This window comes from Rathayibacter sp. PhB179, from assembly GCF_004345345.1.
Lineage (GTDB): Bacteria > Actinomycetota > Actinomycetes > Actinomycetales > Microbacteriaceae > Rathayibacter > Rathayibacter festucae.
The window spans coordinates 109510-166611 of the sequence record NZ_SLVD01000003.1; the positions used below are offsets into that span (position 1 = coordinate 109510).

Here is a 57102-nt window from a genome sequence, read left to right on the forward strand (position 1 = left end):
GGGCCGGTGCCCAGCCCGAGTCCGCTGCGGCTCGCGGGGTCGGCGAGCCAGTCGCACACCGACGCCCCGAGCGGACGGGTGACGACGTAGGCGAACCAGAACGCGAGGACCGCGTTCATCCCCGCAAAGCGGTGCGCGAGCGCCGGCACTGTGATGATCACCGCGAACAGGACAGCGGAGGGCAGATAGCCGAAGCCGAGCGTCGACGCGGTCAGGTCCCCCGCGGCCGTGCCGAGCGCGAACGTCCCGGAGACGGCGAGCCAGTAGAACAGGGCGCGGCGCGGCGTCGTGAGCGAGTGGATCGAGAGCGTCCGCTCCACCCGCCACCACACGGCGAAGACCGCCGCGAGAGCCACCGCGAACCCGAGAGTGGAGACGAGGTACGGGACCCCGGCGACCACGTGCAGCACGTCGGCGGCCATCGTGCCGAAGACGCTCACCATCAGCACCGCCAGCCAGTACACCCAGGGGAGGTACCGGCGGACCGCGAACTGGAGCGCGAGGGCCGCGAGGAACGCGAGCCCGGTCACGCCGACCACGAGCACCGGATCGAACGCGGTCGCGAGGAAGTCGGACGCCGTCTCGCCCATCCCGGTGGTCAGCACCTTCAGGATCCAGAACAGCACCGTCGCCTCGGGCACCGTGGAGGCGACGTAGCGGCCGGCGAGAACACTGCCGCGAGGTCGAAGGGGCGGTGTTCGGCGCGGGGCGGCGAGATGCGTCATCCCGTCATGCTCGAGGAGCGTGCGGCATCGGATGCTGGGGTGTTCGCCGGGGTCGTTGAAGATGCACACAGCGACCCGGATTCCGGCCGAGCACGGCCGTCGCGATCCCTACTCTCGGAAGCGCTCGCGGGATCCCCCGCGACTCCTCTCCGACCGGAACGGACCCGATGGACATCCTCCAGGCGATCATCCTCGGCATCATCGAGGGGCTGACCGAGTTCCTCCCGGTCTCCAGCACCGGGCACCTCACCATCGCCGAGAAGCTGATGGGTCTCCGCGTCGACGACGTCGGGGTGACCGCGTTCACCGCGATCATCCAGATCGGCGCGATCGCCGCCGTGCTCCTGTACTTCCGGAAGGACATCGCCGAGCTCGCCACCGCGTGGTTCGTCGGGCTGCGGCACCCTTCGCAGCGCAAGCGGACGAACTACCGGATCGCCTGGTACGTGATCCTCGGATCGATCCCGATCGGGATCATCGGGTTCCTCGGCAAGGACCTCATCAGCGGAGGCCTGCGCAATCTGTGGGTGGTCGTCGCCGCGCTGCTCGGCTGGAGCGTCGTGATGCTCGTCGCCGAACGCGTCGGCGCCCAGACCAAGGACCGTCGCGCGATCACCCGGAGGGACGCGGTCGTCATCGGCCTCGTGCAGTGCATCGCGCTGATCCCTGGCGTCTCTCGCTCCGGAGCGACCATCAGCGGAGGCCTGTTCCGCGGGCTCGATCGAGTGACCGCGACGAAGTTCGCGTTCTACCTCTCCATCCCCGCACTCACCGCCGCCGGCGCCTATGAAGCGGCCACGGCCGCGTCCGAGGTCAGCGCGAGCGTCGGCTGGATCCCGACCCTCGTCGCGACCGTCGTCTCCTTCGTGGTCGCGTACGCGTCGATCGCGTGGCTGCTGCGCTACGTCGCGGGCCACGGCTTCGGCGTCTTCGTCGGCTACCGCGTCGCCCTGGCCCTCGTCGTGTCCGGGCTGCTGCTGACCGGGACGATCACGGCGAGCTGACACCCGATTGCCCGGCGCCCTCGCGCCGGACACACTGGACGGCGACCGACGAATCGCCTCGTCCATCACTTCCTCGAAGGGGCACCCTGTGCAGTGGAATCTTGAAGTAGTGCCCGTCACCGTCGAGGACGTCGATCGGGCGAAAGCGTTCTACGTCGACCAGGTCGGGTTCCACCTCGACCTCGACGTGCGGATCAGCGACGAGATGCGCATCGTGCAGCTCACCCCGCCCGGCTCGCACAGCAGCATCCAGCTCAAGACCGGTCCCAACCGGCTCGAAGGGCTGCAGCTCGTCGTCGACGACATCGACGTCGCCCGTGCCGAGCTCGCCGAGCGCGGGGTGGACGTCAGCCCGGTGACGCACTTCGAGGACGGAGTCCGCCTAGAAGGCCGCGGCGGCGAGTGGAACTCGTTCGTCTTCTTCACCGACCTCGACGGCAACACCTGGGTCCTCCAGGAACGCCCCTCCACCAGGTGACTCCGGCGGCCGTGGTCACGGCGGTCGCGATGTGCGCGGCAGTCTCCGTGGCCGCCCTCCGCGCCTTCGGAGTCGTCTCGTTCGCCCGGCCGGCGCTGGCGATCCTCCGCGGAGGCGCTCAGCTCGCGGTCCTCGCGGTGATCCTCTCGGGAGTCATCGCGGACCTCCGCTGGGTCCTGCTCTTCCTGGCCGTCATGTTCGGTGCCGCAGTGCTCACCGCGGCCGGCCGCCTCGGCCGCACCCGGCGCACGGTCCTCGCCGTCACCGCGGCGATGGCGGCCGGGGTCGCGGTCAGCGCCGGGATCGTCTTCGGGCTCGGGGCCGTCCCGTCCACCGGCCGCTACGTCCTCGCGGTCGGCGGCATCCTCCTCGGCGGCGCGATGACCGTCGCGACCGTCACCGGTCGAGCGCTGGCCGCGACGCTCGCCGACCGCTGGGATCAGGTCGAGGGCTGGCTGGCTCTCGGCGCGCGGCCGCGGCAGGCCACGCTCGGCCTGGCACGGGAGGCGGCCTGGACCGGGCTCGTGCCGCTGACCGACCAGACGAGGACCACGGGTCTCGTCGTCCTGCCCGGTGCGTTCGTCGGCGCCGTCTTCGGCGGGCTCTCGCCGGTGGCGGCGGGCGTCTTCCAGATCGTGGTACTCGCGGGCCTGGTCGCGTCGGGGTCGATCGTCGCCGTCGTCCTCCTGACGATCCTCCGCGGCGACGTGGTGAAGCCTCAGCCCTGACGGTCCATCAGCCGAGGGCGCGCCGTCGGGCGACCCGCCGCCAGAGGGGCGGCGGTGACGACACCCGCTCGGTGTGCAGCCGGACCGCGAGCGGCGCCCAGACGATCAGCGCGACACCGGCACCCAGGAGCAGCCCGCCGACGGTGTCGGAGATCCAGTGCGCACCGAGGTACGTGCGGCTGAGCATCATCGCCACCGTGTAGAAGGCACCGGCGACCCGGACCCACCACAGCGGGAAGACGATCGCGAGGACCACCGCGGTCGTCGCGGCGTTCGCGCTGTGCCCCGAGGGGAACGAGCCGAAGTCCGCGTTCACGAGGATCTCCAGCGGCCGCGGACGCCCCACCGCGTTCTTGAGGATCTGCACCAGCAGCCCACTAAGCGGCGCGGCGATCGCGAAGTACGTCGCCGCCCACCGACCCCTCCGGACCAGCAGCGCCACGAACACGATGAGCGGGACCACGATCGTGCCGACGATCCCGCCGCCCAGGCTGTTCATCACCAGCGACGGCACCAGCCAGAACATGGACCGGTGCTCGACGACCTCGTTCATCCACGCGGTGTCGAACCCGAACGGCCTGTCGTGCTCGCGGTAGAAGATCAGCGCGGCCAGGAGTCCGGTGAGCAGCACCGCGAGGCCCGCCGAGATCAGCGGCCAGCGCCGCGCCGCCCGATACGCGATCGCACCATCGGCCAGAGGTTCGTGATTCGGCATCAGTGTCGTCCTCGTCTCTCGACGCGGAGCACGCCGAAGGAGTCCACGCTACGAACGCACGTCCACCTGCGGCAGAGGATTCCCCTGCAACCGTTGTGAAAGCACAGAACCTCAGCCCATCGGCTCGGTACTGACCTGGTCGAACCGCGGAGCTTCTGGTCGTTGTGAGCAAACACAACGCAGCAGGGCGCATCCCGAGCCGCCGCCCCCGTCCCGGCTGGGACTCTGCCGGCATGGACACTTCAACGACGACGACCCGCTTCCCGGTGCACCGGCTGCTCAGCAAGGTCCCCGAGGTCACGATCTGGTTCTGGATCATCAAGATCCTCTGCACCACCGTCGGTGAGAGCTTCGCCGACTGGATCAACATGGTCCTCGGCGTCGGCCTCATTGCGACCGCCGTGATCTTCATCATCGTCACCGCAGTCGTGCTCGCGATCCAGATGCGGCTGCGCCGCTACCTGCCCGCCGCGTACTGGCTGACCGTCGTCGTCATGAGCGTCACCGGCACCCTGCTCACCGACATCCTCACCGACCAGCTCGGCGTCCCCCTCTGGGCCAGCTCCCTCGTCTTCTCCGCGCTCCTCGCGATCGTGTTCGGCGTCTGGTACTCCAAGGAGCGCACCCTCTCCATCCACAGCATCGACACCACCCCGCGCGAGGCCTTCTACTGGCTCACCGTCCTCGTCACCTTCGCGCTCGGCACCGCCCTCGGCGACTGGACCCTCGAACTCACCGGCTGGGGCCCCGGCGTCTCGATCCTCCTGCCCCTCGCCCTGATCGCCATCGTCACCGGACTCTGGCGCTACGGAGCGAACCCCGTCCTCGCGTTCTGGATCGCCTACATCCTCACCCGTCCCCTCGGCGCCAACATCGGCGACTGGCTGGGCCTCTCCCCCGACGAACAGGGCCTGGGCCTGGGCACCTTCGTCACCAGCATCATCTTCCTGCTCGCCATCCTCGCCACGGTCGTGTACCTCTCCCTCAGCAAGGCCGACGTCGACAAGGGCGCTCAGGAGCACCACAACCCGCCCGTCGCTCGGGAGCGACGCTCGCTCGTCGCGTTAGCGGTCCTCGCCGTCGCTGTCGTCGGTCTGCTCGCCTTCACGAACAGCCAGCCGCACACCACTCCGGCACCGGAAGGCGCAGCCCCGGCCTGCGACGCATCAGGGACCTACTCCGCGGCCGACGCACAGGCGTCGGTTCAGGCGGACTTCCCGGCCGCCGACGTGCAGAACTTCCAGACGATCACCGCCGACACCCTCGCCCTCGTCACCAGCGGCGACCAGGCCGCCGCGAAAGCCCGCGCCACCGACCTCGAGACCGCCTGGGACGACGCCGAGCCCGCCTTGAGCGCTGCGAACTGCCAGACGTGGACTTACGTCGACCAGCAGATCGACCCCGTCCTCTCCTCCGTCCGCGCCGGCACCCCGGACCCGGCCGCCGAGAAGACGAGCATCCAGGAGATGCTGACCACCCTGACCGGGAAGCAGTGACCGGCGTCCGCAGCGGCGGTCCCCTCGGCCGGAGTGTGCGGAGGAGGACACGGCTGGGCGCCCGCCTCTAAACTCGCAGCAGGGCGTGTCGAGGATGACGCGCACCGACGGAACGAGTGCCCCCATGGACGTGGACGTCGCGCAGCAGCGCTCCCGCGAGACCGGCGCCCCGGCGTCGACGCCCGAGAGCGCGCGCCCGCTCACGACCTTCGCCGTCCGTCACAGGAACGGACTCGACGTCGCCTTCCTCCTCGACGGCACCGACGGCGACTTCCAGATCGGCATGGGAGCCGCCTCGGAGGACTTCCGGAGCGTCCTCACCATCGGCGTGGATCAGCAGCGCGGCCGGTTGCGGGCCGTGTCGGAGTGGATGCTCGACGGCCGCAGCATCCACGTCCCGGTCCGGATCCTGTACCGCTCGCCCACCGCGATCCTCGTCGAGGCCGCGCACCTGCCGCTGGAGCGCCGCCCCGCCTCGCTGAAGTGCTGGTCGTTCCTCCGCCGGCGATCCGTCGACCACTGCGCCGAGGTCATCGCCTGCGTGTCGCCGGAGCTGGCCGGCCTCCCCGCGATCAGGTTCGTGACCGACCCGAGGACGACCGCGACCCGCTGACCGCCCGGAGATCCCGACCAATCCGCCGCGGCCGCCGCTGCGAACAGCATCAGGACGTCCTGGTCCCGCAGGGCGGTGCTGAACCCGATGAGGCTCCGCCCTGCAACGCCGGACGCGCCCCTCAGGCGCCGGAGTCAGGCGAAGTCGGCCGTGTCGCCGACGAGGCGGGTGTTCTCGGCGGGGATCGGCTCGACCGCCGCGAGGGCGACCTCGGCCGCGAACTCGCCGACGTTGTAGAGCTTCCCCGCCGATTCGCGACGCGAGCTGATCGCCCCGGGGTTCGAGCGCTCGAGCAGCGTCGCGGTGATGGTGCCCTCGATCATGTCGCCGGAGACGACGACGAACTCGATACCGCGCTCGGTCAGCGCCGGGATCCGCTCGCGGAGGGCGTCCTCGCCCGCGCGCTTGGACAGCGCGACCGGCTCGTACTCCGGCATGGTCGGCGTGGTCCGGATGAAGTGCGCCTGGTGGCTGGTGACGAAGACGATGCGCGAGCCCTCGCCCAGCAGCGGCAGCGCCGCCTCGAGCGTGGCGACCTGCGAGTCGCGGTTGAGGACCATCGCGTAGTCCTCGCCCATGTTGCTCTCCATGCCGCCGGAGGCGTTCAGCACGAGCACGTCGAGCCCGCCGAGCTTCTCCTCGACCTCCGCGAACAGCGCGGTCCGCGACTCCGCGTCGGTGAGGTCGGCGCCCACCGCGAAGGCCGAGCCGCCCGCGGCGGTGATCTGGTCGACGAGCTTCGTCGCGCGCGGCGCCTTCGAGCGGTAGTTGACGACGACGCTCGCGCCGGCCTCGGCGAAGTAGCGGACGGTGTCGGCGCCGATGCCGCGCGAGGAGCCGGTGACGAGGACGCGCTTGCCGTCGAGCGAGCCGGGAGCGAGGGGGTTGGACACGAGGAGATCCTCCAGGACGCCGGCGCAAGAGCCGGATCGGGCACGGGTGACGGGCCCACGGCCCGACGCAGGAGCCTACCAAGCCGCCGCCGCCGGCGCCGGTCCCGCGCCGCCCACTCCCCTCCCAGCCCCCCTTGCTACCGTTGACTCCCGTGCTCGTAAGGGGAAGGAGCACCGCATGGACGCAGTGACTCAGTACGCCTGGATCCTCTGGATCGCCCTCATCCTGATCTTCGTGATCGTCGAGATGATCACTCTCGAGTTCACGTTCCTGATGCTCGCGGTCGGCAGCATCGGCGGCCTCGCGACCGGCCTCGCCGGCGCCCCGTTCTGGGTGCAGGTCCCGGTCGCCGCGGTCCTCGCCGTGCTGCTGCTCTTCCTGGTCAGACCCCCGCTGCTGCGGCTGCTCAAGCGCGGCGGCGACCCGACGCCGACCGGAGCCGACGCGCTGCTCGGCCTCGCCGGCAGCGTCGTCATCGCGGGGCCCGGCCCCGGCCAGGTGAAACTCGTCAACGGCGAGACGTGGACGCTCAAGCTGTCCCCGCTCGTCGAATCCCGTCCGCTCGGTCTCGGCGAACGTGTCGTCGTCACCGCCATCGAGGGCGCGACCGCGGTCGTCGTCCCCGCCGAAAGGAGCTCCTCGTGAACACCGCAGCAGTCGTGACCACGGTGATCATCGCGGTCATCGTGCTCTTCGCCCTGGTGGTGCTGTTCAAGGCCATCCGCATCGTCCCGCAGGCCACGGCCGGGGTCGTCGAGCGCCTGGGCAAGTACCACCGCACCCTCCTCCCGGGCCTCAACCTGGTGATCCCCTTCATCGACCGGGTCCGCCCGTCCGTCGATCTGCGCGAGCAGGTCGTCTCCTTCCCGCCGCAGCCCGTCATCACCGAGGACAACCTGGTCGTCTCGATCGACACGGTCGTCTACTTCCAGGTGACCGACGCCCGGGCCGCGACCTACGAGATCGCCAACTACCTCGGTGCCGTCGAGCAGCTCACCACCACCACGCTCCGCAACGTGGTCGGCGGGCTCAACCTCGAGGAGGCGCTGACCTCCCGCGACAACATCAACGGCCAGCTGCGCATCGTCCTCGACGAGGCCACCGGCAAGTGGGGCATCCGCGTCGGACGCGTCGAGCTCAAGGCGATCGACCCGCCGATCTCCATCCAGGACTCGATGGAGAAGCAGATGCGCGCCGAGCGCGACCGCCGCGCGGTGATCCTCACCGCCGAGGGCACGAAGCAGTCGCAGATCCTGAACGCGGAGGGACACCGCCAGGCGGCGATCCTCGCGGCCGAGGGTGATGCGAAGGCCGCGGTCCTCCGCGCCGAGGGTGAGGCGAAGGCGATCACCACCGTCTTCTCCGCCATCCACGAGGGCCGCCCGGACAACGAGCTGCTCGCCTACGAGTACCTGCAGATGCTGCCCAAGATCGCGGAGGGCAGCGCCAACAAGCTCTGGATCGTGCCGAGCGAGCTCACGGAGGCGCTCAAGGGCATGGGTCAGGCGTTCGGCAAGAACTCGCCGACCCGGCCGGAGCGCGAGCAGGACGGCTCGGGGATGACTCCCCCGGCCCCGTCCTTCTAGGGCTCCTCCGCCATGACGACCACGCGGCCGCCGTTCCTCTCGGGCCGGCGGCCGCGCGTCATCGCCCACCGCGGCTTCGCGCCGGGCGGTGAGGGGAACACCCTGGAGTCGTTCGAGCGCGCCCTCGCCGCGGGCGCGGACCTGCTCGAGACCGACGTCCGCGCCTCGCTCGACGGCGTCGCGGTGCTCGTGCACGACGAGGAGGTCGCGGACGAGCGAGGTGTCCGCCATCGGATCGAGACCACCCGCTGGGAGGAGCTGGCCGATCTCGTCCTGCCCTCCGGGGAGGGGCTGCTCCCCCTCGCCGAGGCGCTCCGCCTCCTCCCGCACGCCCGCTTCAACATCGACGTCAAGGCGAGGACGGCCGTCGCCCCGGTGGTCGAGGCGGTCCGCGCCGCGGGTGCGCGGGACCGCGTGCTGATCACCTCCTTCTCGGAGTCGCGACGCCGCGCGGCCGTGCGACGGCTCCCGGGGGTCGCGACCTCCGCCTCCGCCCCCCGCTTCGTCGCCGCCCTCGTCGGCGCGCACCTCGGGTCCCCGTCCCTCGTCCGGCGGGCGCTCCGCGGCATCGACGCCCTCCAGGTCCCCGAGCGCGCGGCCGGACTGCGGGTCACCGCGCCCCGGATCCTCGCGCGACTGCGGATCACCGGAGCCGAGATCCACCTCTGGACGATCAACGATCCGCGGCGGATGCGCGCCCTCCTCGACCTCGGCGTCGACGGGCTCGTGACCGACCGGACCGACCTCGCCCGCACCGCCGTGGACGGTGCTTCAGGCCGCGACGACGGCCCCTCCGATCACGCCGCAGAAGGCCGGTTCACCTGACGATCCTCTGGCAAACGGAGGCCTCCCCGGACCACCCCCAGGTCCGCGGTCGACACTTGTCGGAGCACAGCGAGAGGAGACCACACAATGGCAGATCGAAGCTTGCGCGGGATGAGGCTCGGCTCACAGAGCCTGCAGAGCGAAGAAGGCGTCGTCTTCTCACCGCGATCGACGTTCACGTACCACTGCTCGGATTGCGGCCACGACACCGACATGGTGTTCTCGGCCGACGCCGAAGCGCCCGAGACCTGGGAGTGCCGCAACTGCGGCCACGAGGCCGTGCTGCTGGTGGATTCGAAGCCCGTCGTCATCGACCGGGGCGAGCAGAAGGCACCGCGCACCCACTGGGACATGCTGCTGGAGCGCCGCACCCGTGCGGAACTCGAGGAGCTGCTCGAGGAGCGCCTCGCCTACCTCCGCGCCCGTCGCGGAGAGCACAAGATCGGCGCATAGCGCCCCAGGGTCCTGCTCGGCCGGCGTCCTCGCCGGCCGGCGGACCCTTCTTCGTGCCCGGACGCGGATCGAGCGCTAGCGGCGGCGCCGCGGCTCGCGCGTCCGGAGCACGAACGACACGAGCCCGATGAGACTCGCGGCGAGGAAGTACCAGCCGAGGTTCCGCGCCCAGACCAGAGCCGGGGTCGTGACCGAGGCGAGCGGTACCTCGTCCACCATCGCACCCGGCTCGAACCACTCCAGCGAGTCGATCGTCGAGCCGTCGGGCGCGATGATCGCGCTCGTGCCGACCGTCGAGATGTTGACCACGCTGCGGCCCGTCTCGATCGCCCGCAGCCGCGCGATGGCCAGCTGCTGAACGCTCTCGTCCGTCCGCCCGAAGTCGGCGTTGTTGGTCTGCGCGAGCACCAGCTGCGCCCCGCCGTCGACCATGGCGTTCGTCAGCGAGTCGTCCGAGATGTCGAAGCAGATCGCGATGCCCGCCAGGATCCCGTTGATGTCGAAGACGTTCGAGCGGGTGCCGATCGAGTAGTCGCGGCTGACCAGGTCCACCAGGTCGGGCGCGAACATCCGCCAGAAGGCGCGGTCCGGCATGTACTCGGCGAACGGCACCGGGTGCACCTTGTCGTAGATCTGGGTCGCGCCCTCCCCCGCCTTCCAGAGCAGCGAGCTGTTGTAGAAGACGTCGTCGGAGGGGTTCGTGATCGTCCCGACGATGAAGGGCGCGTCCATCCGGCTGCTGAGGTAGTCGAGGACGGCGGCCGACTGCGCGTTCCGCGTCGGGTCGACGTCGACGCCGTTCTCCGGCCAGACCACCATGTCGACGTCCTCGTCGATGATCGGCAGCGTCGCGGAGGTGTGGTCCTCGAGGATCTGCCCGCGGTAGCTCTGCGAGAACAGACCCGCGTCGGAGTCGCCCTGCACCGCGGCGATCCGCGTCGTCCCCTCGGTCGGCGCGGGCCAGGCCGGGAAGACGAGGGCGACGATGGAGAAGCCGGCGACGACGGCCGCGCGGCCCGAGGCCGGAACAGACGTCGTCCGCACCGCCTGCGCCAGCGTCGCCGCGAGGAACGCCACCACGAAGCTCAGGCCCGAGAAGCCGATCCAGGCGGCGAGGTCCGCGAGCGGCCCCATCGACTGCGAGAGCGCGAGCCGCCCCCAGGCGAACCCGCCGTACGGCCACTGGATCGTGATCGTCTCGCGTCCCACCCAGAGCGCGGCGACCAGCGCGGGCAGCCCGATCATCCGGCCGAGCGGCCCGGTCCAGACCCGCTGCCCCCGCGTCAGCAGCATCGCCGTCAGCCCGGAGGAGAGCGCGAAGAAGATCGCCTGCAGCCCGGCCAGCGCCGCCCACGGCACGAGGCCGAGGTAGAGCGTCAGCCACTGGATGTGCACACCCCAGAACACCGCGCCGCCGACGAGGCCGACCAGCGCACCGCTCCAGAAGCCGCGGCCGGCCAGCGCGAACAGGATCGCGGCGGTGCCGACGATCGCGAGCGGCCAGACGTCGGAGTCGGGGAAGCCGCGGTCGAGGGTCGCCCCGCCGAGGGCCGCGAGCGGGATCGCCAGCCACAGCGGTGCCGTGCGCCCGGTGGGCGCCGAGATCACCGGCCTCATGCGACCGTCGAGTAGGCGACGATGCCGTGCCGGACGAGCTCGAGCGCGGCACGGGCGGCGCGCCCGACCTTGCCCTCGGCCACGAGCGAGAGCTGGTCGAGCAGGTCGATCGTCTGCTTCGCCCAGCGGACGAAGTCGCCGGCGGCCATGTCGGACTCGCGGAGGACCGCGTCGAGCGGCATCCCGCGCGCCCACATGTTCATCGGCAGCGCCAGGCTGGTGGAGATCGGGTTGCTGCCCGGAAGCCGGTGGTCGCGCTCGACGTCGTCGAGCTTCGCCCACAGCAGCTGCGTCTTCTCGAGCGCCTCGGGGAAGGTGCCGCGCGGGAGGTGCTTCTCGCCGAGGGTGCCCTCCTCGCGGCGGGGCTCGAAGACCAGGCAGCACGCCATCGCGGCGAGACCGGCCGGGTCGAGCTCGGTCCAGGCCTGCTTGCGCAGGCACTCGGCCACGAGCAGGTCGCGGTCGCCGTAGATGCGCTTGAGCGTCCGGCCGTTCGGGGTGAGGGACAGCTCGCCGGCCTCGTCGAGCCGGAAGTAGCCGAGCTCTCTCAGCACGTCCGTGATCCGGTCGAAGATGCGGGCGACCGCGCCGGTGCGCGAGCGGATCTGACGCTCGATCTCGTCGGTCTCCTTGCGCAGCTTCCACCAGCGCTCCGCCCAGCGGGCGTGCTGCTCGCGATCCGAGCAGGCGTGACAGGGGTGCGCCTTCATCCGGCGGCGCAGATCGCTGAGCTGCCCCTGCCGCTTCTCGCGCTCGCTGTGCGATGCGGACTCGCCGCGGACGGCGCCGCGGCGCTCCAGCTCGCCGATTTCGCGGCGGATCGCGGCGTACTGCTCGAAGTCGCCGAGGTGGCACTGCATCGCGGTGACGTAGCCCTCGAGCGAGGTCTCCTGCTGCCGGACGCGACGCGCCAGGTCGACGACGGAGCGGTCCGCCTGGAACTGCGCGAACGACGACTCGAGGATCTCGCGCGTGCGCGCCCGGCCGAACTGGTCGATCAGGTTGGCCGCCATGTTGTAGCTGGGCCGGAAGGACGAGTTGAGCGGGTAGGTGCGGCGCGAGGCGAGCGAGGCCACGGCCTGAGGGTTCATCCCGCCGCGCCACTGGATCACCGAGTGGCCCTCGACGTCGATCCCGCGGCGGCCGGCGCGACCGGTCAGCTGGGTGTACTCGCCCGGCGTGATCGGCACCCGGGACTCGCCGTTGAACTTCTCGAGCTTCTCGAGCACGACGGTGCGCGCGGGCATGTTGATGCCGAGCGCGAGCGTCTCGGTGGCGAAGACCACGCGGACCAGGCGGCGGAGGAACAGCTCCTCGACGACCTCCTTGAACGCAGGCAGCATGCCGGCGTGGTGCGCCGCGACGCCGCGCTGCAGCCCGTCGAGCCACTCCCAGTAGCCGAGGACCGCGAGGTCCTCGTCGCGGATCGTCCGGCAGCGCTCCTCGACGATCGCGCGGATCTCGTCGCGCTCGTGCCGCTCGGTGAGCCGGACGCCCGAGCGCAGCACCTGGCGGACGGCCTGGTCGCAGCCGTTGCGGCTGAAGACGAAGAAGATGGCCGGCAGCAGGTTCTTGCCGCGCAGGATCTCGACCACCTCGGAGCGCGGGACGAGGTCCTCGGTGCGGGTCTCATGGAAGCGACCGCCGCCGCCACCCCGGCCGCGACCGGAGCCGCGACCGCCGCGCTCGACGCGGGTGCCGCCCTGCGCGAGGCGCGCCAGCTCGGGATTGACGCGGTTGGTCGCCGCGCGCCCGGACGAGTCGAAGAGGTCGAGCAGCTTGCCGCCGACGAGGACGTGCTGGTCGAGCGGCACCGGCCGCTCCTCCGAGACGATGACCTCGGTCTCGCCGCGGACGGTCTGCAGCCAGTCGCCGAACTCCTCGGCGTTCGACACGGTCGCGCTGAGCGACACCAGCCGGACCGACTGCGGGAGGTGGATGATGACCTCCTCCCAGACCGCGCCGCGGAAGCGGTCGGCCAGGTAGTGCACTTCGTCCATCACGACGTAGGCGAGGTCGCGGAGCAGGTCGGAGTCCGCGTAGAGCATGTTGCGGAGCACCTCGGTCGTCATCACGACGATCCGGGCGCGCGCGTTGACGTTCGAGTCGCCGGTGAGCAGGCCGACCTCGGACGCTCCGTAGTCCTCGACGAACTCCTGGAACTTCTGGTTGCTGAGCGCCTTCATCGGCGTCGTGTAGAAGACCTTGGCGTTCGGATCCTGCATCGCCAGGTGGATGGCGAACTCGGCCACTGCCGTCTTGCCGGCACCGGTCGGTGCGGCGACGAGGACGCTCCGCCCGTCGTCGAGCGCGCTGCAGGCCTCGTACTGGAAGGGGTCGAGGTCGAACGCGAGGGTCGAGCGGAACGCCTCGACCCTCGCGTGGCCCTGTCGTGTGCGGAACGCCGCGAAGCGCTCGGCGGGAGTGGCGCCGGTCACGCCGGCAGGTCGGAGGGGCTGCCGTCGAAGACGATCTGCCGCTTGGCGACGCGCCTGTCGTGCAGGATCGCGATGCCGCAGGCGGCGAAGAACAGGATCGTGATCGGGATCGCCAGCAGGAACATCGAGATCGGATCCGCCGCCGGGGTGGCGATCGCCGTGAAGAGCACGATCACCATGATGGCGACACGCCACGACTTGATCATCAGCGAGCCGGGCAGGATGCCGACGAAGTTCAGCAGCACCAGGAAGACCGGCAGCACGAAGGCGATGCCGACGACCAGCACGAGCTTGAGCACGAAGTCGTAGTACGTCTTCGCGCTGAGCACGCTCGCCGCGTCCGAGCCGGTGAAGCTCGTCAGCAGCTCGACGATGTGCGGGAAGACGAACCAGCCCGAGGCGCAGCCCGCGAAGAACAGCGGGATCGCGGTGAGGATGAAGCCCAGGCCGTAGCGGACCTCCTTGCCGGTCAGACCGGGGACGAGGAACGCCCAGATCTGGAACAGCCAGACCGGGCTCGCGATCACGATGCCGATGGTCATCGCGATCTGGAGCTTGAGGTCGAACGCGCCGGTGATCGTCTCGAAGTTGAGGACCGCGGTCTTGTTCTGATCGCGGGCGACCTCGGCGATCGGGGCCTTGAGGGCCTCGAGCACCCAGTCCGAGAGGAACCAGCCGGCGACGCAGCAGACCGCGATCGCGATCGCCGCGATGAAGAGCCGGTTGCGAAGCTCGATCAGGTGGGACCCGAGGGACATGCGTCCCTCGGGGTTCTTCCCCGCTCGCTTCGTCCGTGGCTTCTTCGCTGCCACGGAAGTCATTACTTGAGCGGGGACTCGGGCGGCAGCGTCGTGCCGGTGCCGGTGGTCGTACCCGTGGCGGATCCCGTGGCGGTGGTCGAGCCCGAAGCCGTGGTCGAGTCCGTCGCGTCCTTGCGCTCGGTCCCGTCCTCGTCCTTCATGGTCTTGACCTCGCTCTTGAAGATGCGCATCGACTGCCCGACGCTGCGCGCGAGCTGAGGAAGCTTGGGCGCACCGAAGAGGAGGAGGATGACGGCGAGGATGATGAGGAGGTGCCACCCCTGGAGGCCAGCGAACATTGCAGTCTCACTTCACTTGTCGGTTGCGGTGTACCAGGAGCCTACCCCGTTCGACCCGGAGTGACCGGCGATCCTCGGTCCTCTCCCGGCGGGCGTCCCGGCGGGACTCGTGACCGCGGCGGACCTCGTCGCGATCGGCGAAGAGCGAGGACGGCGGCCGGGTCGACGCCTCGGCGGGCTCCGGCACCTGCAGGGCGTCGAGCTTCGCGGTGATCTCCTCCAGCTGGCCGAGCAGCAGCCGGCCCTTCCGCCAGTAGGACAGCCCGAACAGCACGAGCACCGCCAGGGCGGCGATCGCGAGGGCGAGCCAGATCAGGATCCAGGACCACCAGGTCACGGGGTCTCCTCTCCGTTGGCCGTCAGCGCGGCGCGGGTCCACTCGGCGACGGCGGTGCGCGCCGCCTCGGGGGCGACGACGGTCACGAGCCCGGGCAGCGAGGCGACCAGGCGGGTGAGACCGGCGAGGTGCGCGACGCGGATCCGGACGAGCACTCCCGCACCCTCGTCTCCGGCGGGAACCGACGGGAACTCGGCGTCCGCGGCGTAGTCGCCCAGCAGCGCGACCGAGCCCGGGGCGACCCGGAGGTCGATCAGGAGGTCGGAGGCGGACGCCTCGAACAGCCGGTCGGGCAGCGTGACCTCGTTGCGGCGGCGGACGATCGGGGTCCCGGTGTCGGTGAGCGCGCGCATCCGGTCCACGCGGAAGGTGCGGACGCCCTCGCGCAGGTGGTCCCAGCCGCGCAGGTACCAGTCGCGGTCGACCGACTCCAGCAGGAACGGGTCGACGAGCCGCGACTCCGTCTCGCCGCGGGCGCTGCGGTAGTCGAAGGCGAGCTGCGTCCCGGCCGCGAGCGAGGTGCGGAGGGTGGCGAGCGAGGCGTCCGCGCCGACGCCCCGGGCGACCGCGACGGCGGTCGGAGCCGAGGAGGCGCCGCGGGCGAGCTTGCCCATCAGCGAGGCGATGCGATCGTTGCCCTGGTTCTCGGGCAGGGCGGCCAGGTACTGCATCCCGGCGATGAGCGCCGCGGCCTCGCGCGCCGAGAAGCGCGGCGAGTCGTCGATGGCGACCTGCTGGGTGAGGACGATGTGGTCGTTCTCCTCGAAGTCGTCCCAGCTGATGTCGAAGAGGTCGTTGGACTGGTACTGCGAGGTCTCGCCGGGGATGCCGGAGACGGCGATCAGCCGGACGGCGCGGCGGACCTCCTCCTCGGCGATCTCGAAGTGCGCGGCGACCTCGGCCACACTCACCCGGCCGCGGTCGAGGAGGTACGGGACGAGCGAGAGCAGGACGGCCAGGCGGTCCCGCGCCTGGAGCGAACGGGGCCTAGCCACGGGCGGCTCCCCCGTGCTCGGTGACGGCGTGGTCGGCGAGGGAGCGGCGCAGGCGGTCGACGACCTTGCGGCGCAGCTCCTCCGGCTCGAGGACGACGACCTCGGGGCCGTAGCCGGCGAGCTCGTCCGCGAGGACGTCGGCGTCGGTGAAGTGCAGGCGCAGCAGGTCTGTGCCCTCCCCCGCCGCCTCGGCGCGCACGCCGAGCCGGAGTGCCGCGTCGGAGTCGGGCGCGACCTGCAGGAGGGCGGTGCTGCGGGCGAGGATCTCGTCGAGCTGGGCGAGGGCGGTGGCGGCGTGGTCGCCCGGCTCGGCCGGGGCGGTGCGACCGGTGGTCGCGACGGGTCCGACGATGCGGGAGAGGAGGAAGGTGCGGGTGCCCTCGGCGGTCTCGTCCCAGCCGTGCAGGTGCCAGCGGCCCTGGTGGTTGACGAGCGCGCGCGGACGGACGGTGCGCGTCCGCGGCTCGTCGCCACCGGGCTTGAGGTAGGGGAAGCGGACGACCTGGCCGCGGTCGAGCGCCGCGTTGAGCGGCTCGAAGGAGGCCTCGCGCACCCGGATCGAGGGGCTGATGCCGATCACCGGGTCGACCGAGTCGACGCCGAGCGAGCGCAGCTTGATCAGGGCGCGGCGCGACTCCGCGGAGAGCGTGCCCTCGCGCCAGACCGCGCCGGCGAGGCGCAGCAGCGCCATCTCCTCCTGGTCGAAGGAGAGGTCGGCGGGGAGGTCGTAGCTGCGCTTCGCGATCCGGTAGCGGACCGTCTGGGTGTTGCCCGGGTCGCCGGGCGCGTCGACCGTCTCGATCGGGATCCCGAGCTCGCGCAGATCGTCCTTGTCGCGCTCGAACTGCCGCTCGAGCGAGGCGCGGTCGCCCGGGTCGGAGCGCTGCCGATAGCCCTGCACCGTGGAGAGCACGTCGGCCTTCGTCAGCCCGTTCTCGGCGGCCACGAGCGCCAGCACCAGGTTGAACAGACGCTCCTCGGCCGGGATGCGGCTCGAGGTCGAAGCGTCGGCGGGCACGCCCTCCAGTCTAGGGCCGGGCCCCGCCGCTCCTCGGACCCCGAGCAGAGCACATGGCCGCGCCCGATCATGCTGGTCGAGTAGCCCCGCAGCGACGTATCGAGACCCCACGCACTCAGCCCCGACAACGCCGGATCTCGATACGCCCGCTCCGCGGCCTACTCGATCAGCAAGGGACGAGGCGCACTCCGACCATGCTGGTCGAGTAGCCCCGCAGGGGCGTATCGAGACCCGGCTCGATCAGCGAGGGCGGAGCAGCGTGCTCAGTCGATCGCGAGGACGTCAGCCACGAAGACGATGGTCGAGTCGGGGCTGATGCCGCTGGACTGCGGCGGGTTGTCCCCGTAGCCGTCCTCGGGCGGGATGATCGCGATGACCTGGGAGCCGACCGGCTGGCCGATCAGGGCCTTGGCGAAGCCGGGGATGACGCCGCCCTGGCCCTCGGTCGCGACGAAGGTCGCCGGGGCGCCCTTCTGCCAGCTGGAGTCGAAGATCTTGCCGTCGGCCCAGAGCCAGCCGGTGTACTGGACGACGACGGTGTCGCCGTCCTCGACGACCGCGCCGTCGCCCTTCTTCAGCTGGGCGATCTCGAGCGTCGTGGGCGCGTCGCCGGAGGGCTTGGCCAGACCGGGGACGCCGTCGGGGTCCAGCGTCACGGCGGGGAAGCCGTTCGGCACCGGCTGGGCCTCGCCGTTCGCGCGGGCCAGCGACGCCTTCTCGATGTCCGCGACGAGCACGAGGGTGTCGTCGGCCGAGATGCCGAGCTGGGCGGAGGAGTCGCCGAAGCCGTCCTCCGGGGCGATCGCGATCGCGACGCGCGAGCCGACCTGGCTGCACAGCAGGCCCTGGTTGAGGCCGACGAGCCCGGCGCCGCCCACCGTGAAGGTGGCGGTGCTCGCTCCGTCGTAGGGCGAGGCCTCGAGGACCGAGCCGTCGGCGCCGTTGACCAGCGTGTAGTCGATCGTGACGAGCTGGCCCTTCTCGAGCGGGTTGCCGGAGCCCTCGATCAGCGTGCTGACCTGGGTGCCGTCCGCCTTCAGCGGCGAGGGCACCGTCACGTCGGGCTGCTCGCCGAAGTCGCCGGTCGCCTTCACGGCCGACGACGAGGCGCCGGACGAGTAGGGGGCGTCGCAGTCGGCCTTCGACGAGGACGCGGAGCATCCGGTCAGGGCGGCGACGATGCCGATGCCGGCGATGAGCGCGGTGGTCCTGCGCACGGGTCCTCGTTTCACGAAGTGGGAGTGGTGGGGCCCGAGTGCGAGACGATCGGGACGGCGGCTCGGCCCGGGGACCGGAAAGCCGGGATCAGCTTAGACGATGCCCTCGTCGTCACCGGAGCCGGGCGCGGCACCGCCGTCGCCGTCGGCGTCGGCCTCGCCGAAGCCCCGCGCTCGCGAGAGCTCGGCGCTGGTGGCCGACTCCCGCACCCGCTTGCGCAGGCTCTTCGGGCTGACGGCCCGCTCCCCGAGCGCGCCGGGGGTCCAGGCCTCGACGTCCTCGTCGCTGAAGTCCGTCTTGGAAGGGCGGCGCTTGAGCTCCGGCAGGACCGCACCCGGCGCCAGGCGGCGGGCGGTGATGAGGAAGCCGGTGTGGCCGATCATCCGGTGGTCGGGGCGGACGGCGAGACCCTCGACGTGCCAGCCGCGGACCATGGTCTCGTTCGACGCCGGGTTGGTGAACAGGCCCGACGCGCGGATCGCCTCGGCGACGCGCGAGAGCTGGGTGACGGTCGCGACGTAGCAGAGCAGGACGCCGCCGGGTGTGAGCGCGTCGGCGGCGACGTCGAGGCACTCCCACGGCGCGAGCATGTCGAGGACGACGCGGTCGGCCTCGCCGGGGGCGACGGCGCCGGGCAGCTCCTCGACGAGGTCGCCGACGGTGACGCTCCAGTTGTCGGGCGTGTAGCCGAGGAACGTCTCGATGTTGGCGCGGGCGACGTCCGCGAACTCCTCGCGGCGCTCGAAGGAGGAGAGCCGGCCGCCCGGGCCGATCGAGCGCAGCAGCCAGAGCGAGAGCGCTCCGGAGCCGACGCCCGCCTCTACGACGCGGGCGCCGGGGAAGACGTCCGCGAGCGCGAGGATCTGCGCGGCGTCCTTCGGGTAGACGATCGCCGCTCCGCGCGGCATCGACATCACGAAGTCGGCGAGCAGCGGACGCAGGGCGAGGTGCTCGACGCCGACGGTGTTGACGACGACGGAGCCGTCGGGCAGCCCGATGACCGTGTCGTGCTCGATCCCGCCGCGGTGGGTGTGGAAGACCTTGCCCGGGACGAGGGTGATGGTGTTCATCCGCCCCTTCGGCCCGGTCAGCTGCACGCGGTCGCCCGCGCGGAAGGGTCCGGAATGCTGCAGTGCCTCACCGGTCATCGGCGGGCCTCCGTCTCGGTCGTGAGCACGCGGGAGCGGTGCTCGGAGGACACCAGCGCGAGGTCCGCGACGGTTCGGCCCGCAAGGGTGGGCCAGAGGGAATAGGGGGCGTCGGCGTCCAGCTCGAGCTGGTGCGGCACGCCGATCGCGGCGGCGCCCGAGGCGACCGCGGAGGCGAGGCCGGCGTGCGAGTCCTCGATGGCGACGCAGGCGTCCACCTCGACACCCAGGGTCCGCGCGGCGAGGAGGTAGGCCTCGGGGTGCGGCTTGCTCCGCTCAACCATGTCGCCGCTGACGACGGTGGCGAAGGCGGGGAACGGGAGGCGGTCGACGACGGCGTGCGCCATCCGTCCGATCGACATCGTGACCAGCGCCTGGGGCACCCCCGCGTCGCGGACGGCGGCGAGCAGCTCGAGCGCGCCGGGGCGCCACGGGATGCTCTCGGCGAGCTGGGCGACGACCTCGTCGGTCATCCGGTCGATGATCGCCTCGATGGAGAGGTCGACGCCCTTGCCCTGGAGGATGCGGGCGGAGGCGGGGAGGCCGGAGCCGACCAGGCTCATCGCGTCCTCGTGCGTCCACACGCCGCCGAACGAGGCGACGAGCGCGTGCTCGGACGCCATCCAGTAGGGCTCCGTGTCGACGAGCGTGCCGTCCATGTCCCAGAGGACCGCGGCGGGAGCGCCCTCCGGGAGCGGGGGCTGCGGCCGGGACACGGGGAGGGAGGTGTCGGAAGTCACGAGCGACCATCGTACCGGCAGCCCTGATCGGGCCGACCGTACGCGCACAGCGGAAAGACGCGGGCCGGACGGAGGGGTCCGGGGCCGGGTCCTATCCTTGACGAACGGGTTCAGCGCACGCAGCGCTCCCCGGACATCGAGCCGAACACGGAGACCTCGCCTATGAACGTGATCAAGGGGAACGTCCTCGTCGTCGCCTTCGAGGGCTGGAACGACGCGGGCGACGCGGCCAGCGGAGCGGTGCGCCTGGTGAAGGACGCGGGCGAGTTCGTGCCCCTCTTCTCGGTCGACGCCGAGCAGTACTACGACTTCCAGTACACCCGCCCGATGCTGTCGATCGGCGAGGACGGGCGCCGCAGCCTCTCCTGGCCCGGCACCCAGATCTTCGGCCCGGCCGACACCTCGGTGGACGCGGAGAGCGCCCTCTACGTGATGATCGGCACCGAGCCCTCGCGCAGCTGGAAGAGCTTCGCGTCGGAGGTCGTCGACGCCATGCTCGCGATCGACATCTCCGCCGTCGTCTTCCTGGGCGCGATGCTCGCCGACGTGCCGCACACCAGGCCGATCTCGCTCTTCGCCTCGAGCGAGAACGCGGAGATGCGCGCCCAGTTCGAGCTCGAGCGCTCCACCTACGAGGGGCCGGTCGGCATCCTCAGCGTCATCGGCGAGGCCGCGCAGAAGGTCGGCATCCCGGCCGTCTCGCTCTGGGCCTCCGTGCCGCACTACGTGCACAACGCGCCGTCGCCCAAGGCGATGCTCGCGCTCCTCGAGAAGCTCGAGGAGGTCGTCGGACTGGCGATTCCGCGCGGCGATCTGGTCGAGGAGGCCGGCGAGTGGGAGCGCGGCATCGACGCCCTCGCCCTCGACGACGAGGAGATGGCGGCCTACATCGCTCAGCTCGAGCAGGCCCGCGACACCGTCGACTCCCCCGAGGCGAGCGGCGAGGCCATCGCCCAGGAGTTCGAGCGCTACCTCCGCCGCCGCGGCGACGGCCGCTCCGGCGAGGAGCCCTGGCGCCCGTAGCCCGCGCGCTGATCGGACGACCCGCGCAGCGCGTCCCCTTCATGCTGATCGAGTAGCCCGCGCAGCGGGCGTATCGAGATCCGGCGGGCCGAAGGCTCAGCCCAGGCGGACGCCGAGCAGCGCGTCGATCGCGTCGCTCAGGAGCGCGGGGTCGTCGACGCCGCCCGCCGTCGCCGCGTCGAGCACCGCGAGGGCGCCCGGGGTGTCGAGGTCCACCGCGAGCACGGCGCGCAGGCGCTCGAGCACGTCCGCGGCCGACGCCGGCCCGCTCGTGGCGAGCGACGCCTGCCACCGGGCGAGGCGCTCCTCGGCGGCGGGCAGGTCCTCGGGCAGCCACTCCCAGTCGGAGCGGTAGTGGTGCGCCAGCAGCGCCAGGCGGATCGCGCGCGGATCCGTCCCCTGCGCCCGCAGCCGCGACACGAGGACGAGGTTGCCGAGCGACTTGCTCATCTTCTCGCCCTGGTACGCGACCATGCCGGCGTGCGCGTAGGCGCGGGCGAGCGGCCGGCCGGACAGCGACGCGGCGTGCGCGGCGCTGAACTCGTGGTGCGGGAAGATCAGGTCGCTCCCGCCGCCCTGCAGGGTGAACTCCGGCCCGAGGCGGTCGAGCGCGATCACCGAGCACTCGATGTGCCAGCCCGGACGGCCCCGGCCGACGGCGGCGTCCCAGGCGGGCTCGCCCGCGCGCTCGGCGCGCCAGAGCAGCGGATCGAGCGGGTCGCGCTTGCCGGCGCGGTCGGGGTCTCCCCCGCGCTGCGCGAAGAGGTCGGCCATCGTCGCGGCGTCGAGGTTGCTCTCGCTGCCCAGGCGCCAGACGTCGCTCTCGCCGGCGGCGATGTCGTAGTAGAGGTCCTCGCCCCCGTCGACGGCGGCCTCGGGCGTGGCGACGCGGTAGGCGATGCCGGCGCTCTCGAGGCGGGCGACCGCCTCCGCGATCGGCGCGATCGTCTCGGTGACCCCGTCGTAGTGGTCCGGCGGCAGGATCCGCAGCGCGGTCATGTCGCCGCGGAACAGCTCGACCTGCTCCTCGGCGAGGTCGCGCCAGTCGACTCCGTCGCGCGTCGCCCGCTCGAGCAGCGGGTCGTCGACGTCGGTCACGTTCTGCGCGTAGAGCACCGAGTACCCCGCGTCGCGCCAGAGCCGCTGCACCGTGTCGAAGGCGAGGTAGGTCGAGGCGTGGCCGAGGTGCGTCGCGTCGTACGGCGTGATGCCGCAGACGTAGAGGCGCGCGGTGCCGTCCGCGGCGACGAGCTCGACGGGCGCACCCGTGGCGGTGTCGTGCACGGCCGGCACGGGTCCGCGACCGGGCAGGGCCGGGACGACCGACGCGTTCCAGGTGCGCATCTACGCGGCGAGGAGGCCCGTGCTCAGCGCGACCATGAGGACGACGCCGAGGACGATGCGGTAGATCACGAACGGCAGGAAGCTGCGGCGCGAGATGTAGCTCATGAAGAAGGCGATCACGACGAAGCCGACGACGAAGGCCACGATCGTCGCGACGAGCGTCTCGAGCCCGCCGACCTGGATCTGGTTGGGCAGGATCTCGGGGTCGCTGATGCTCTTGTACAGCTGGTAGAGCCCGCTGCCGAACACCGCGGGGATCGCGAGCAGGAAGGAGTAGCGCGCGGCGGCCTTCCGCTCGTAGCCCATGAAGAGGCCGGCAGTGATCGTGCCGCCGGAGCGCGAGACGCCGGGGACGAGGGCGAGCGCCTGCGCGCCACCGAAGATCAGGCCGTCGCGGCCGTTCAGGTCGCGCAGCCGGCGCTTCTTCGCGCCCACGGCGTCGGCGACGCCGAGCAGGATGCCGAAGACGATGAGCGTGGTGGCGACGACCCAGAGCGAGCGGAGCGTGGTCTCGATCTGGTCCTGGAAGAGCAGGCCGAGCACGATGATCGGGAGGCTGCCGATGATGATCAGCCAGCCCATCCGGGCGTTCGCGTCGGTGCGCGGGACCTTGCCGACCAGCGAGCGGCACCAGCTCGACACGATCTTCACGATGTCGCGCCAGAAGTAGATGATGACCGCGGTCTCGGTGCCCAGCTGAGTGATGGCGGTGAACGCCGCTCCGGTGTCCTTGCCGTCCAGTCCGGGGAGCAGCTCGCTCACGATCCGGAGGTGGGCGCTGGAGGAGATGGGGAGGAATTCGGTCAGACCCTGGACGAGTCCCAGGATCAGCGCTTCGAGCAGGCCCATGCGTCACTTTCGAGGAGGGCTGGGGCGTCGTCGGCCAGCAGGCGGTCGGTGGTGGTCGTCGATCTGACCATCAGGATCGCAGGAGGAGATCGGTCAGGACCTTCCTGCCAAACACTAGTGCGTCGAGCGGAACCCGCTCATCGACCCCGTGGAACAGCGCCGGGAAGTCGAGCGAGCCCGGCAGCTGCAGCGGCGCGAAGCCGTAGCCGGTGATCCCGATCGTCGAGAGAGCCTTGTTGTCGGTGCCCCCGGACAGGAGGTACGGCAGCACCTCCGCCTCGGGGTCGAAGCGGCGGAGCGAGGCCGCCATGCTCTCCACGAGCGGACCGGCGAAGGGCACCTCGAGTCCGATGTCGCGGTGCTGGACCAGGATCTCGACGTGCTCGCCCGCGAGGACCTTCAGGCGCTCGAGGACGGCGTCCTCCTCGCCGGGGAGCACGCGGACGTCGATGGTCGCCTCCGCGGTGTCCGGGATGACGTTGGCCTTGTAGCCGGCGGAGAGCATCGACGGGTTCGCCGTGGTGCGCAGCGTCGCCGCGATGAAGCGCGAGGCGGTGCCGGTGGCGAGCGCGAGCTCCTCCGGGGTGCTGCGCTGCGGGTCGTGGCCGAGGATGCGGGCGACCTCGCCGAGCAGCTCACGGGTGGTGTCGGTGAGGCGGGTGGGCCACTCCTCGCTGCCGATGCGCGCGATCGCCTGGGCGAGGCGGGTGACCGCGTTCTCGCCGTTGATCTGCGAGCCGTGGCCGGCCGTGCCGCGCGCGCGCAGCGTCAGCCAGAGCAGCGCCTTCTCGCCGGTCTGCACGAGGTAGGCGCGCTTGCCGCCGAGCTCGATCGAGTAGCCGCCGACCTCGCTGATCGCCTCGGTCGCGCCGGCGAAGAGCTCGGGGCGGGTCTTGACGAGGTGGCCGGAGCCGCGGACGCCGCCCGCCTCCTCGTCGGCGAAGAAGGCGATGACGAGGTCGCGGGACGGCTTCCGGCCACTGCCGAGGATGTCGCCGAGGGAGGCGAGGATCATCGCGTCCATGTTCTTCATGTCGACCGCGCCGCGGCCCCAGAGCATGCCGTCCTTGATGACGCCGCCGAACGGATCGACGCTCCAGTTGTCCGCGATGGCCGGGACGACGTCGAGGTGCCCGTGCACGACGAGGGCGCCGCGCTCGCGGTCCTCCCCCGCCACCCGGGCGACGACGCTGGTGCGGCCGGGATCGGAGTCGATCAGCTCGGGCTCGAGGCCGAGATCGCGCAGACGGGCCGCCACGTACTCGGCGGCCTCGCGCTCGGGCTCGGCCTTCCCGTCGCCGTAGTTGCTGGTGTCGAAGCGGATGAGGTCCCGCGCGATGATCGCGGTCTCGTCGAGATCCGACTCGGAGGGGGCGGCGGCGCTGTCGGAGGACGTCATGCCCCCACGCTAGCGGGCGGGCTCCCGGCACCCCTCTCCGCCGGTGTCATCCGAGGCACTCGAACCGTGCTAATGTCTTCTTCGGCCGCGGAAACGCAGGCCGGAAACAACACTCGTCCGGGTGGCGGAAATGGCAGACGCGCTAGCTTGAGGTGCTAGTGCCCGTATAGGGCGTGGGGGTTCAAGTCCCCCCTCGGACACCGGCAGAACCCCTCGATCTCACGGAGATCGAGGGGTTCTTCTCGTTGGTGGCGGCGGTTCGATCAGCCGTGACCGCGAGCGATGCCGTCAGAGGTCGAGAAGGCCCTGGGCCGTGCTCCAGACGGTGTCGCTCGTCGCGTCGTCCAGATCGGTGTCGACGAGCCTCTCCAGCAGGAGCTCCGGGTCGATGAGACCGTGCCGGACCAGGGCTGAGACGAAGGACCGGTCCTTGTCCCGGTTCGCGACAAGCTTCGCCACGCACAGGTCGTGCGGGTCGAGGCACCAGCCGATCCGCCCTCGGGTGTTGTCGTTCTGCACTCGAAGGAGACGGCCCTCCCAGCCGCGAGGCAGGACCGCCGTCCTCCGGCCGACACCGTCCAGGTGGAACCCGTGCGTGGCGTCGAACGAGGACAGCTCGCCGGCGACTCCGCTGAGTCTCGTCGCCAGGGTCTCACTGTCGGTGTCGTTCAGCGGGAGGACGTCGAGCTCGTTCGATGCCGTCGCCTCGACGGGCAGCTCCGACTCGCTCCAGGTGCCCAGCACCGACTGGGAGCCGATGATGATCACCTCGTCGGCCTGGATGATCTTCGTCGCCGCGCGGATCCCGTGCTCCAGCTCGGCCCGGTTCACGCGCTCGCCTCGAGCACGGCCGATCGCTCCTCGTCGGGGATCAGCCCGGCGAGCGGTGACACCGAGCGCAGGTCGTGGGCGTGCTCCGTCTCGACGAGCAGGGCCTCGATCTGCGTGGAGAGCGGGCTGCGGAGCAGCTCTTCCCACTCGTCCAGCCACCGGTGCGCGTCCCCGCGGACCTTGCCTCGCAGCTGCTCGAGCCGTTCTTCCGCCCGAGGACGGGAGTCCGGAGAGCGGTCGAGGAGCTCCAACGCGGCGCGGTGGAGCTGGACGGAGCGAGCGGTCTCGCGACGCAGGGACCGATCACGGTCGAGACGATCCGCCTCGACCTCGGCCATGACTTCCGTGTGAGAGGGGAGGGCTCGCCTCAGGAGACGGCGCGCGGCGAGCGCCGTCGTCCGGTCGGTCCGTCGCGCGAGCGCGGCGATGCTCAGCCCGATCGGCACCGGTCCCTCACTGACGAACGGCCACCGCGCATCGGGGACGTGATGCAGGATCACAGACGTCGCTGACGGGCCGGCTGCTGCGTCCTCTCCTCGGAGCCGAGCCTTCAATCGGGTGGAGACGAGGATCTCGAGGCGGCTGGCGTCACGCAAGCCCGCTCGAGGATCCGATGCTCCGACAGGGAGCTGCTCCCGCTCCCCCCGCAGCTGGTCGACGAGTTCCGTGGGAAGCTCCAGGGACTCCGGCGGCAGAAGCTCCGCGGTCCACGAGCGCGTCACCGCCACGGGATCCTCCGCGCTCTCGAGTCGCTGGATCATCCGGGTGATGCGACTCCGCTCGGACCTCGTCAGAGCCGGGTCCACAGCACCCGAGAGCGTGGCGACGAGTCCCCACGCCATCCGATCGCCGAGTGGGCGGGACACACGCGGGGCCGGGACATTCTGATCACCCCTGATGACATGCACGCCTCCGACCTTCTCCGCCCGGATGCGCCCCGCAGCGATGAGCTGACGGATGCGCGCCGCACTGACACCGCGCTCTCGCGCGACCTCGGCGACGGACTTCAGCTCCTGCTCGGTCATGAGACGAAGTCTATCGATGACGCAAGGGAAGTGCACCGCTCGAGCAGCGGTCGAGCCCTCCCGAAGTCGCCGTCGTCTAGCGGAGCGAGAGAGCGGTGATGTGCTCAACGATCCGACGCGCGCACTCCACTGCTGAAGTCCGTCCGGAGTCGACCTCGAGGTCGTAGGCGACGCCGCGATGGACGGACTCCGCCTGGTGTGCCGCCATCCCGGTGGTGCGGTCGCCTCGGGCTCGCTCACGCGCGGTCGCGACCTCGGGGGCGCAGCGGATGCCCACCCAGACGACGTCGAGTCCGCGGAGGTGGCTGCGCAGGCGCTCCTGCGACTCCGACGCATCGAGGAACACGTCGTCGAAGACGATGCGTGCGCCGGCACTGGCGGTCGCGACGACGCCGGCCATCCAGGCCGACTCGAGTCGACGGAAGGCGTCGCCGAGCTCCACCGCGCCGTCGTCGCCGTAGGAGACGCCCTCTCCACCTCCGTCGAGGTCGGGCGGCAGCGCGTCCACCAGAGTGTCGATCGAGACGCTCAACCACGGATCGGGCAGGAGCGCTTGGAGACTCCGGGCGATCGTCGTCTTGCCGGAGCTCGATCCGCCGTTCAGGACGATGACGTCCGGAGTCACGGGGCACTCCGGGCGGGATCGCAGAGGGAGCTCGCCAGGGAGAGCGCATCAGGGCCGTTCATCCCGGCAGCCTAGGGCGGTCCGCCTCGGTAGGTCGGTGCCCCTGCGCAGCATCGACGCTCGACGATCGAGAGGAAGGTGCCCCCTCCTTGACGGTCGGCCGCGCCGCTCCTAGGCTCTCGCCGGGTGAGAAACCGAATGAAACAGTTTCCTCATAAGGAGCACGGGTCTCACCGCGCGCCCGGCGACGTGCCGGACGACCTCGATCGAACGGACGCGACATGACGACCACCTCCTTCACCGCCGGCTGGATCGCCCGGGCGCCGCGCGGGCCGTTCGCCGCCGTGCAGGGCGGGGTCGACGACTCCGTCGCGGTGACGCTGCCGCACGACGCGCTGCGCGACGCCGAGCGCTCGCCGGATGCGGTGTCGAAGGGCGGTGCGGCCTACTACCCGGGCGGTGCCTACAGCTACGTCACGACGTTCGAGGTGCCGGCGGAGTGGGCGGGCAAGGTGGTGCGGCTCGAGGTGCAGGGCGCCTACCGGCACGCGATGGTGTTCCTCAACGACGAGTTCGCGGGGAACCGCGCCGACGGCTTCGCGCGCTTCTTCGTGGAGCTGACACCGTTCCTCCGCTTCGGTGAGACGAACACGCTGCGGATCGAGGTGCGCTCGGGGCAGGACTCGCGCTGGTACGCCGGCGCCGGGCTGCACCGGCCGGTGCTGCTGCACGTCGACGAGCCCGTGCACATCGAGCCGGACGGCGTGCGGATCACGACCGTGCGCGTGGAGGACGACCAGGCCGTCGTCGAGGTCGCGACCAGCATCGTCAACCGCGGGCTCACGACGTCGTCGCTCACGGTGGCGACCGAGCTCACCGGGCCGGCCGGCGACGTCGTGGAGAGCGCGACGACACCGGTCACCGTCGCCCCCGGCCGCACCGCCCTCGTGCGCCAGCGCCTCTACGTGCAGGAGCCCGCCCTCTGGAGCGTCGACTCCCCTGCCCTGCACAGCGCCCGCACGAGCATCGGCATCGGCGACGACGTCGTCACCGTGCACGGCATCCGCACCGTCACCGTCGACCCGCGCAAGGGGCTGCGGATCAACGGCGAGACCGTGCTGCTGCGCGGCGCCTGCATCCACAGCGACAACGGCGTCCTGGGCGCCGCCTCGATCGCCCGCGCGGAGGAGCGCCGGATCCAGCTGCTCAAGGAGGCCGGCTTCAACGCGATCCGCATGGCGCACAACCCCGCCTCGCCGTCGATGCTCGACGCCTGCGACCGCCTCGGCATGCTCGTGATGGACGAGGCCTTCGACATGTGGGTCCGCGGCAAGACGCACCACGACTACTCGCTCGACTTCGCGCAGTGGTGGCGGGCCGACCTGGAGTCGCTGGTGGCGAAGGACTACAACCACCCCAGCGTGATCCTCTACTCGATCGGCAACGAGATCGTCGAGGTCGGCACCCCGCACGGCGCGGTGCTGGCGCGCGATCTCGCGGAGCACGTGCGATCGCTCGACCCCACCCGGCCGGTCACGAACGGCGTGAACCCGACGCTGGCGGTGCTCGACGAGCTCGACAGCATCCTCGCCTCGGAGCAGGGGCTGAACGAGCTGATGGGCGAGGCCGGCGCCGGGATGATGGCGGCGATCGGCTCCTCCGACGCCGTCACCCGCCGCACGGCGGAGTCGAGCGCGGCGGTCGACGTGCTCGGGCTGAACTACGCCGACGGGCGCTACGCGAGCGACGCGGAGCTGTTCCCGCAGCGCGTGATCGTCGGGTCCGAGACGTTCCCCTCGCAGATCGGCGAGCTGTGGCCGAAGGTGCTGGCGAACCCGAACGTGATCGGCGACTTCACCTGGACCGGCTGGGACTACCTCGGCGAGGTCGGCATCGGCGCCACCTCCTACGCGGAGGACCCGGCCGCGAACGGCGCGCTGGAGCGCGAGTACCCGTATCTGACGGCGTGGTGCGGCGACCTCGACATCACCGGGTGGCGCCGGCCCGCCTCCTACTACCGCGAGATCGTCTTCGGGCTGCGCTCGGAGCCGGCGATCGCGGTCGTCCGGCCGGAGCGGCACGGGCAGACGGTGACGATGCAGTCGCCGTGGGCGTGGAGCGACTCGGTCGACTCCTGGACCTGGCCCGGCTTCGAGGGCTCCCCCGTCACCGTCGAGGTGGCGGCGGACGCGGACGAGGTGGCGCTGCTGCTCGACGGGGTCGAGGTCGGGCGCGCGGCGGTCGGGGCGGTGCGGCCGATGCTGGCGTCGATCGAGACGGTGCACCGGCCGGGCACGCTGACGGCGGTGGCCTACCGGTCCGGGAGCGAGACGGGGCGCAGCTCGCTCGTGTCGGCGTCCGGACCCGCGGTGCTGACCGCGACGGCGGACCGGGTGGAGCTGCGGGCTGACGACACCGACCTGGCGTATGTGGCGATCGAGCTGCGCGACGCGGCGGGAGTGCTGGTCACCGGCGCGGACCGCGTCGTCTCCGTCGCCGTCGAGGGCGCGGGCGTGCTCGCTGGCTTCGGGAGCGGGGCGCCGGCCACCACCGAGCGCTTCGACGCCGCATCGCGGACGACGTTCGACGGCCGCGCGCTCGCCGTCGTCCGTCCGACCGGCGCGGGGCCGATCACGGTGCTCGTCTCGTCGGACGGACTCGACGACGTCCGCATCGAGCTCTCCGCGCGCTGACGATCGACAGCGCAGCCTCTCCCCTTCCGCGGGCGGCGCATCTCTTGCTGATCGAGTAGCCCGCGCAGCGGGCGTATCGAGGTCCACCTGCGATCGAGGCCGAGTCTGCAGGCCCACCGTGCTGAGGACGGTGGGTCTCGATACGCCCCTCCGGGGCTACTCGACCAGCAGGGGCGCGTCAGGCGGCGACGACTCCGGCGGGCGACCAGCCGAGGGCCGGGGCGATCGAGTCGGCGACGGTCTGCAGGAGGCGCGCGTTGTACCCGACGCCGAGCTGGTTGGGGACGGTGAGCAGGAGGGTGTCCGCCTCCTGGACGGCGACGTCGGCGGCGAGCTCCTCGGCGAGGCGGTCGGGCTCGCCGGTGTAGCTGCGGCCGAAGCGGGCGCGGACGCCCTCGAGGGAGGCGACCTGGTCGCGCTCGCCACGGCCGCCGAAGTAGAGACGGTCGAGGTCGGTCGTGATCGGGAGGACGCTGCGCGAGACGGAGACGCGCGGGGTCCGCTCCCAGCCGGCCTCCGCCCACGCCGAGCGGTACTCGCGGATCTGCCGCGCCTGCAGCTCGTCGAAGGGGACGCCCTCCTCCTCGAGCAGGAGCGTGGAGGACTGCAGGTTCATGCCCTGCTCGGCCGCCCAGCGGGCGGTCGCGAAGCTGCCCGCACCCCACCAGATGCGGTCCTCGAGACCCGGCGAGCGCGGCTCGATCGCGAGCGGGCTCGACATCCCGGTGCGCGCGGGGTCGGTCTCGGCGACGGCGGCACCCGAGAGCGCCTCGCGGAAGAGCTGCACCTTGCGGCGGGCGAGGTCGGCGTCGGAAGTGCCCTCCGAGGGGACGTAGCCGAACGCCTCGGAGCCGCGGAGCGCCGTCTCGGGCGATCCCCGGCTCACGCCGAGCTCGAGCCGGCCGCCGGAGATGAGGTCGGTCGCGGCCGCCTCCTCCGCCATGTAGAGCGGGTTCTCGTAGCGCATGTCGATGACGCCGGTGCCGATCTCGATCCGCCTGGTGCGGGCGGCGATCGCGGCCAGGAGCGGGAACGGCGACGCCAGCTGCGGCGCGAAGTGGTGGACGCGGACGTACGCGCCGTCGATGCCGATCTCCTCGGCCGCCTCCGCGAGCTCGATGGTCTGCAGGAGGACGTCGCGCGCGGTGTGCGCCAGCGACCCCTCGACGGACTGGTAGTGGCCGAAGGAGAGGAAGCCGATGCGCGAGACCATGCCTGCTCCAGCGTCGGACGCGACCCGGCTATTCCCGGCGGCGAGCGCCGTGCGCCCACCGCTCGGCTCAGCTCGCCTCGAAGTCGGCGGAGACCGAGGCCGAGACCTCGATGTCCTCGGGCTTGAGCGCGAGCTCCTCCTGGCCCTTGAAGGCCATCGCGCGGCTCATCACGGCCGAGCCGCCCTCGATCCGGGTGTGCGGGCGGAGCCCGGGCTCGAAGAGGGTGAGCACCCGGGGCTCGCCCAGGCCGAGGGCGGAGGCGTAGGCCGCGGCGCGCTCGCGGGCGTCGCGGACCGCGGCCACCCGCACCTCGCGCTCGGCGCTCGCGCGCCGGGCGGCGGTGACGTCCCAGTCGACCCCGGCGACGGTGACGCCGGGGGCTTCCGAGACGGAGGCGACCCAGCGCCCGAGGGCGTCGAAGTCGCGGTACTTCACCCGGACGCTCGCGGCGGCGACGTGGAACGGCTCGGTGACGTCGGAGTCCTTGAGGTACCGCTGGATCGTCGAGACGGAGACCTGGTCGGCCGACCACCAGGTCGCCGCGCCGGAGGCCTGCTCGGCGCGGGCCTCCTCGCGCACGCGAGCGTGCAGAGCCGTCACCTCGTTCAGCGCCTGGGAGCGCGAGCGCGACTCGCGGCGGATCTCGAGGCGGACGGTGCCGCGCTCGGCGGGGTGGAAGTGCTGGGCGATCCCGGCGACGGTGATGGTGACCATGGCCTCATCGTGCCCCATCGGGCTGCGGCGGAGGTGCGGGCCCGGGGATCGGAGCTGCGGACCGGGAGGTCAGCGGTGCAGGCCCAGAGCGCCGCGGAGACGGTCGGCCAGCGAGAGCTCGATCGCGAGGTTGCTGAGGAGCTGGTCGCGGTGGGCGCCGCGCGCGGGCGGGACGACGGTGCCGGTGCGCGGGTCGGTGCCGCCGCGCAGGGCGCGCTCGCAGTCGGCGATCGTCTTCTCGATCAGCTCGAGGCGACGGGCCAGCCGGTCCGACTGGTAGTGCTCCCGCGAGATGGGGCCGTCGAAGGGGTGGCGGGTGGTGGGGGTCGTGAGGGTCGCGGTGGCGATTGCTGCTGCACTCATGCTGATCCGATCCGTCGGGGCGCGTAGTGGGCGCCGTTCGTGTGGGAGATAGATCAGCACGGGAGGCGACGCTCGCCACGATCGATGACGTGATGCGCACAGTGCTGGCACGAATCGTGCCGCTATCTGGCACGATTCGTTTTCCGTGGCGCGATTCGTCCATTCGGGCCACCGCGGCCCCTCGGGCGTCGTCAGTCGCGGAAGACGGCCAGCTGCTCGTTGCCGACGATCGCGAGGGTCCGGACGAGGCGGGTGTACCGCTCGACGAGCTCCTCGACCGCGGCACCCTGGCCGACCAGCGCGGCGATGCTCTCGGCGGGGAAGAGCGAGACGATCTCCATCGCGACCGCCCTGCCGTGCTCGAAGGAGAGGGCGCGCGCGTACTCCAGAGCGCGGGTCAGCTGCGGGCGGTCGCCCTCGGAGGTGATCGCGGCGGGATCGGCGTCGGCGGCGTGCGCGAGGACGGCGACGAACACCCGGGCGATCTCGTCCACCCGCAGAGCCCGGACCAGCGTGAGCAGGCGCGAGGACACCCGCGACACCCCGCGCGCCAGCAGCTCGCCGCTGAGGGCGCGGACCTCGATCACGTCCCCGCCGACGAAGTCGCCGGAGACCCGCTTGATGCCGGACGCGAACAGGCTCGAGCCGGAGGCGATGCTGCGCTCGGCCTCGAGGTTGATCTCGACCCGGCCGCGCGAGGTCGCGACGCCGGAGATCCAGCGCTGCTCCACCGCGGGGTGCGCGTGGACGGCGCGGACGAGGGTGCCGGGGCCGGGGCCGTCGATGGCGCCGAGGATGACCTCGGGAGTGCGGGCGCCGGCGATGCGCGTCGAGACGCCGTTGTGCGCGGCGAGCTCGGCCGCCTTGAGCTTCGAGCGGATGCCGCCGCGGCCCGTCCCGCCCTTCTGCACCCCGATGCCGCGCAGCTCCGTGATCCCCAGCTCCTCGAGGTGCACGCCCTCGGCGATGCTGCCGGCGAAGACACCGGGGACGTCGGTGAGCAGTAGCAGCAGATCCGCGCCGAGGAGCATCGCGAGGCCGCCGGCGACGCCGTCGTTGTCGGAGCCGGCGGAGTCGATGGTGTCGTTGCCGTTGACGATCGGCACGACGCCCGCGTCGAGCGCGTGCCGGATCGCCTCCGCGACGTGCGCCATCTGCCGCGGCGACGCGAGGTCGGACTCGCCGATCAGGATCTGCGCGACGAGCGAGCCGGAGAGCTCGGCCACCGAGCGGTAGAAGCCCATCAGGACGGTCTGGCCGACGGCGGCGGCGAGGCGCGGGCTGATAGGCGCGTCCTGCGAGCGGGCGAAGAGCGCGCGGCCGGAGGAGACGGCGCCGGAGGAGACGAGGACGACGTCCCAGCCGAGTGCGCGCGCACCGAACGCGCTCTCGAGGGCGCTGGCCAGGAGCACGGGGTCCGGTCCGGACTGCTTGGTCACCGAGCTCGAGCCCATCTTGACCACGAGGGTCCGCCGCCGTGCCGGGAGGGAGGAGGGGTTCTCGGCTGCGGCTTCGGGCAGGGCGTCGGACATGGCTCCCATGGTAGGGGCGCACTCGCGACGGGCCCGCCGCATTTCCCTAGTGCTGGTCGGTTTTCGGCGTATCCTTCTCGCGGAGCCGACGAGGGCTCCCCTTCGGAAGGACGCCCCCATGACATCGACGTCATCCCCCGCCGGTGAGCCGCTCGACGAGCAGGTCGACCGCCGTTACCTCGACCCCCTGCGCCCCGTGGCTGAGCGGGTCGAGATCCTCCTCGGTCAGATGACGCTCGAGGAGAAGGCCGGGCTGTTCTTCCAGACCATGGTCGTGATGGGCGAGGGCGGAGCGCTCGCCGAGGACGGCGCGTTCGGCCTGCCCTCGACCGCGACGATGGTGCTCGAGAAGCGGATGTCGCACTTCAACCTGCTCGGCGGCGGGACCGCCACGGCGCGCGAGCTCGCCGAGTGGCACAACCGGGTCCAGGAGCTGGCGTCGTCGAGCCGACTCGGGATCCCCGTGACCCTCTCCACCGATCCGCGCCACTCCTTCACCGACAACCCCGGCACGGGGGCGCAGGCGGAGGCGTTCTCGCAGTGGCCGGAGCCGCTCGGCCTCGCCGCGATCGGCGACGAGGACCTGGTCGAGCGCTTCGGCGACATCGCCCGCCAGGAGTACCTCGCCGTGGGCCTGCGGGTCGCGCTGCACCCGCAGATCGACCTGGCGACCGAGTCGCGCTGGGCGCGGCAGGTCGGCACGTTCGGCGAGGACGCCGAGCTCACCGGACGGCTCGGCGCCGCGTACATCCGCGGCTTCCAGGGCGAGGCGCTCGGGGCGCAGTCGGTCGCGACGATGACCAAGCACTTCCCGGGCGGCGGACCGCAGAAGGACGGCGAGGACCCGCACTTCCCGTACGGCCGCGAGCAGGTCTATCCGGGCGGCAACGCCGAGTACCACCTGCAGCCCTTCGTGAAGGCCTTCGAGGCGGGCACGAGCCAGATCATGCCGTACTACGGGATGCCGGTCGGGACCGAGCTCGAGGAGGTCGGCTTCGGCTTCAACCGCTCGGTGATCACGGGGCTGCTGCGCGAGCGGTTCGGCTTCGACGGCATCGTCTGCACCGACTGGGGGCTGCTCTCGGACTCCGACATCATGGGCGACCACCACGTGGCGCGCGCGTGGGGCGTCGAGCACCTGTCGGTGCCGGAGCGGATGGCGAAGGCCCTCGAGGCCGGTGTCGACCAGTTCGGCGGCGAGTCGATCCCCGAGGCGCTGGTCGCCCTGGTCCGGGACGGGACGGTCGCCGAGGAGCGGCTCGACGTGTCCGTGCGCCGGCTGCTGCGGGAGAAGTTCGTGCTCGGGCTGTTCGACGCGCGCGCAGTCGATCCGGGCGCCGCCGAGGCGGTCGTCGGCTCGGCGGAGTTCCGCGCAGCGGGCGAGGCGGCCCAGCGAGCGGCGATCACGGTCCTCGCGCAGGACGGCGTCCTGCCGGCGCGGCAGGGGCTGCGGCTCTACGTCGAAGGGATCGATCCGGCGGTCGCCGCGGGATACGGCACCGTCGTCACGTCTCCGGAGGAGGCGGAGCTCGCGGTGATCCGGCTGCAGGCGCCCTTCGAGCAGCGCGCGACGGCGTTCGAGAACCACTTCCACGCCGGTTCGCTCGACTTCCCGGACGAGGTCGTGGAGCACGTCCTGGCCGTGGCGGCACAGGTGCCGACGGTCGTCGACGTGTTCCTGGACCGGCCAGCGATCCTCACTCCCCTGGTCGACTCCGCGGCGGCGCTGCTCGGTGACTTCGGCGCGTCGGGGGCCGCGGTGCTCGACGTGGTGTTCGGAGTGTCGGAGGCCCGTGGAACACTGCCGATGGACCTTCCGCGCTCCATGGCCGCCGCGGCGGCCCGCCGGCCGGACGTGCCGTTCGACACCGAGGATCCGCTGTTCCGCTTCGGTCACGGACTGCGCGTGACGGGGTCCGCGGAGGGGTAGCGCGACGGGCCCCGGGCTCCTCCACAGGGGGCGATCCGGGGCCTTCTCCACCTGCTCCGGCACCCGGCGCGGCGGATGTCGGTGGCGATTGACATACTCGAACACATGTTCGAACATGGGTTGATGAGCCCCCCTTCACAGCACCCCTCGCCGGGGGTCGCCGACACCGCGGAACCGCTGCTGCGGCAGCTCGCGTCGGTGAAGGAGCTGCAGTCGCGGATCCGCGACATGCAGGCGACGACGCTCGAGTCGAAGAGCCTCGCGACTCTGCCGGCCTTCGCCTCGGTGCTGCCGGGCGGCTCGCTCAAGCAGGGCGCCGCCTACTCGGTCGAGGGCTCGATGAGCCTGGCCATGGGGCTGCTGGCCGGGCCGTCGTCCGAGGGCGCCTGGTGCGGGGTCGTCGGCGTCCCCGAGTTCGGCGCCGAGGCGGCGGCGGGCCTGGGGATCGACCTCGAGCGGCTCGTGCTCGTGCCCTCCCCCGCCGAGCACTGGCTCACCGTCACCGCGGCCCTGGTCGACGTCCTCACCGTCGTGCTGACCCGGCCGCCGGCCTCCGTCTCCTCGGCCGACGTCTCCCGGCTGGGCGCACGGCTGCGGCAGCGCGGGGCGGCGCTCGTCGTCCTCGGCGAGTGGCCCCAGGCCGAGGCGCGGCTCAGCATCCGCAGCAGCCGCTGGGAGGGGCTCGGCGCCGGCCACGGCTACCTGCGCACCCGCGAGGCGCTCGTCGACGTCGTCGGCCGCGCCGGGACGCGGGTGCGCACCGTGCGGATGAGCATGCCCGGCACCGGGCGGCCCTTCGGCGTGCTGGGCGGGCCCTCGCGTCTGCAGGAGCGCCCCCTGCACGAGCGGGCGGTCTGAGATGAGCCGTTCCGCGAGCGCCCTCGAGCTGCGCCGCACAATCCTGGTCTGGTGCCCCGACTGGCCCCTGCTCGCCGCCGCGGCGGACGCCGGGCTCGACGCGGAGACCCCGCTCGCGCTCACCGAGAAGAGCCTCGTCTTCGCCTGCTCCCCCGGGGCGCGGGCCGAGGGTGTGCGCCGCGGCATGCGGATCCGCGAGGCGCAGTCGCGCTGCACCGGGCTCGCCGTGGTCCCCTACGACCCCGTGCTCGACCACCGCGCCTTCGAGCCGCTCGTCCAGGCGCTGGAGGAGATCACCCCGGGCGTGCAGCTGATCCGGCCCGGGCTCTGCGCGATCCGCGCCCGCGGGCCGCGCCGCTACTACGGCAGCGAGCAGTCGGCGGCCGAGGCCGTGCTCCAGCGGCTGACCGAGCTGGGCGTGCCGCTCGCGCGCGCCGGAATAGCCGACGGCCTCTTCGCCTCCGAGCTCGCGGCCAAGCACTCCGGTACCGCGGTCGCGATCGTGCCGGCCGGCGAGAGCGCCGCGTTCCTCGCGCCCCTTCCGCTCGACGCCCTCGAGACCGAGGCCGTCGGCGCCCGCACCCGCACGACCGGCAAGGGCGAGGATCTCATCGCCCTGCTGCGCCGGCTGGGTGTCCGGACCCTCGGTGCCTTCGCGCAGCTGCCGCGCGACGACGTCTCCGCGCGCTTCGGCCCCGAGGGGGCGCGCGCGCACGTGCTGGCCTCGGGCGCCGAGACCGAGACGGTCGTCCCGCGGCTGCCGCCCGAGCGGCTCGACCGGGTGCTCGAGTTCGAGCCGCCGCTGGACCGGATCGACCAGGCGGCCTTCGCCTTCCGCGTCCCGGCGGAGGAGTTCGTCGCCGGGCTCACCCGGGCGCAGCTGGTGGCGACCGCGATCAGGATCGAGGTCGTCAGCGACCGCGGCGAGGTGTCCTCCCGCAGCTGGCTGCACCCGCGCTGGTTCACCCCGGGCGACGTCGTCGACCGCGTGCGCTGGCAGCTCCAGGGCAACGGCGCGATCGACGCGGGGCTCGGCTCCCCGATCGCCCGGCTGTCGGTCGAGCCCGAGGCGGTCGACGCGATCGTCAACCACGAGCAGGGACTCTGGGGCACGGCTCCCGAGGAGCGGGTGCACCACGGTCTCAGCCGCGTGCAGAGCATGCTCGGCCACGAGGCCGTCGTCACGGCGTCGGTGGGCGGGGGCCGGTCGCTCCGCGACCGCCAGCACCTGATCCCCTGGGGGGACAGGGAGCCCGGCGACGCCCGTCCGCGCGGGCTGCCCTGGCCGGGGGCGCTGCCGCCGCCCCTGCCGCCCACGGTCTTCGCGGAGCCGGCGGCCGTCCTGGTCCGCGGTCCCCGCGGGGAGACGGTCTCGGTCGACGACCGCGGCTCCCTCACCTCCGTCCCCGCCTACTTCGCGCCCGGCTCCTCGCAGGCCCGCCTGCAGCCGGTGACGGGGTGGGCCGGTCCCTGGCCGATCGACGAGCGCTGGTGGGACGCGCGAACAGCAGTCCGCTACGACCGCTTCCAGGTCGTCGACTCCGACGGCGTCGCCTGGCTGCTGCTCTGCCTCGACGGCGAGTGGGCGGCCGAGGCCCGCTACGACTGACTCCCCCGGCCGCTGACGGCCGCGATCCGATCCTCCCGAGCACGACGACCGAAGGAGCCCCCGATGGGCTGGAACAACCCCCCGATCCCCTGGTCGGAGTTCGAGCGCCGCCTCTCCAGCACGACCAGGAGCGACGGCACGACCGTCCGCGGCGACGGCGGCGACAGCCCCGCCTGGTCGCACAAGCGCCCCGCCTACACGCCCGGCGCCGACGTCCGGCCGCCGGACGAGAAGGTGCCCTACGCCGAGCTGCACGCGCACTCCCACTTCAGCTTCCTCGACGGCGCCAGCAAGCCGGAGGAGCTGATCGAGGAGGCCGTCCGGCTCGGCATCGACACCCTCGCCCTCACCGACCACGACGGGCTCTACGGGATCGTCCGGATGGCGGAGGCCGCGCAGGACCACGGCGTCCGCACCGCCTTCGGCGCCGAGCTCTCGCTCGGGCTCCGCGCCCCGCAGAACGGCGTCGCCGATCCCGAGGGCACGCACCTGCTCGTCCTCGCCCGCCGCGAGGAGGGCTACCACCGGCTCGCCCGCGCGATCACCACCGCCCAGCTCGCCGGCGCCGAGAAGGGAAAGCCGAGCTACGACCTCGAGGAGCTCGCCCGGGCCGCCGACGGCCACTGGATCGTGCTGACCGGCTGCCGGAAGGGCGCCGTCCGTCAGGCACTGGTCTCGAGCGGCGAGGCGGCGGCCGAGGAGGAGGTGCGCGAGCTCGTGTCCCTCTTCGGCGCCCGCAACGTCCTCGTCGAGCTCTTCGACCACGGCGACCCGCTCGCCTCCCTGCACAACGACCAGCTCGCCGGCATCGCCGAGCGGCTGCAGCTGCGGCTCGTCGCCACCGGCAACGTGCACTACGCCCGGCCCGAGGACCGCCCCCTGCAGACGGCGCTGGCCGCGGTCCGCGCCCGGAGGAGCCTCGACGAGATGGACGGCTGGCTGCCCGCCTCCGGCGGTGCGCACCTGCGCTCGGGTGCCGAGATGGCCGAGCGCTTCTCCCGCTACCCCGGTTCCGTCGAGAACACCGTGCTGATCGCCGACGAGATCGCCTTCGAGCTCGGGCGGGTCCGCCCCCGGCTGCCCCGTCAGGACGTGCCCGAGGGGCACACCCCGATGAGCTGGCTGCGCCACCTGGTGCAGCTCGCGGTGCCGGCGAAGTACCCGGGCGCCGACTCCGACGTGCACGAGCGCCTCGAGAAGGAGCTCGCGGTGATCGAGGCCAAGGACTTCCCCGGCTACTTCCTCATCGTCCACGACATCGTGCACTTCGCGAAGGGCAGGGGGATCCTCTGCCAGGGCCGCGGCTCGGCCGCCAACTCGGCGGTCTGCTACGTCCTCGGGATCACCGCGGTGGACTCGATCTTCTACGGGCTGCCCTTCGAGCGCTTCCTCTCCAGCATCCGCGACGAGGAGCCCGACATCGACGTCGACTTCGACTCCGAGCGGCGCGAGGAGGTCATCCAGCACGTCTACGAGAAGTACGGGCGGCTGAACGCGGCGCAGGTGGCCAACGTCATCACCTACCGCCCCAAGTTCGCCGTCCGCGACATGGCGAAGGCGCTGGGCTACAGCGCCGGGCAGCAGGACGGCTGGTCGAAGCAGATCGAGCACTGGGGCTCGATCACCGAGAGCCCCGAGCACGACATCCCGGACGACGTCGTCGCGCTGACCAAGAAGGTGCTCGGCACGCCCCGGCACCTGGGCATCCACTCCGGCGGCATGGTGCTCACCGACCGGCCGGTCGGCGAGGTCTGCCCGATCGAGCCCGCCCGGATGGAGAAGCGCACCGTCCTGCAGTGGGACAAGGACGACTGCGCCTGGATGGGCCTGGTCAAGTTCGACCTGCTCGGGCTGGGGATGCTCGCCGCCCTGCAGTACACCTTCGACCTCGTGGCCGAGCACGTCGGCGAGAAGTGGGACCTCTCGACGATCCCGCGCGAGGAGAAGGGCGTCTACGACCAGCTCTGCCGGGCCGACTCCATCGGGGTGTTCCAGGTCGAGAGCCGCGCGCAGATGGGCACCCTCCCCCGGCTCCAGCCGCGGCGCTTCTACGACCTCGTGATCGAGGTCGCGCTGATCCGCCCCGGTCCGATCCAGGGCGGAGCGGTGCACCCCTACATCCGGCGGAAGCTCGGCGAGGAGCCGATCACCTACCAGCACCCCCTGCTGGTCACGCCGCTCAAGCGCACCCTCGGCGTCCCGCTGTTCCAGGAGCAGCTGATGCAGGTCGCGGTGGCCGTCGGCGACTGCAACGCGGAGGACGCGGACCTGCTGCGCCGCGCGATGGGCTCCAAGCGGGGCACCGAGAAGATCGAGTCGCTCCGGGAGCGGCTCTACGAGGGCATGGCCCGCAACGGGATCACCGACGAGGTCGCCGACGACATCTACCGACGGATCCAGGCCTTCGCCAACTTCGGCTTCGCCGAGAGCCACGCGATCAGCTTCGCGCTGCTGGTCTACGCCAGTGCCTGGCTGCGCCTGCACTACCCCGCCGTTTTCACCGCGGCCCTGCTCCGGGCTCAGCCCATGGGCTTCTACGCCCCGCACACCCTGGTCGCCGACGCCCGCCGGCACGGCGTTCGCGTCGAGTCCCCCGACGTCAACCGCTCGCTGTCGCACCCCGGGCTCGAGGCGCTCGACGGGCCGCCGGCCCCGAGGCGCGGCGGCGCGCCGCACGGGCAGGACTCCTGCCTCTCCGCCGAGCAGGCGCCGACGGGCCTCTTCGACCGGTCGCAGCACTTCGACACCGACGACCACCGCCGCGACGCCGGATTCGTCATTCGCCTGGGCCTCGCCGGGGTGAAGGGCATCGGCACCGCGCTGGCCGAGCACATCGTCGCCGAGCGCGAGCGCGGCGGGCCTTACGCGAGCATGGCCGACCTCTCGCGCCGGGTCGGGCTGAACGCGACCCAGCTCGAGGCGCTCGGTGCCGCGGGATCGTTCGACTCCCTCGGGCTCCAGCGTCGCCAGGCGCTCTGGGAGGCGGGCTCCGCCGCCGCCGACCGCCAGGAGTTCCTGCCCGACTCGATCGTCGCCGTCCAGCCTCCGCTGCTGCCGATGCTCTCGGCGCAGGAGCGGGTCGTCTTCGACTTCTGGGCCACCGGCATCTCGCCCGACGACCACCCGCTCCGGCATCTGAGGGAGAGCCTCACCCGCCGGGGAGCGCACTCCACTGCCGATCTTCCCGGCACCCCCTCGGGCACCCGGATCGAGGTCGGCGGGGTCGTGATCCACCGCCAACGTCCCTCCACAGCCGCCGGAGTGACCTTCATGAACCTCGAGGACGAGCACGGGATCCTCAACGTCATCTGCTCCGTCGGAGTATGGAACCGCTACCGGCGCACCGCGCGCGAGGCTCCCGCACTCCTCATCCGCGGGATCCTCGAGCGCTCCGACGAGGGGGTGACCAACCTCCTCGCCGACCGCTTCGAGGCGCTGTCGGTCACCGCCCGGACCACCGCCCGCAACTTCCGATGACCGCCCGTCGGACCACGACCGCCCCAGCACCGCGAGCGCTTCCGCGCCCGCATCACCCGCGAGAAAGCGACACCATGACGAACACGGACCACGCCCTCCACCCCTCGGCGCTCGACGTGCCGCTGCGCGACGACCGGGACCTGCGCGAGCGCGTCTCGTCCCTCATCGGGCCCGCCTACCGGCGTGCGCTCTGGCCGATCCTGCTCGACCGGGCCGGCTACCAGCTGCCGATCCTCTACCCGGTGGACGGACTCCCCGTGCACCCCGACGAGGAGAAGACCGAGCGCATCGTCGCGACCCTCGCGAAAGCGGTCGCGCATCACGATGTCGGCTCGCTCGCGTTCGCGCTCGAGCGCCCGGGCCGGGCGTTCCTCGGCGAGACCGACCGGGTGCTCGCCCGCCAGCTGAGCGCCGCCTGCCACCGGCGGGCCATGCCGCTGCGTGCCCTGCTGCTCGTGCACGACGACGGTGTGCGGATCATCGCCGAGGCGGAGCACTCCGCACCGGCCCGCTGACAGGTCTCCGGCGGGCGGCGGCGTGCACGGGCTCGGGCGCGATGGATGAGAGGAACGAAACGCGCGCCGGTCCGAGTCGACTCGGACCGGCGCGCGGCGGACCCCTACTCGGCGTCGCTGAGCGTGATCAGCAGCGAGGACGCGCCGAGGTCGACCTCGGTGTCGCCGGGCTGGACCGCGTACTCGCCCACGGCGAGGAGCGACTCCGCCACCTCGGGCAGCGGGACCCGCGCCGACGACTCGCCGACGTTGATCGCGATCGTCACCCGGCCACGGCCCAGGGTGAGCCAGCGCTCGTCCTCGTCGAGCTCGACACGCACCGAGCCGAAGCGCGGGTCGGTCAGCTCGGGGAAGCGGCGGCGCAGCGCCGCCAGCTCGCGGTAGACGGCGAGGGTGCGCGCACCACGCCCCTCCTCCGCCTCAGACCAGTCGAGCTTGGAGCGCTCGAACGTCTCGGGGTCCTGCGGGTCGGGTACGACCTCCGGGTCCCAGCCCATCTTCGCGAACTCCGCGATGCGGCCCTTCGCCGTCGCCTCGCCCAGATCCTTCTCCGGGTGCGAGGTGAAGAACTGCCACGGGGTGGACGCCGCCCACTCCTCGCCCATGAAGAGCATCGGGGTGAACGGGCCGAGCAGCGTCAGCGCGGCGGCTATCGCCAGCCGGCCCTCGTCGAGGGTCGCGGTCAGCCGGTCGCCGATCGCCCGGTTGCCGATCTGGTCGTGGTTCTGGCTGCAGACCACGAGGCGCCAGGTCGGCATCCGCTCGGTGTCGATCGGGCGGCCGTGGTGCCGACCGCGGAACGTCGAGAGGGTGCCGTCGTGGAAGAAGCCGCGGGTGAGGACCTTGCCGAGCGCGCCGAGCGGCGCGAAGTCCTCGTAGTAGCCGGTCGTCTCGCCGGTGAGGGCGACGTGCACGGCGTGGTGGAAGTCGTCGCTCCACTGCGCGTCGAGCCCGTAGCCGCCCGCCTCGCGCGGGGTGATCAGCTTCGGGTCGTTGAGGTCCGACTCCGCGATCAGGGTCAGCGGGCGCCCGACGTCGGCCGAGAGCACCGCGACCTCGGCGGCCATCTCCTCGAGCACGTGCACGGCGCGCTCGTCCGAGAGCGCGTGCACCGCGTCGAGGCGCAGGGCGTCGACGTGGTAATCGCGCAGCCACATCAGCGCGTTGTCGAGGATGTAGCCGCGGACGACGTCCGAGCCCTCCCCGTCGAGGTTGATCGAGCTGCCCCAGGTGTTGGCCTTCTCGTTCTTCAGGTACGGGCCGAACTCGGGCAGGTAGTTGCCGCTCGGGCCGAGGTGGTTGTAGACCACGTCCTGCACGATGCCCAGTCCCGCGCGGTGCGCCGCGTCGACGAAGCGCTGGTACGCCTCCGGTCCGCCGTAGGCCTCCGAGACGGCGTACCAGAGGACGCCGTCGTAGCCCCAGTTGTGCGTGCCGTTCACCGCGTTGACCGGGAGGATCTCGATGAAGTCGACGCCGATCGAGCGCAGGTGCTCCAGCCGGCCGGCGGCCGAGTCGAGCGTGCCCTCGGGGGTGAAGGTGCCGATGTGCAGCTCGTAGATCACGGCCCCCGCCAGCTGGCGGCCGGTCCAGGCCTGGTCGGCCCACTCGAACGCGCTCGGGTCGTAGCTGCGGGAGAGCTCGTGGACTCCCCCGGGCTGGCGGCGCGAGCGCGGGTCCGGGAACGGCCCCTTGCCGTCCACCAGGTAGCCGTAGTCGACCTCGCCGGTCGCGGCGACCGACCCGGAGACCCGCCACCAGCCCTCGTCGCCGAAGCGGGCCATCGCGACCGTCCCGCCCGCACCCATGGCGAGCTCGACGGAGGACGCGTCGGGCGCCCACACGTCGAAGCGCTCGGGTCCGGAGACGGGCAGGGCGTAGCGGTAGGGCGTGGTGCTGATCACGGGGTTCTCCAGGGTCGTTCGAACGGGGTCGGCAGGAAGGGACTCGCCGGGTCAGGCGACCGGCGCGAGCAGGGCGACCGGGTAGCCGCCGCCGAGGATCTCCGCGACGGCGGTCGGCCCGCCGGCGAAGGTGCGCCCGGTGAGGACGTCCACGACCGGGTGCCCGGGCAGGACGATCAGGGTCTCGCCCCAGCCGCCCTCGGCCGCGAGCCGCGCGGGCAGGCGGGTGGCGACCGTCAGCGCACCGCCGCGGTCGAAGGCTATCGCGTGCTCGGCGGCCGGCCCGATGGCGGGGACGGCGGCGTAGCGCGTGAACAGCTCCGGCCGGTCGCGGCGCAGGCGCAGGGCCCGCGAGGTGACGAGCAGCTTGGCCGCGCCCTCCGCGTCGATCTCCGGCAGCCAGCCGCCGTCGATCCGCTCGAGCAGCGCCCGGCGCTCGGCGAAGTCGACCGGGCGGCGGTTGTCGGGGTCGACCAGCGACGTCTCCCACAGCTCGCTGCCCTGGTAGACGTCCGGGATGCCCGGCGCCGTCAGCTGGACGAGCTTGGCCGAGAGGCTGTTCGACCAGCCGTCGGCCGAGACGCGCGCCACGGTGTCCTCGATCAGGCGGCGCACGGCCGCGTCATCGAAGGCGGCGTCGACCGCCGCGTGCATCCGCTTCTCGAACGCCTCGTCCGGAGCGGTCCACATCGTCGAGCTGCCGGCTTCGCGCGACGCCTTCTCGGCGTAGGCGTGCAGGCGCTCGCGGGACGCGGGCCAGGTGCCGACGATCGCCTCCCAGAGCAGGTGCTCGACCGGTCCGTCGCCGAACCCGGCGTGCTCGTGCAGCGAGCGGAGCGTCTCGGCCCAGGCCTCCGCGCCCTCCGCGAGGGCGGTGATGCGGGCGCGGGTGTCCTCGCCGCGCTTGGTGTCGTGCGTCGACAGCGTGGTGAGCGAGGCCGGGAAGGACGCCTGGCGGACGCCCTGGCGGCGGTGGAACTCCTCCAGGTCGATCGCGAACTCGTCCGGGTCGGCGCCGACCTCGTTGAGCGAGGTGAGGCGGCTGTAGCGGTAGAACGCCGTGTCCTCGACGCCCTTCGCCATCACCATGCCGGAGGTCTGCTGGAAGCGGACCGACACGGGGGTGCCGGTCTCCTCGAGCAGCGCGGCGACCTCGTCGATCGTCGCGGCGATCTCGGGGCGGCGGTGCCGCGCGTCGAGCCGAGCGTGCTCGAGGTGCTCGCCGCCGTAGGGCAGGTAGCTGCGGTAGACCGGGAAGGTCGCGAGCAGCTCGGCGATCGCGTCGTCCGCGCCGTCGACCTGCGGGATCAGACGGGCCAGGCGGAGCACCTCGGAGCGGAGGATGCCGTCGGCGATGCCGCGCTTGGTGTCGTGGATCAGGTCGGCCCAGTCCACCGGCTCGCCGCCGCCGCCCAGCTCCGCGTCCAGGCCCTCGAGCACCGGACGGGCGTCGGGGTCGACGAGGATGCGGTCGATGTCGGCGAGCGCGTCGTAGCCGGTGGTGCCCACGGTCGCCCAGTGCGCGGGCAGCTGCTCGTCGCCCTCGAGGATCTTCTCGACCCAGACCGGCGCGCCGTCGATGGCGCGGGCGAGGTCGTCCAGGTAGCCGCCCGGGTCGGCCAGGCCGTCCGGGTGATCGACGCGCAGGCCGTCGGCCAGGCCCTCGGTGAACCAGCGGACGATCTCGCGGTGCGAGGCCTCGAAGACCTCAGGCCGCTCGACCGTGATCGCGGCGAGGGTGTTGACCGCGAAGAAGCGGCGGTAGTTCAGCTCGGCGTCGGCGCGGCGCCAGTTGACCAGCTCGTAGCTCTGGCGGGCGTGCACGGTGCGGCCGGAGTCGCCGGGCCCGGCGGTGCCGGGCGCGATCGGCAGGCGGTTCTCGTAGTAGTGCAGCTCGTCGCCGACGACCTCGAGCGCATCGAGCTCGCTGTCACTGTCGCCCTCCGAGGCCCCGTCGCCGAGGATCGGCACGCGCAGCTTGCCCGCACCCGCCGCCCAGTCGATGTCGAACGCCTCGGCGTAGCGGGAGTCCCGGCCGTGCTTCAGCAGGTCCCACCACCAGGCGTTCTCCACCGGCGTCGCGACGCCCATGTGGTTCGGCACGATGTCGATGAGGACGCCGAGGCCCTCCTTCCTCGCCGCCGCGGAGGCGTGGGCGAGGCCCTCGCCGCCGCCGCGGGCAGGGTCGACCTGCGAGTGGTCGACGACGTCGTAGCCGTGGTCCGAGCCGGGCTCAGCGGTCAGCAGCGGCGAGAAGTACAGCCAGTCGGCGCCGAGAGAGCGCACGTAATCGGCCACCGTCGCGGCCTCGTCGAGATCGAAGCCGGAGCGGATCTGGAGTCGGTAGGTGGAGGCGGGCAGTCGCAACGTCAGGCTCCTGTCGAGGGTGCGGTCGCGGAGTCGGTCGACTCCTCGTGGGGGCTGGTGTGGCCCGTGGTGGTGATGATCGGGATGGCCGAGGTGGCGGCGAGCGAGGCCAGCGAGGCGGCGACCGAGTGGTCGACCTCGGGCTCGGGGGCGCTGTGCTCCTGGAGGATCACGAGCGACTTCGCCTGCACGGTGAGCAGCGCGCCGGCGGGACGCGGGACCGAGTCGGCCTCCGCTCCGGCGGTGTCGACCAGGACGGCCCACTCCACTGCGTACTCGTCGCTCGGGATGGTGAACTCCACGTCCACGTCGTCGGCGTTGAAGTAGAGCAGGAAGCTGTCGTCGACGACCGGCTGGCCGCGCTCGTCGCGCTCGCGGATGCCGTTGCCGTTGAGGTAGATGCCGACCGAGCGGTCCAGGCCCGAGTCCCAGTCCGACGGCGTCATCTCGGTGCCGTCGGCCTTGAACCAGACGATGTCCGGCAGCGGCTCGCCGGTGCCGCGGAGGACCGGGCGCCCGTCGAAGAAGCGGCCGCGGCGGAAGGTCGGGTGCTCGGCGCGGAGGCGGATCAGCGCCGCGGTGAACTCGACCAGGGGCTTGTCCGCCTTCTCCCAGTCGATCCAGGTCAGCTCGCTGTCCTGGGCGTACGTGTTGTTGTTGCCGTTCTGGGTGCGGCCGAGCTCGTCGCCGTGCAGGATCATCGGCACGCCCTGCGAGATGAGCATCGTCGCGAGGAAGTTGCGCTGCTGGCGGGCGCGCAGGCCGAGGACCTTCGGGTCGTCGGTGGGGCCCTCGGCGCCGTGGTTCCAGGAGCGGTTGTGCGACTCGCCGTCGTTGCCGTCCTCGCCGTTGGCGTCGTTGTGCTTCTCGTTGTAGGAGACGAGGTCGCGCAGAGTGAAGCCGTCGTGCGCGGTGACGAAGTTGATCGAGGCGACCGGGTAGCGGCCGGAGCGCGCGTAGAGGTCGGCCGAGCCGGTGAGCCGCGAGGCGAACTCGCCCAGGGTCGAGGGCTCGCCGCGCCAGAAGTCGCGGACGGTGTCGCGGTACTTGCCGTTCCACTCCGTCCACTGCGGCGGGAAGTTGCCGACCTGGTAGCCGCCGGGGCCGACGTCCCAGGGCTCGGCGATCAGCTTGACCTGCGAGACCACCGGGTCCTGCTGGACGAGCTCGAAGAAGGTGGAGAGCCGGTCGACGTCGTAGAACTCGCGGGCCAGCGCCGAGGCGAGGTCGAAGCGGAAGCCGTCGACGCGCATCTCGGTCACCCAGTAGCGCAGCGAGTCCATGATCAGCTGCAGCGAGTGCGGGTGGCGCACGTTGAGGGTGTTCCCGGTGCCGGTGTAGTCCATGTAGTAGCGCTTGTCGTCGTCGACCAGGCGGTAGTACGCCTCGTTGTCGATGCCGCGGAACGACAGCGTCGGGCCGAGGTGGTTGCCCTCCGCGGTGTGGTTGTAGACCACGTCGAGGATGACCTCGATGCCTGCCGCGTGCAGCGCCTTCACCATGCTCTTGAACTCCTGGACCTGCTGGCCCAGGTCGCCGGTGGCGGTGTAGGTGTTCTGCGGCGCGAAGAAGCCGATCGTGTTGTAGCCCCAGTAGTTCGAGAGGCCCTTCTCGATCAGCGTGGAGTCGTTGACGAACTGGTGCACCGGCATCAGCTCGAGGGCGGTGATGCCGAGGTGCTTGAGGTGCGCGATCACGGCGGGGTGCGCGACGCCGGCGTAGGTGCCGCGCAGCTCCTCCGGCACGTCGGGGTGGCTCTTGGTGAGCCCCTTCACGTGCGCCTCGTAGATCACGGTGCTGTCGTACGAGGTGCGCGGGCGGCGGTCGCCGGCCCAGTCGAAGAACGGGTTGATGACGACGCCCATCATCATGTGCGGCGCCGAGTCCTCGTCGTTGGTCGAGTCCGGGTCGCCGAACGTGTACGAGAAGAGCGACTGGTCCCAGTCGATCTCGCCCGAGACGGCCTTCGCGTACGGGTCCAGCAGCAGCTTGTTCGGGTTGCAGCGGTGTCCGCCGTCCGGGTCGTACGCGCCGTGGACGCGGTAGCCGTAGCGCTGGCCGGGCTGGACCTGCGGGAGGTAGCAGTGCCAGACGTAGGCGTCCGACTCGAGCACCTCGACGCGCGTCTCGGTGCCGTCCTCCTCGAAGAGGCACAGCTCGACGCGCTCGGCGGCCTCGCTGAAGAGAGCGAAGTTCGTGCCGCTTCCATCGAAGGTGGCGCCCAAGGGGTAGGCGGTTCCGGGCCAGGTCTCCACGAGACTCCTCTGAGTTCTGGTCTCGGGCGATCCGGGGGAGGCCGACGGGCGGTCTGCGGATGCCCGACGTCGGGGGTGATGGTCCATCACCTTCGCGACGGACCGACTGCCCAGCTTAGCGAGAGGCTCCTCCCGCGCTTCCGGGGAGGCCACGCTCAGACAGTACGGACCCCGCCGATCCGCGGCGAGGGCTGGACCGCCCGCCACACATCCAGTAGAGATCCGCCGTTCTCGCGGCTCAGTGCGAGCCGATCCGCTTCCGCAGCAGGTCGATCCGCGCCTGCAGCTGCGTCACGCTCGCCTGGGCGACCGCGGGCCCGCCGCAGAGCCGGCGCAGCTCGGTGTGCACCTGGCCGTGGGTCTCCCCCGTGTTGCGCGCCCAGAGCCCGACGAGCGAGTTCAGCAGGCTGCGCTGCTCCTTGAGCGTGCGGTAGAGCGGCGCAGGGATCTCGCTCTCCTTCGCCTCCGCCGGAGCCTGCGCGCCGTGAGCGCCGGCGCGCCCGCCCGCGCGCTTGGCCTGCCGCTGCTGGCGGTGCTGCAGCAGCTCGCGCACCTGCTCGGGCTCGAGCAGTCCGGGCAGGCCGATGAAGTCGAGCTCCTCCTCGCTCTCGACCTCCACCTCCATGCCGAACTCCGCGCCCTCGTACATCACGCGGTCGAAGGTGGCGGCCGAGCCGAGCGACTCGAAGCGGCCCTCCTCGAGCAGGTCGGAGGACGCCTTGGCCTCGCGCTCCGCGTCGGCCATCAGGTCGGCCTCGGGGTACTCCTCGTCGTCCGAGACGCGTCGGTCGAGGGCGTGGTCGCGCTGCTGCTCCATCGAGCCCGCGAGCGCGAGCAGCCCCGGCACGTTGGGCAGGAAGATCGAGGCGGTCTCGCCGCGGCGCCGGGCCCGGACGAAGCGCCCGATCGCCTGCGCGAAGAACAGCGGGGTCGAGGCGGAGGTGGCGTAGACGCCGACGGCGAGGCGCGGCACGTCCACGCCCTCCGACACCATCCGCACGGCGACCATCCACCGGCTGTCGCCCTTGGAGAACTCCTCGATCCGGTCGCTCGCCTCCTTCTCGTCGGAGAGGACGACAGTGACGGGCTGGCCGCTGATCTCGCGGAGCATCGCCGCGTAGGCGCGGGCCGCGTAGTGGTCGGTCGCGATGACGAGGCCGCCGGCGTCGGGGATCCCGCGGCGCACCTCGGTCAGCCGGGTGTTCGCCGCGCGCAGGACCGAGGGGATCCACTCCCCCTTGGGGTCGAGCGCCGTTCGCCAGGCCTGCGAGGTGATGTCCTTGGTGTTGCCCTCGCCGAGCCGCGCCTCCATCTCGTCGCCGGCCTTCGACTTCCAGCGCATCTGGCCCGCGTAGACCATGAAGAGCACCGGCCGGACGACACCGTCGGCGAGCGCGCGGCCGTAGCCGTAGGCGTAGTCGGTCAGCGAGGTGCGGATGCCCTCCTGGTCCGGAAGGTAGCTGACGAACGGGATCGGCGCGGTGTCGGAGCGGAACGGGGTCCCGGTGAGCGAGAGCCGGCGGGCGGCCGGCTCGAAGGCCTCGCGGATCGCGTCGCCCCAGCTCAGCGCGTCGCCGCCGTGGTGCACCTCGTCGAGGATGACCAGCGAGCGGCCGGAGAGGGTCAGCTCGCGGTGCAGCTCGGGCCGCACGGCGACCTGCGCGTAGGTGACGGCGACGCCGTGGTAGTGCTTGGCGTGCCGGCCCATCCGGTTGGTGAAGGTGGGGTCGAGCCGGATGCCGACGCGGTGCGCCGCCTCGGCCCACTGGCGCTTGAGGTGCTCGGTCGGGGCGACGACGGTGATGCGGTCGACGGTGCGGTTGTGCAGCAGCTCGGCGGCCAGCCGGAGGGCGAACGTCGTCTTGCCGGCGCCGGGCGTCGCGGCCGCGAGGAAGTCCCGCGGCTCGTGCTGGAAGTAGGCCTCGAGGGCCTCCGCCTGCCAGGCCCGCAGCTTGTTCGCGGTGCCCCACGGCGCCCTGCCGGGGAACGACGGGGACAGGTGCTCCGCGGCGGAGGTGCCGACCTGATGACCGAAGTTCGAGGGACTGTTCACGTGGACCGAGGCTAGCCGACACCTCCGACGCCGAGCGCCGGTCCGCGCACCCACGGGGCAGGGCCCGGCGTGTCGGGATCGTCCGGGCGACGGACCCCCTCCGCCCGCTCGGAGCGCAGAATGGAGGGATGGTCGAGCAGCGTCATCCGTGGTCCCGCTACGTCGCCCTGGGCGACTCCTTCACCGAGGGGATCGGCGATCCCGAGCCCTCCAGCCCCGGCGGTCACCGCGGCTGGGCCGACCGCGTCGCGGAGGTGCTCGGCAGTCAGAACGACGACTTCGCCTACGCGAACCTGGCCGTGCGCGGGCGGCTGCTGCAGCAGATCGTCGACGAGCAGATCGAGCCGGCTCTCGCGCTGCGCCCGGACCTGATCACCATCTCCGCGGGCGGCAACGACGTCATCCGTCCCGGCACCGACCCGGACGACATCGCCCGCCGCTTCGAGGAGGGACTGGCGCGGCTGCGCTCCGACGGCGCGACGGTGGTGCTCTTCACCGGCGTCGACGTCAGCTTCTCCCCCGTCTTCGCGCGGATCCGCGGCAAGGTGGCCATCTTCAACGAGAACCTCCGCGCGCTCGCCGAGCGCTACGACTGCATCGTCGCCGACCAGTGGTCGCTGCAGGAGATCCAGGACGTGCGGATGTGGGCGCCGGACCGCCTGCACCTCAACCCGCACGGCCACCACGAGGTGGCGCGGATGGTGCTGAAGGCCCTCAACGTCGAGAACACCCTTCGCCCGTTCGCTCCGGAGCCGGCGCCGACGCCGACCTGGCGGGCCGCCCGCCGCGAGGACGCGAAGTGGGCCCGCGAGTACCTCGTCCCCTGGGTGCTGCGCCGGGTGCGCCACCAGTCCTCCGGCGACTTCATCACCGCCAAGCGGCCGGACGCCGGCCCCTACCTGCAGCGCCCGCCCGAGTCGATCCCCGGCACCCCCGTCCCCGGCAACGCGACCCCGGAGGAGGTCGCCGCCGACATCGCGACGGCCGGCGTCCGCATCGTCATCGACGACACCGACTCGTAGGCGGCCCCTGCTGGTCGCGGAGCCGCGCAGCGGCCACGCCATGCTGGTCGAGCAGCCGCGGAGCGGCGCCGTTGCATGCTGGTCGAGTAGCCGCGGAGCGGCGTATCGAGACCCACCCTGCTGGACACGGCGGATCTCGATACGCCCTCTCCGAGGGCTACTCGATCAGCATGGAAACTGCGCGCGTCGCAGACGCGCTCCTCATCCCTGCTGGTCGAGGGAAGCGGCGTCTCGGGACCCGCCTAGCCGAAAAGCTCGCCCGGATTCGTCACGCGCCAGCCGAACCCCGGGTCCTCGATCGTCCCGTCCGCGACGAGCGGCACCGGGTACGCCTGCCCGTTGACGGCGACGTTCACGGTCCCGACCTCCTGCCCGTCCGCGACGACCTCCACCGGATCGAGCGACACGCTCGTGGTGACCGTGGTCGCGCCCCAGACCAGGAGCGACTGCGCCTCGCTGCTCTCCGCCACCGCCGACTCGCCCCAGGCGCTGGTGTAGCTGCCGAAGTCCTGCCCCTCCTCGGTCAGCGTCACCGTCCGGAAGCCCGCCTCGACGGTCGGGATCAGCGTCAGGACGTCCGCCGCGAGCTGCGGATGCGTCCGCGCCCCCACCACGACGCCGACCATCGTGACCGGCCGTCCCTCGACCGTGGTGTCGAGCGAGAACAGCAGGCACGCGCCGGCCTCGTCGGTCGTGCCCGTCTTGATCCCGTCCACCCCGGCCTGCCCGAGCAGCTTGTTGGTGTTCTCGACGGTCCCCACTCCCGGGATCACCGCGGACGGCAGGGCGACGATCGGCGCGAGCACCGGATCGCCGATCAGCAGCTCGCCGAGCACCACCATCTCGAGGGTCGTGCTGACGGTCGCCGGCGACAGCCCGCTGGTGTCCGCCACTACGGTGCCGGTGAGTCCGCGCTCGTCCAGCCAGGTGCGGGCGGCGGCGAGGTAGCCCTCCTCCGAGCCGAAGGCCCAGACGGCGAGCGACTTCGCGTAGTTGTTGGCCGAGGGCAGCATCAGCACGGTCAGCGCCTCGCGCTCCGTGAGCTCCAGCCCGGCCGAGACCGGCGCGACCGAGCCGTTCTCGGCGACGGAGTCGTTGTAGTAGCCGACGTCCGTGCTCGTGAACGCGATCGTCTCGCCGTCGGTCCCCTCCGCGATCGGCTTCGCCGACAGCACCACCAGCGCCGTCACCACCTTCGCGATGCTGCCGATCGGCAGCTGCCCGGTCGAGCCGTAGGTGGAGAGCATCCCGCCGTCCGCCGGCCCCTGCACGCCCACCGCCGAGATCGCCCCGGCGCCGTACGACGGCCACGCGACCGCGGGCGCGTCGATCACCGTGGGCGGCGTCTCCTGCACGACGGCCGTCGCGACCGGCAGCTCGGCCCCTGCCGCGTTCGCGGCGTAGGCACCGCTCGCGCTGATGAGCACGGCCGCCAGAACGACGCCGATGACCGCGAGCGGACGCGGGCGGCGGCGCCGGGGTGCCTCGGGCGCGGGCGCAGGCGTGACGCTGCCCACGACGTCGATCGGCGAGCGGTCGGGGCGCGTCGGAGAAGTCACCCGGTCATCGTAGGCGGACCCCCGCCGGACACCGCGGAGGCGGCGCGGGGCGGCCGCCCGCCGTTCCGCGCCGCCTGTCCGGAGCAGACGGCTCAGCGCAGTCGGCTCAGCGACCCCGCGTCAGCGCCCAGAGCGCGACGGCGCTCGCCGAGGCCACGTTCAGCGAGTCGACCCCGTGCAGCATCGGGATGGTCACCACGGTGTCGGCCGCGTCGAGCGCCGCCCGGCTCAGCCCGTCGCCCTCGGCGCCCAGCACGATCGCGACGCGCTCGGGCCGGTCGGCCGCGTACTCGTCCAGCGGCACCGCGTCGGGCGCGAGCGCCAGGGCGGCGACCGAGAACCCCGCGGCGAGCAGCTCGGCCCGCGCCGGCCCCCACTCCGGGATCCGCGTCCACGGCACCTGCAGCACCGTGCCCATGCTCACCCGCACGCTCCGCCGGTAGAGCGGGTCCGCGCAGCGCGGGCTCACCAGCACCGCATCCGCCCCCATCCCGGCCGCCGCGCGGAAGACGGCGCCGACGTTGGTGTGGTCGACGAGGTCCTCGAGGATGACGACGAGCCGCGCGTCCTCGAGCAGCGACGCCATCGACGGCAGCTCCGGACGCCGCATCGACGCGAGCGCCCCACGGTGCAGGTGGAACCCGGTCAGCTCCTCGATCATCGCGTCCGGCCCGACGAACACCGGCACGTCCGGGAAGCGCTCGAGCACCTCCGCCGCGTCCGGCAGCCGCTTCTCCTGCACCAGCACCGACTTCGGCACGTGCCCGGCGTCGAGCGCGCGGACGATCACCTTCGACGACTCCGCGATGTAGAGGCCGCCCTCGGGCTCGAGCACCCGGCGCAGCGCCACGTCGGTCAGGCGGTGGTAGTCGGCCAGGAGCGGGTGGTCGAGGTCCTCGATGTGCACGATCGGCATCCCGGAACCCTAGGGCACGGCGCGGTCTAAACTGGCCGATGGAGTGCCCGCGTGCGCGGGTGTCCGAGGGAGGCGTGGATGGAGTCGGGTCCGACACCGATCGCCGACGGCAGCAGTGCCGATCAGGCCGACGAGCAGCGGGCCGACCTGCAGCGGGCCGATCTGCAGCGGGCCGATCTGCAGCGGGCCGATGAGCAGCGCTCCGCCGCCCTCGATCGCACCGTCGAGCTCCTGGCCGGCCGCCGCATCGCCGCCGTCACCGGCGCGGGCGTGAGCACCGACTCCGGCATCCCCGACTACCGCGGCGCGGGAGCCCCCGTCCGCAGCCCGATGACCTACTCCCAGTTCGTCGCCGACCCCGACTACCGCCGCCGCTACTGGGCCGGCAGCCAGCTCGGCTGGCGCCGCTTCACCGCCACGCTGCCGAACGACGGCCACCGCGCCCTCGCGCGGCTCGAGGAGCGCGGCTTGCTCACCGGTGTCGTCACCCAGAACGTGGACGGCCTGCACGTGCGCGCCGGCTCGCAGCGCGTCGTCGACCTGCACGGCTCCGCCGACCGCGTCCGCTGCATGACCTGCGGCCAGTACTTCGCCCGCGACGCGATCGCCGAGCGCATCGAGGCGCTCAACCCCTGGCTCGACGACCCCGACATCTCCTCGCTCAACCCCGACGGCGACGCCGAGGTGCACGACGTCTCGGCGATGACCGTCCCGGAGTGCACGGTCTGCGGCGGGATCCTCAAGCCCGACATCGTCTTCTTCGGCGAGTTCATCCCGACCGAGCGGTTCGAGGAGGCGCGCGCCATCGTCGCGGGCGCCGACGCGCTGCTCGTGGCCGGCTCGTCCCTCGTCGTCAACTCCGGCATCCGCTTCCTCGAGATCGCCCGGCGCGCGAAGATGCCGATCGTCATCGTCAACCGCGGCACCACCAAGGGCGACTCGCGGGCCGGCATCAAGATCGACGGCGGCACGAGCGAGGTCCTCCGCGCCCTCGCCGAGCGCCTCCCGTCGCGCTGACCCACCGCTCCCCCACCACCCGAGAGGCCCTCGTGACCCAGCTCACCCTCGTCCGGCACGGCCAGACCGACTGGAACGCCGCCCGCCGCATCCAGGGCGCGAGCGACATCCCGCTGAACGACACCGGCCGCTCGCAGGCCCGGGCCGCCGCCCGGCTGCTGCGCGAGCGCGACTGGGACGTCGTAGTCGCCAGCCCGCTGCAGCGCGCGCACGAGACCGGGGCGATCATCGCCCGTGGTCTCGGCCTGCCCGAGCCCGAGGTCGTCGAGGGCGTCGCCGAGCGCGCCTACGGCGAGGCGGAGGGCATGACCGGCGACGAGCTCCGCGAGCTCTTCCCCGGCGGCATCGAGGGCGCCCGCATCCCCGGCTGCGAGACCCGCGCCCAGGTCGTCGAGCGCGCCACCGCCGCGCTGCTCGAGATCGCCGAGCGCTTCCCGGAGCAGCGCGTGATCGTCGCGACGCACGGCGCCGTCATCGGCAGCCTGCTCCGCGCCCTCAGCGAGGACGAGCTGCCGGCCCAGGGCACCACGGTCGGCAACGGCTCGCGGCACGACTTCGCGATCGTCGACGGCTCCCTGCAGATCGTCGCGGTCGACGACTCCGGCGACGTCGTCGTCGTCGACGCCGATCTGCAGTCCGACCTGGACGACGTGCTCAGCCCGAGCGCCTCCGCCTGACGCCCGGCCCGGCGCCGCTCAGCGCCCGACGCTCGTCAGCAGCTCCAGCAGCACCCGCGCGGAGTCGCGCCACGAGTACGCCGCCGCCCGCTCCCGCGCCTTCGCCGACAGCTCCCGCCAGCGCTCCGGGTCCTCGAGCGAGCGCACGCCCTCGGCGATCCCCTTCGCGCTCGAGGGATCCACGTAGACGGCCGCGTCACCGCCGATCTCGCGGAAGATCGGGATGTCGCTGACGACGACCGGGGTGCCGAGCGCCATCGCCTCGACCAGCGGGATGCCGAAGCCCTCGTCCCGGCTCGCGGTCACCAGTGCCGTGGCACGCGCGAGCGCCTCGCCGTAGGAGGCGTCGTCCGCCCCCTGGTGGAAGATCAGCTTCGCCGTCGGCGCGAGCGAGCGGAGGGTCTCCACCGTCTCGTCGCTCGCCCGGCTCATCAGGTGCAGCTCGTAGTCGGGCAGCAGCCGCATCGCCCGCGCCAGCGACTCCACGTTCTTGTAGGGCATGAACGAGCCCATGTAGACGAGCGAGCGCGCGTCCGAGCGGTCCGGCAGCGCCGCCGCGAGGGCCGCGCTCGCCTCGTCCGGAGCGGTCGCCGCGTTCGGCACCACGACGACCGGCCGGGTCGTCAGCCGGTGCGTGCGGAGCAGCCCGCGGGTCGTCTCGGACACCGTCACGATCGCGTCGGCGCGCTGCAGCAGGCGCCGCTGCGGCCACCAGGCCAGGTGGTAGAGCCGCCAGAGCCCGCGCACCGGCAGCGGAAGATCGCGCGGCGGCGTGCGGTGGCGGTAGTAGATCAGGTCGTGCACCGTGAGCACGAGCTTGTAGCGCCGCCCGAGCGAGCCCATCGTCTGCATCGGCGAGAAGACGACGTCGGGCCGCAGCCGGTTCACCAGCAGCGCCACGAACGGCTCGAACGGTCCGGTCGGCGAGGTGACCTTCTCCCACGGCAGATCCGGCAGCATCGCCCGCTGCCGGCGGTCGCTGATCAGCATCGTCACGTCGTGCAGCTTCGCCAGCTCGGCCACGATCTCCGCGGTGTAGCGGCTGATGCCGTCGTGGCGCTCGAGCCGGGTGTACCGGCAGTCGACGACGATCCTCATCGGTCGATCCCCTCGTCCAGGGCCGCGCGGAGGACGGCGGCCGCCTCGTCCGGCGTCTCGTAGTGGATGAGGTGCCCGACCCCGTCGATCACGTGCAGGCGGGCGT

The 57102-nt window shown here is 72.1% G+C and carries 50 protein-coding genes and 1 tRNA gene (2 of these 51 cut by a window edge); 20 read left to right on the forward strand and 31 right to left on the reverse strand.

Annotated features, from left to right (window positions below; translation table 11 throughout):
• Nucleotides 1–725: the 5' portion of a hypothetical protein gene (locus EDF43_RS07755; protein WP_132436194.1), read on the reverse strand. It extends 91 nt beyond the left edge of the window; 725 of the gene's 816 nt are visible here — the first part of the coding sequence; the start codon lies at nt 723–725; the stop codon falls past the left edge of the window.
• Between the two features lie 167 nt (nt 726–892).
• Here EDF43_RS07755 and EDF43_RS07760 point away from each other — a divergent pair, with 167 nt between their 5' ends.
• The 3 genes from EDF43_RS07760 to EDF43_RS07770 all read left to right on the forward strand — a co-directional run bounded on the left by EDF43_RS07760 (nt 893) and on the right by EDF43_RS07770 (nt 2935).
• Nucleotides 893–1729 (forward strand): undecaprenyl-diphosphate phosphatase, encoded by an 837-nt coding sequence (locus tag EDF43_RS07760; protein ID WP_132436195.1) that lies wholly within the window; start codon nt 893–895, stop codon nt 1727–1729.
• A gap of 88 nt (nt 1730–1817) precedes the next feature.
• The gene (locus tag EDF43_RS07765) at nt 1818–2207 is read left to right on the forward strand and encodes a VOC family protein (RefSeq protein ID WP_132436196.1); all 390 of its coding nucleotides are present in this window, start codon (nt 1818–1820) and stop codon (nt 2205–2207) included.
• Nucleotides 2208–2236: 29 nt separating this feature from the next.
• Entirely contained in the window at nt 2237–2935 is a 699-nt protein-coding gene (locus EDF43_RS07770; RefSeq protein WP_132436197.1) for an ABC transporter permease, read from the forward strand.
• 7 nt (nt 2936–2942) lie between these two features.
• Here the strand turns inward: EDF43_RS07770 and EDF43_RS07775 are convergent, their stop codons facing one another.
• Nucleotides 2943–3650: a phosphatase PAP2 family protein gene (locus EDF43_RS07775; protein ID WP_132436198.1), complete on the reverse strand. Its 708-nt coding sequence runs from the start codon at nt 3648–3650 to the stop codon at nt 2943–2945.
• Nucleotides 3651–3883: 233 nt separating this feature from the next.
• Between EDF43_RS07775 and EDF43_RS07780 the strand changes: the two genes are divergently transcribed.
• Both EDF43_RS07780 and EDF43_RS07785 read left to right on the forward strand, forming a co-directional pair.
• Nucleotides 3884–5146, forward strand: a complete 1263-nt coding sequence (locus tag EDF43_RS07780) for a hypothetical protein (RefSeq protein WP_132436199.1) — start codon at nt 3884–3886, stop codon at nt 5144–5146.
• Between the two features lie 124 nt (nt 5147–5270).
• Complete coding sequence (locus EDF43_RS07785; protein WP_132436200.1) at nt 5271–5759, forward strand: hypothetical protein; 489 nt, start codon at nt 5271–5273, stop codon at nt 5757–5759.
• 134 nt (nt 5760–5893) lie between these two features.
• Here the strand turns inward: EDF43_RS07785 and EDF43_RS07790 are convergent, their stop codons facing one another.
• Nucleotides 5894–6652 (reverse strand): SDR family oxidoreductase, encoded by a 759-nt coding sequence (locus EDF43_RS07790; RefSeq protein WP_132436201.1) that lies wholly within the window; start codon nt 6650–6652, stop codon nt 5894–5896.
• Between the two features lie 178 nt (nt 6653–6830).
• Between EDF43_RS07790 and EDF43_RS07795 the strand changes: the two genes are divergently transcribed.
• From EDF43_RS07795 to EDF43_RS07810, 4 genes are all read left to right on the forward strand, one after another.
• Nucleotides 6831–7298: an NfeD family protein gene (locus tag EDF43_RS07795; protein ID WP_132436202.1), complete on the forward strand. Its 468-nt coding sequence runs from the start codon at nt 6831–6833 to the stop codon at nt 7296–7298.
• Nucleotides 7295–8239: an SPFH domain-containing protein gene (locus EDF43_RS07800; protein ID WP_123704199.1), complete on the forward strand. Its 945-nt coding sequence runs from the start codon at nt 7295–7297 to the stop codon at nt 8237–8239. Before EDF43_RS07795 ends, EDF43_RS07800 begins: the two co-directional genes overlap by 4 nt.
• A 12-nt stretch (nt 8240–8251) precedes the next feature.
• Complete coding sequence (locus EDF43_RS07805; protein WP_132436203.1) at nt 8252–9064, forward strand: glycerophosphodiester phosphodiesterase family protein; 813 nt, start codon at nt 8252–8254, stop codon at nt 9062–9064.
• Between the two features lie 87 nt (nt 9065–9151).
• Complete coding sequence (locus tag EDF43_RS07810; protein ID WP_132436204.1) at nt 9152–9517, forward strand: RNA polymerase-binding protein RbpA; 366 nt, start codon at nt 9152–9154, stop codon at nt 9515–9517.
• A gap of 75 nt (nt 9518–9592) precedes the next feature.
• Here EDF43_RS07810 and lnt read toward each other — a convergent pair whose 3' ends face one another.
• The 10 genes from lnt to EDF43_RS07860 all read right to left on the reverse strand — a co-directional run bounded on the left by lnt (nt 9593) and on the right by EDF43_RS07860 (nt 20127).
• Nucleotides 9593–11134: an apolipoprotein N-acyltransferase gene (lnt, locus tag EDF43_RS07815; protein ID WP_132436205.1), complete on the reverse strand. Its 1542-nt coding sequence runs from the start codon at nt 11132–11134 to the stop codon at nt 9593–9595.
• On the reverse strand, nt 11131–13572 hold the full coding sequence (locus EDF43_RS07820; RefSeq protein WP_132436206.1) for a DEAD/DEAH box helicase: 2442 nt from the start codon (nt 13570–13572) through the stop codon (nt 11131–11133). The genes lnt and EDF43_RS07820 overlap by 4 nt, the downstream gene beginning before the upstream one ends.
• Nucleotides 13569–14330, reverse strand: coding sequence for a twin-arginine translocase subunit TatC (gene tatC, locus EDF43_RS07825; protein ID WP_123704207.1), 762 nt, complete (start codon nt 14328–14330; stop codon nt 13569–13571). The genes EDF43_RS07820 and tatC overlap by 4 nt, the downstream gene beginning before the upstream one ends.
• Nucleotides 14331–14392: 62 nt before the next feature.
• Entirely contained in the window at nt 14393–14671 is a 279-nt protein-coding gene (gene tatA, locus EDF43_RS07830; RefSeq protein WP_123733127.1) for a Sec-independent protein translocase subunit TatA, read from the reverse strand.
• A 7-nt stretch (nt 14672–14678) separates the two neighbouring features.
• Nucleotides 14679–15008 carry a hypothetical protein gene (locus EDF43_RS07835; RefSeq protein WP_123446331.1) on the reverse strand — a complete coding sequence of 110 codons (330 nt, stop codon included), beginning with the start codon at nt 15006–15008 and terminating at the stop codon, nt 14679–14681.
• Nucleotides 15005–16003 carry a WYL domain-containing protein gene (locus tag EDF43_RS07840; RefSeq protein ID WP_123735748.1) on the reverse strand — a complete coding sequence of 333 codons (999 nt, stop codon included), beginning with the start codon at nt 16001–16003 and terminating at the stop codon, nt 15005–15007. Before EDF43_RS07840 ends, EDF43_RS07835 begins: the two co-directional genes overlap by 4 nt.
• Nucleotides 15996–17021, reverse strand: a complete 1026-nt coding sequence (locus EDF43_RS07845; RefSeq protein ID WP_132436207.1) for a WYL domain-containing protein — start codon at nt 17019–17021, stop codon at nt 15996–15998. Before EDF43_RS07845 ends, EDF43_RS07840 begins: the two co-directional genes overlap by 8 nt.
• Nucleotides 17022–17284: 263 nt before the next feature.
• A complete protein-coding gene (locus EDF43_RS07850; protein WP_165909051.1) occupies nt 17285–18238 on the reverse strand; it encodes an FKBP-type peptidyl-prolyl cis-trans isomerase in 954 nt (317 codons plus the stop codon).
• A gap of 93 nt (nt 18239–18331) precedes the next feature.
• Nucleotides 18332–19387 (reverse strand): tRNA (adenine-N1)-methyltransferase, encoded by a 1056-nt coding sequence (locus EDF43_RS07855; RefSeq protein WP_132436209.1) that lies wholly within the window; start codon nt 19385–19387, stop codon nt 18332–18334.
• Nucleotides 19384–20127: an HAD family phosphatase gene (locus tag EDF43_RS07860; RefSeq protein WP_279389002.1), complete on the reverse strand. Its 744-nt coding sequence runs from the start codon at nt 20125–20127 to the stop codon at nt 19384–19386. The genes EDF43_RS07855 and EDF43_RS07860 overlap by 4 nt, the downstream gene beginning before the upstream one ends.
• Nucleotides 20128–20289: 162 nt before the next feature.
• Here EDF43_RS07860 and EDF43_RS07865 point away from each other — a divergent pair, with 162 nt between their 5' ends.
• Complete coding sequence (locus EDF43_RS07865; protein WP_123704219.1) at nt 20290–21150, forward strand: PAC2 family protein; 861 nt, start codon at nt 20290–20292, stop codon at nt 21148–21150.
• A 96-nt stretch (nt 21151–21246) separates the two neighbouring features.
• Here EDF43_RS07865 and mshC read toward each other — a convergent pair whose 3' ends face one another.
• The 3 genes from mshC to EDF43_RS07880 form a co-directional block, all read right to left on the reverse strand.
• Complete coding sequence (gene mshC, locus EDF43_RS07870; protein WP_132436210.1) at nt 21247–22494, reverse strand: cysteine--1-D-myo-inosityl 2-amino-2-deoxy-alpha-D-glucopyranoside ligase; 1248 nt, start codon at nt 22492–22494, stop codon at nt 21247–21249.
• Nucleotides 22495–23343: an undecaprenyl-diphosphate phosphatase gene (locus tag EDF43_RS07875; RefSeq protein WP_123446324.1), complete on the reverse strand. Its 849-nt coding sequence runs from the start codon at nt 23341–23343 to the stop codon at nt 22495–22497.
• Between the two features lie 70 nt (nt 23344–23413).
• On the reverse strand, nt 23414–24742 hold the full coding sequence (locus tag EDF43_RS07880) for a M20/M25/M40 family metallo-hydrolase (protein ID WP_123735753.1): 1329 nt from the start codon (nt 24740–24742) through the stop codon (nt 23414–23416).
• Between the two features lie 115 nt (nt 24743–24857).
• Here EDF43_RS07880 and EDF43_RS07885 point away from each other — a divergent pair.
• A tRNA-Leu gene (locus EDF43_RS07885) sits at nt 24858–24942 on the forward strand.
• Between the two features lie 88 nt (nt 24943–25030).
• Here the strand turns inward: EDF43_RS07885 and EDF43_RS07890 are convergent.
• The 3 genes from EDF43_RS07890 to cpt all read right to left on the reverse strand — a co-directional run bounded on the left by EDF43_RS07890 (nt 25031) and on the right by cpt (nt 27223).
• Entirely contained in the window at nt 25031–25573 is a 543-nt protein-coding gene (locus tag EDF43_RS07890) for a DUF6036 family nucleotidyltransferase (RefSeq protein WP_132436211.1), read from the reverse strand.
• Nucleotides 25570–25911, reverse strand: coding sequence for a hypothetical protein (locus EDF43_RS07895; RefSeq protein WP_165909052.1), 342 nt, complete (start codon nt 25909–25911; stop codon nt 25570–25572). Before EDF43_RS07895 ends, EDF43_RS07890 begins: the two co-directional genes overlap by 4 nt.
• A 763-nt stretch (nt 25912–26674) precedes the next feature.
• Nucleotides 26675–27223 (reverse strand): chloramphenicol phosphotransferase CPT, encoded by a 549-nt coding sequence (gene cpt / locus EDF43_RS07900; RefSeq protein ID WP_132436213.1) that lies wholly within the window; start codon nt 27221–27223, stop codon nt 26675–26677.
• A 281-nt stretch (nt 27224–27504) separates the two neighbouring features.
• Here cpt and EDF43_RS07905 point away from each other — a divergent pair, with 281 nt between their 5' ends.
• The gene (locus EDF43_RS07905; protein ID WP_132436214.1) at nt 27505–29916 is read left to right on the forward strand and encodes a glycoside hydrolase family 2 TIM barrel-domain containing protein; all 2412 of its coding nucleotides are present in this window, start codon (nt 27505–27507) and stop codon (nt 29914–29916) included.
• Nucleotides 29917–30094: 178 nt separating this feature from the next.
• On the opposite strand, the gene EDF43_RS07910 is transcribed toward EDF43_RS07905, so the two are convergent.
• The 4 genes from EDF43_RS07910 to proB all read right to left on the reverse strand — a co-directional run bounded on the left by EDF43_RS07910 (nt 30095) and on the right by proB (nt 33739).
• A complete protein-coding gene (locus EDF43_RS07910; protein ID WP_132436215.1) occupies nt 30095–31129 on the reverse strand; it encodes an LLM class flavin-dependent oxidoreductase in 1035 nt (344 codons plus the stop codon).
• A 67-nt stretch (nt 31130–31196) separates the two neighbouring features.
• The gene (locus EDF43_RS07915) at nt 31197–31844 is read right to left on the reverse strand and encodes an SIMPL domain-containing protein (RefSeq protein ID WP_165909053.1); all 648 of its coding nucleotides are present in this window, start codon (nt 31842–31844) and stop codon (nt 31197–31199) included.
• Nucleotides 31845–31913: 69 nt separating this feature from the next.
• On the reverse strand, nt 31914–32207 hold the full coding sequence (locus EDF43_RS07920; protein WP_123704236.1) for a hypothetical protein: 294 nt from the start codon (nt 32205–32207) through the stop codon (nt 31914–31916).
• 191 nt (nt 32208–32398) lie between these two features.
• Entirely contained in the window at nt 32399–33739 is a 1341-nt protein-coding gene (proB, locus tag EDF43_RS07925; protein WP_159422598.1) for a glutamate 5-kinase, read from the reverse strand.
• A gap of 118 nt (nt 33740–33857) precedes the next feature.
• Between proB and EDF43_RS07930 the strand changes: the two genes are divergently transcribed.
• From EDF43_RS07930 to EDF43_RS07950, 5 genes are all read left to right on the forward strand, one after another.
• Nucleotides 33858–35669, forward strand: a complete 1812-nt coding sequence (locus EDF43_RS07930) for a glycoside hydrolase family 3 N-terminal domain-containing protein (RefSeq protein ID WP_132436218.1) — start codon at nt 33858–33860, stop codon at nt 35667–35669.
• Between the two features lie 123 nt (nt 35670–35792).
• Nucleotides 35793–36527: a hypothetical protein gene (locus tag EDF43_RS07935; RefSeq protein WP_132436219.1), complete on the forward strand. Its 735-nt coding sequence runs from the start codon at nt 35793–35795 to the stop codon at nt 36525–36527.
• 1 nt (nt 36528) lies between these two features.
• Complete coding sequence (locus EDF43_RS07940; protein ID WP_132436220.1) at nt 36529–38136, forward strand: DNA polymerase Y family protein; 1608 nt, start codon at nt 36529–36531, stop codon at nt 38134–38136.
• A gap of 63 nt (nt 38137–38199) precedes the next feature.
• Nucleotides 38200–41613 (forward strand): error-prone DNA polymerase, encoded by a 3414-nt coding sequence (locus tag EDF43_RS07945; protein WP_132436221.1) that lies wholly within the window; start codon nt 38200–38202, stop codon nt 41611–41613.
• A gap of 74 nt (nt 41614–41687) precedes the next feature.
• Entirely contained in the window at nt 41688–42128 is a 441-nt protein-coding gene (locus EDF43_RS07950) for a hypothetical protein (RefSeq protein WP_132436222.1), read from the forward strand.
• Between the two features lie 104 nt (nt 42129–42232).
• Here the strand turns inward: EDF43_RS07950 and treZ are convergent, their stop codons facing one another.
• The 4 genes from treZ to EDF43_RS07970 all read right to left on the reverse strand — a co-directional run bounded on the left by treZ (nt 42233) and on the right by EDF43_RS07970 (nt 50707).
• Complete coding sequence (treZ, locus tag EDF43_RS07955; protein WP_279389003.1) at nt 42233–44032, reverse strand: malto-oligosyltrehalose trehalohydrolase; 1800 nt, start codon at nt 44030–44032, stop codon at nt 42233–42235.
• A 51-nt stretch (nt 44033–44083) separates the two neighbouring features.
• The gene (gene treY, locus EDF43_RS07960; protein WP_132436223.1) at nt 44084–46399 is read right to left on the reverse strand and encodes a malto-oligosyltrehalose synthase; all 2316 of its coding nucleotides are present in this window, start codon (nt 46397–46399) and stop codon (nt 44084–44086) included.
• Nucleotides 46400–46401: 2 nt separating this feature from the next.
• Entirely contained in the window at nt 46402–48654 is a 2253-nt protein-coding gene (gene glgX / locus EDF43_RS07965) for a glycogen debranching protein GlgX (RefSeq protein WP_132436224.1), read from the reverse strand.
• Nucleotides 48655–48892: 238 nt separating this feature from the next.
• Nucleotides 48893–50707 (reverse strand): DEAD/DEAH box helicase, encoded by a 1815-nt coding sequence (locus EDF43_RS07970; RefSeq protein WP_123733110.1) that lies wholly within the window; start codon nt 50705–50707, stop codon nt 48893–48895.
• A gap of 128 nt (nt 50708–50835) precedes the next feature.
• On the opposite strand from EDF43_RS07970, the gene EDF43_RS07975 reads away from it, so the two are divergent.
• Complete coding sequence (locus EDF43_RS07975; RefSeq protein ID WP_132436225.1) at nt 50836–51729, forward strand: SGNH/GDSL hydrolase family protein; 894 nt, start codon at nt 50836–50838, stop codon at nt 51727–51729.
• A 242-nt stretch (nt 51730–51971) separates the two neighbouring features.
• Here the strand turns inward: EDF43_RS07975 and EDF43_RS07980 are convergent, their stop codons facing one another.
• Complete coding sequence (locus tag EDF43_RS07980) at nt 51972–53288, reverse strand: D-alanyl-D-alanine carboxypeptidase (RefSeq protein ID WP_132436226.1); 1317 nt, start codon at nt 53286–53288, stop codon at nt 51972–51974.
• A gap of 106 nt (nt 53289–53394) precedes the next feature.
• Nucleotides 53395–54204, reverse strand: a complete 810-nt coding sequence (locus EDF43_RS07985; protein WP_132436227.1) for an RNA methyltransferase — start codon at nt 54202–54204, stop codon at nt 53395–53397.
• A gap of 78 nt (nt 54205–54282) precedes the next feature.
• Here EDF43_RS07985 and EDF43_RS07990 point away from each other — a divergent pair, with 78 nt between their 5' ends.
• The gene (locus tag EDF43_RS07990; protein ID WP_132436228.1) at nt 54283–55221 is read left to right on the forward strand and encodes a Sir2 family NAD-dependent protein deacetylase; all 939 of its coding nucleotides are present in this window, start codon (nt 54283–54285) and stop codon (nt 55219–55221) included.
• A 32-nt stretch (nt 55222–55253) separates the two neighbouring features.
• Entirely contained in the window at nt 55254–55898 is a 645-nt protein-coding gene (locus EDF43_RS07995) for a histidine phosphatase family protein (protein ID WP_165909054.1), read from the forward strand.
• Nucleotides 55899–55916: 18 nt separating this feature from the next.
• Here the strand turns inward: EDF43_RS07995 and EDF43_RS08000 are convergent, their stop codons facing one another.
• Both EDF43_RS08000 and EDF43_RS08005 read right to left on the reverse strand, forming a co-directional pair.
• On the reverse strand, nt 55917–56996 hold the full coding sequence (locus EDF43_RS08000; protein ID WP_132436230.1) for a glycosyltransferase family 1 protein: 1080 nt from the start codon (nt 56994–56996) through the stop codon (nt 55917–55919).
• Nucleotides 56993–57102, reverse strand: partial view of an alpha/beta hydrolase gene (locus EDF43_RS08005; protein WP_132436231.1) — the end only. Its footprint extends 802 nt past the window's final position; only the last 110 of its 912 coding nucleotides appear in the window; its start codon lies beyond the right edge, outside the window; its stop codon occupies nt 56993–56995. Before EDF43_RS08005 ends, EDF43_RS08000 begins: the two co-directional genes overlap by 4 nt.

Coding starts and splice junctions, on each gene's coding strand:
- EDF43_RS07760 (WP_132436195.1), top strand. CDS start 893: ATGGACATCCTCCAGGCGATCATCCTCGGCATCATCGAGGGGCTGACC.
- EDF43_RS07770 (WP_132436197.1), top strand. CDS start 2,237: ATGTGCGCGGCAGTCTCCGTGGCCGCCCTCCGCGCCTTCGGAGTCGTC.
- EDF43_RS07775 (WP_132436198.1), bottom strand. CDS start 3,650: ATGCCGAATCACGAACCTCTGGCCGATGGTGCGATCGCGTATCGGGCG.
- EDF43_RS07780 (WP_132436199.1), top strand. CDS start 3,884: ATGGACACTTCAACGACGACGACCCGCTTCCCGGTGCACCGGCTGCTC.
- EDF43_RS07785 (WP_132436200.1), top strand. CDS start 5,271: ATGGACGTGGACGTCGCGCAGCAGCGCTCCCGCGAGACCGGCGCCCCG.
- EDF43_RS07795 (WP_132436202.1), top strand. CDS start 6,831: ATGGACGCAGTGACTCAGTACGCCTGGATCCTCTGGATCGCCCTCATC.
- EDF43_RS07805 (WP_132436203.1), top strand. CDS start 8,252: ATGACGACCACGCGGCCGCCGTTCCTCTCGGGCCGGCGGCCGCGCGTC.
- EDF43_RS07810 (WP_132436204.1), top strand. CDS start 9,152: ATGGCAGATCGAAGCTTGCGCGGGATGAGGCTCGGCTCACAGAGCCTG.
- lnt (WP_132436205.1), bottom strand. CDS start 11,134: ATGAGGCCGGTGATCTCGGCGCCCACCGGGCGCACGGCACCGCTGTGG.
- tatC (WP_123704207.1), bottom strand. CDS start 14,330: ATGTCCCTCGGGTCCCACCTGATCGAGCTTCGCAACCGGCTCTTCATC.
- tatA (WP_123733127.1), bottom strand. CDS start 14,671: ATGTTCGCTGGCCTCCAGGGGTGGCACCTCCTCATCATCCTCGCCGTC.
- EDF43_RS07855 (WP_132436209.1), bottom strand. CDS start 19,387: ATGACCGGTGAGGCACTGCAGCATTCCGGACCCTTCCGCGCGGGCGAC.
- EDF43_RS07865 (WP_123704219.1), top strand. CDS start 20,290: ATGAACGTGATCAAGGGGAACGTCCTCGTCGTCGCCTTCGAGGGCTGG.
- mshC (WP_132436210.1), bottom strand. CDS start 22,494: ATGCGCACCTGGAACGCGTCGGTCGTCCCGGCCCTGCCCGGTCGCGGA.
- EDF43_RS07875 (WP_123446324.1), bottom strand. CDS start 23,343: ATGGGCCTGCTCGAAGCGCTGATCCTGGGACTCGTCCAGGGTCTGACC.
- EDF43_RS07880 (WP_123735753.1), bottom strand. CDS start 24,742: ATGACGTCCTCCGACAGCGCCGCCGCCCCCTCCGAGTCGGATCTCGAC.
- EDF43_RS07895 (WP_165909052.1), bottom strand. CDS start 25,911: ATGGCCGAGGTCGAGGCGGATCGTCTCGACCGTGATCGGTCCCTGCGT.
- EDF43_RS07905 (WP_132436214.1), top strand. CDS start 27,505: ATGACGACCACCTCCTTCACCGCCGGCTGGATCGCCCGGGCGCCGCGC.
- EDF43_RS07910 (WP_132436215.1), bottom strand. CDS start 31,129: ATGGTCTCGCGCATCGGCTTCCTCTCCTTCGGCCACTACCAGTCCGTC.
- EDF43_RS07915 (WP_165909053.1), bottom strand. CDS start 31,844: ATGGTCACCATCACCGTCGCCGGGATCGCCCAGCACTTCCACCCCGCC.
- EDF43_RS07920 (WP_123704236.1), bottom strand. CDS start 32,207: ATGAGTGCAGCAGCAATCGCCACCGCGACCCTCACGACCCCCACCACC.
- proB (WP_159422598.1), bottom strand. CDS start 33,739: ATGTCCGACGCCCTGCCCGAAGCCGCAGCCGAGAACCCCTCCTCCCTC.
- EDF43_RS07930 (WP_132436218.1), top strand. CDS start 33,858: ATGACATCGACGTCATCCCCCGCCGGTGAGCCGCTCGACGAGCAGGTC.
- EDF43_RS07935 (WP_132436219.1), top strand. CDS start 35,793: ATGAGCCCCCCTTCACAGCACCCCTCGCCGGGGGTCGCCGACACCGCG.
- EDF43_RS07940 (WP_132436220.1), top strand. CDS start 36,529: ATGAGCCGTTCCGCGAGCGCCCTCGAGCTGCGCCGCACAATCCTGGTC.
- EDF43_RS07945 (WP_132436221.1), top strand. CDS start 38,200: ATGGGCTGGAACAACCCCCCGATCCCCTGGTCGGAGTTCGAGCGCCGC.
- EDF43_RS07950 (WP_132436222.1), top strand. CDS start 41,688: ATGACGAACACGGACCACGCCCTCCACCCCTCGGCGCTCGACGTGCCG.
- EDF43_RS07975 (WP_132436225.1), top strand. CDS start 50,836: ATGGTCGAGCAGCGTCATCCGTGGTCCCGCTACGTCGCCCTGGGCGAC.
- EDF43_RS07985 (WP_132436227.1), bottom strand. CDS start 54,204: ATGCCGATCGTGCACATCGAGGACCTCGACCACCCGCTCCTGGCCGAC.
- EDF43_RS07990 (WP_132436228.1), top strand. CDS start 54,283: ATGGAGTCGGGTCCGACACCGATCGCCGACGGCAGCAGTGCCGATCAG.
- EDF43_RS08000 (WP_132436230.1), bottom strand. CDS start 56,996: ATGAGGATCGTCGTCGACTGCCGGTACACCCGGCTCGAGCGCCACGAC.